Source organism: Butyrivibrio sp. XPD2002, assembly GCF_000423945.1.
Lineage (GTDB): Bacteria > Bacillota > Clostridia > Lachnospirales > Lachnospiraceae > Butyrivibrio.
In genome coordinates, this window is record NZ_KE384114.1 from 1 (window position 1) to 55,438 (window position 55,438).

Consider the following 55,438-nt stretch of genomic DNA (forward strand, 5'->3'; position numbering starts at 1 on the left):
AGCAAAGATAAGATACCCTGATCCGGAGATCTTTGAAAAGCAGGAAGATAAACCGGCAAGCTTTGAATTCAGGAAGTCATTTGTTCTGTTCATGGCGGCCATCTGCTTTTTTGCTTTTGGCTTTGCAGACTTCACCCTGATCACACTTCATTCGGCTAATACCGGAGCATTTAATGAATCCATGCTCAGCCTGCTATATGCTGGGGCAATGGCTGTGGATGCCTTTGCTGCACTATTCTTTGGCTGGCTTTATGATAAGGTCGGGCTGAAGGCTCTGATCATTTCCACACTATGCAGCACATTCTTCTCATATTTTGTTTTTATGACTGGAAATGCCTGGTTGATCGGAGCTGGGATAATTCTGTGGGGGATTGGAATGGGTGCGCAGGAAAGTATTATGAAAGCAGCTGTCAGCGGAATCGTCCCGCGTTCCATGCGAAGCACCGGTTTCGGAATATTTGAGACAGGATTTGGTATTGCGTGGTTTCTGGGCAGTTGGCTTCTCGGTGCCCTGTATGATTTGAATCCTGTGTATCTTGTCACTGTGTCTGTGGTATCACAGTTTCTGGCGATTGCATTTTATGCTTTATGCCTCCGGTGCAATAAGACAGAGTGCTAACAATTCCAGTTTGTTGGAATGAGCATTATATTGGAAGTTAAAGCGGAAAAGCCACTGCATCTTTGTACAGCTTCTGAAGTGTTTGTATAAATGCAGCAAGACTCTCGCGACTATCCGTTTTGTGGGTGCAGAGAACACAGTGAAAGCATTCCCTGCATTCATAAGGAATCCATGCAAACTGTCCGCTGTGGTCGTTTAAGAATCCGGGAGCAAGGCAGATGCCTTTGCCGGATGCAACATTCACAAGAGTAGAGTCGTGATCGGGACTGTTAAAATATTCGATCTTACCGGAGGAGATGAGCTTTTGCTGGACACTACGTAAAGCGTTCGGAGAGCCGCCACCTACCATGAGGGTGCGTCCGTAGATATCTTCATCTGTGATGATGTTCTTTTTAGCCAGAGGATCGTTTTTATCGACAATAAGATAGATTCCGGAGTCAAAAAGCTTGTGGACGTTGATCCCCGGGATATGTTTCGTCTGTTCTATGAGAGCAAAGAGGACATCTGACTCATCCTTTAGAAAACTTTCCACACCATTATCGTACTGAAATAGAGGAGTAACCTGAACACCGGGTTGCTCCTTTTCAAATGTGCGGATCGCCTCAGGCAGGAAGTATATAGCCTGTCTGACCATCATGGAAACCGTTATGTTGTCAGTATACCTGGCGCTGAAATTCTGTCCCTGTTCTATAGCTCTCTTCATATCCTCTCGCATACCGGAAAGGTACGTTACGAACTGCTGCCCGGCAGGAGTCAGTGCGGCTCCCTTGCCGTTTCTTTCAAATATCTTAAAGCCAACCTCATCTTCCAGCAGTTTTACCTGATAGGAAAAGGTGGGCTGGCTCACAAATGCGTTCTCTGCGGCGCGGCTGAAATTAAGAGTTCTTGCTAGTTCTATACAATAATCGATCTGTTTGGTAGTCATCGAAAATCCCCTTGATGATCAGTTATTTAAAATTTAAATCAATTATAGGATATTTGAATTGGATATTTCAAGTTTTTCATGTGATAATTTAATCAGCAAAGCAAAAGATACAGGAATGATCAAACAGATAATGGAGGATAATACGATGGCTAAAACATTGATCGCTTTCTTTTCAAGAGCAGATGAGAACTATTTTGGCGGAGCATTGAGATACGTAAAGGTTGGAAATACCGAGATCGTAGCAGAAATCATGAAGGAACTGACAGGTGCGGATACCTTTAAGATTGAGATGAAGGATTCTTATTCACCGGTCTACATGACCTGCATTGATGAAGCGAAGAAGGACAAGCAGAATAATGCAAGACCAGAGCTTACCGGATACTTAGACAGTATCGATGAGTATGACACAATCGTTCTTGGTTACCCGAACTACTGGGGGACTTTCCCGATGGCAGTCGCAACTTTCCTGGAAAGATATGATTTCACAGGAAAGACCATCCTTCCACTTTGCACCAATGAAGGAAGCGGAATGGGATCCAGCGAGAGCGATATAAAGAAGTCTGCCAAAGGAGCAACAGTAAAGAACGGCCTTGCGATCACGGGCTCTAAGGCAGCTGATTCCAAGGATGCGGTAAAGAAATGGTTTGCAGCAAACGGATTGATCTGACCCCGGGGACGGAGTCAAAGGGGTCATTTTTAGAGATATCGGAGGACTAAAGATGGATTACGAAAAGGGATGTGTTTTTGACCTGATGGAACAGGGCAGCCCCCGGGCTTCGGATCGCAACCATCAATCATGATATGAATGAACGTCATGCGATCTATACCTATGGAAAAGTAACAGTTAAAAAGAATGCCTGGATCGGGATGAACGTGACGATCTGCCCGGGCGTGACCATCGGAGAATATGCAGTTGTAGCTGCAGGTGCTGTAGTTACCAAGGATGTACCTGACTATGCCGTAGTCGGTGGCGTACCTGCCAAAGTGATCAGAATGCAGGATCCGTCTGAACAGAGGGAATGAGCCGATGAATGATGAGGAACATATCCAGGAATTATACAGGCTTTATTGGAAATATATGATAGATAAGGATGTAAATGGACTTCATGAGATCCAGTCAGAAGACTATTTCCTTTGCCATATGACGGGTGTAAAGCAAACGAGAGCAGAATTTGAAAAAGGACTTTTAAACGGCACCTTCAACTACTATTCGGCAGACCATGACAGCATTGAGGTCATGATAGATGGAGATACAGCAAGGATGATCGGATGCAGCACAGTGATCGCAGAGGTTTATGGCGGAGGAAAGGGAAGTTGGAGACTGCAGGGAGATTTTACCTTAAGAAAAGAAAATGGAACATGGAAATTGACGAGTTCAAAGGCGTCAACCTATTAATGAATGGAGGATTGTGCAATGGAACATGTAACACTTAATAACAAACTGGAATGTCCCGTAGTAGGGATCGGAACATTTATGCTTTCGCCTGCAGATGCGGAAAACAGTGTCAGAGAAGCACTTAAGATGGGATATCGTCTCATTGATACAGCAAACGCATATGTAAATGAGCGGGCAGTAGGAAGAGGTATGAAGGACAGCGGAGTAAAGAGGGAAGAAATCCTTCTGTCCACAAAGCTCTGGCCCAGTGAATATGAGAATCCGAATGCTGTGGATGAGACTTTGGAGCGCCTTGGTGTTGACTACGTGGACCTTCTTTATATCCACCAGCCTGCCGGCAACTGGCTCGCAGGATACAGACTGCTTGAGAAGGCTTATAAGGAAGGCAAGGCAAAGAGCATCGGTATCTCTAACTTTGAAGGAAAGTATATCGAAGAACTTGAGACGAAGTGGGAGATCGCACCGCAATTTATCCAGGTGGAGGCGCATCCTTATTTTACCCAGAAGGAACTGCGAAAGACTCTTGATAAGTATGGAATCAAGCTTATGAGCTGGTATCCGTTAGGACACGGCGATAAGAGCCTGATAAATGAGCCGGTTTTTGCCGAACTTGGAAAGAAGTATGGAAAAACTCCTGCGCAGATCATTCTTCGCTGGCATACACAGATGGGATTTGTGGTGATCCCCGGCAGTAAAACGAAAGATCATATCAAGGATAATCTCAACATTCTCGATTTTAAGCTGACGGATGAAGAGATGGCTAAGATTGCGGAGCTTGATAAGAATGAGAGATATTATCACAGGACAGATGAGCAGCTTAAACAGTTCGCAGGCTGGAGACCTGATTTTGAAAAGGGCTGAGGAGAAGATCAGTGAAGACGAGAATGTTAAGGGATATCGAGGTATCGGAAGTGGGAATGGGCTGCATGGCATTTTCCCATGGATACGGAAGGATCCCGGAAGAAAAATACAGTATAGAGGCAATCAGAAATGCCTATGAGAATGGATGTACCTTCTTCGACACAGCTGAAGTGTATAGCCCGAACCTTTCAGGGATTGGTCATAACGAATTGATCGTAGGCAAGGCATTAAAGGGATTTCGCGAAGAAGTGGTCCTCGCTACAAAGCTGATGCTTCACGGCCTTGGGTTCGGGGGCGTCTATAAAACAATACGTTCTCATCTTGAAGGTTCTCTTGAAAGATTGCAGACGGATGAAGAGTTTTCCGATCTTGAACAATCACTGAATGGACTAAAGGTATACGGACACAGAGGATTAGGTGGTTTTTGACGGAGGAAATAATAGTGAAGAGAAAAATGAGAATTCTAAGTCTGGTTCTTACAGCGCTTATGGTAACAGGTCTTGGCGGATGTGGAAGCACAGATAACAGTATACGGTAGGCGTCATTGACAAAGGAAACACTGCTATCGTAGCCGAGATGATCTCCGAGGAGACAGGAGCCGATATGTTTGAAGTGATCCCTGAAGATGATCACTATCCAATTACCTATTCTGAACTGACAGATGTAGCAAAGCAGGAACAGAACGATAATGCCAGACCTGCGTATGTAGGGGAGGTGCCAGATCTGTCACAGTATTCCATCATTTTTATAGGTGCGCCTGTCTGGTGGGGTGACTGGCCGATGATCATGTACACATTCTTTGAGAATAACAAAGAGGGTCTTGCAGGTAAAACTCTGATTCCTTTTTCTACACATGAAGGATCGGGGCTGTCAGGTTTTGATAAGAAGCTTTATTCAGCCTGTCCGGATGCAACGGTTTTAGACGGACTTGCCATAAGAGGAAACGACTGTCAGAATGATCAGGACAGCGTAAGGGAATCTGTAAATGCATGGATATCCGGGCTCGGATATTTCTAAGATGAATGTTATAACACAGGGCGTATAAACACTAATGTTTATGCGAACTTTTTTTATTTTAAAAATATATTGACACGGTGTCAGAAAATGATTATAATTCATACTGACACGAAGTCAGAATAAAAAATCAGGAGACAGATATATGCCAAAAGGATCACCGGAAAGAACCGCAGCAAGAAAAGAAGAAATCATAAGTGCCTGCGAGAAGCTGTATCAGACCATGAGCTTTAAAGATATCACTCTTAAAGAGATCGGGAATGAAACATCCTTCTCAAGACCAACAATATATAACTACTACCAGACAAAAGAGGAAATATTTTTGGCCCTTTTTGAGAGGGAGTACATTCGCTGGAATGAAGAATTACAATCTATTCTTCAGGAAAATGAGAAGCTTTCCAAGGAGCAGCTTGCAAACAAGCTTGCATCATCCATAGCAAACAGACAGCAACTGCTAAAACTTCTCTCCATGAATAACTATGATATGGAGGAAAACAGCAGACCTGAACTTCTTACATCTTTTAAGGTAGCTTATGGCGAGTCTATGAAAAATGTATGCAGGATTCTCACAAAGTTCTGTCCGGAGAAATCAGTGCAGGAAATCCAGGATTTTATATATGTTTTCTTCCCGTTTATGTTTGGAATATATCCCTACACTGCTGTAACGGATAAACAGCGGGATGCAATGAAGCAGGCAAATGTGGACTATGTATATCAGTCCATTTTTGAGATAACCAATAAATGTCTGTTGAAGCTTTTATAAAGCTCAGCTGACTGATACAAAACAACAATAAGGAGGATAACCGCAATGGCAAATTTACCTAAGATCGCTCTTGGTGCATGGGCATGGGGCAATGATGGAACTTTTGGAAACAATCTGACAGCAGAGAGTCTGAAACCTATTTTTGATACTGCTATGGAAAACGGACTTAATCTCTGGGATACGGCTTATGCATATGGTATGGGCACATCAGAGAAGGTACTTGCAGGATTTCTTAAAGGACTGCCAAGGGAGTCCTATCTTATTTCCGATAAATTCACTCCACAGTGTGCTGATGTATCCTCTGCTTCTGCGATGAAGGATATGATAGAGATGCAGCTTGGGCTTATGGATTTGGACAGATTTGATGTTTATTGGATTCATAATGTGTCCGGTGCACCCAAGTGGACAGAAGAGCTTGCTAAATATTTCGAGGGAAAAAACAATGTTCCTCTCCTTGGAGTATCGAATCATAACCTGGCAGAAATCAAGCAGGCAAATGAAATCCTTAAGGCTCACGGTCTTAAGCTGTCAGCGGTACAGAACCATTACAGTCTGATCAACAGATCATCAGAAGATTCGGGAATTCTGGATTACTGTAAGGAAAATGATATCCACTTCTTTGCATATATGGTCCTTGAGCAGGGAGCATTATCCGGAAAGTATGATACAAAACATCCTATGCCGGAAGGTTCTGCAAGGGCGGAGACCTATAATCCGGTGCTTGATAAGCTGGAGATCCTTAACGAAGAACTTAAGAAGCTGGCGGATAAGTATGGTGTAGGTATGGCACAGATTCCTGTAGCATGGGCCATTGCGAAGGGAACTCTTCCTATCATCGGAGTGACCAAGGAAAATCAGGTACTTGATGTAGTAAAAGCTGCAAATATTTCACTTACAGATGAGGAAGTATCTTCACTTGAAAAAACAGCTGACAGTCTGGAACTTAATGTAATCCGTTTTTGGGAAAAGGAGATGAAATAATATGGCAAAGAAAAATATCGGAGCAACACTTGCATTATATCCATGCCCTGTAATCGTTGTTGGGGCAATGGTAAATGATAAACCTACATGGACCCTGGTGGCACATGCAGGAACTGTGGCACACACTCATCTGATGGTGTCACTGGTACAGGCTCACTATATCAATAAGGGTATTCGTGAGAATAAAAAACTCTCCGTAAATGTTGTGGATGAGTCATGGCTTGCAAAGGCAGATAAGATGGGAACAATTAGCGGAAACAAAGAGGATAAGTCTGAGGCATTTGCATGGACCATGGGTGAAAATGGAGCACCTCTTATTGATGAGGCTAAGGTTTCCATTGAATGTGAAGTTGATGGGAACTATGAACTGGAAAACTTTGACCACTTTATCTGCAAGATCCTTGCTACCTATGCGGATGAAGCAGTTTTGAACGAGCAGGGTAAGATCGACTACCATACCTTTAAGCCGGTGTTGTTTGAATTCCCGACTTATGAGTATTTCGTTACCGGAGAAAGCAAAGGAAACTGTGGAAAGATGAACTGATTTTTCTGGTCTCTGGCCTCAAAAGGTCAGAGGCTTGTTTGTATAAGAATAGAGGATGAAAAATGGCAGGAAAAACTTTAGTGGCTGTTTTTTCAGCAAGCGGTGTAACTAAAAAAGTAGGAGAAGAGATTGCCCGTATCGCAGACGGAGATTTCTTTGAAATAGTGCCAAAAGAAATATATACAGATGATGACCTTAACTGGATGAACAAGCAGAGCAGGAGCAGCATTGAGATGAATGACCCTTCTGCGAGACCGGAGATTACAGGTACAGTATCAGACATGGCTTCCTATGACAAAGTAATCATCGGATTCCCAATCTGGTGGGGAGTAGCTCCGAGGATCATTGAGACTTTCCTTGAAAGCTATGATTTAAGTGGAAAGACAGTCATTCCTTTCTGCACATCCGGAGGAAGCGGTGTAGGAAGAAGTGATGAAGAACTTCATAAGAATATAAAGGGTGATGTGAAGTGGGAAAAAGGTACACAGATTAACCGACCTGATGAAGCCATCATTAAAAAGTGGCTTGATGAAGTACTGTAAACGGAAAGGAGTCAGGCAATGAAATATACAAAACTTGGAAATTCTGATTTGAATGTATCTCGTATCTGTATGGGTTGTATGGGATTTGGCGATGCGACGAGAGGGCAGCATAGCTGGACGATTGACGAAGAGCATTCTAGGGAAATCATAAAAAGAGGGCTTGATCTTGGAGTTAATTTCTATGATACGGCGATAGCATATCAGAGCGGAACCAGTGAGCAATATGTAGGCAGGGCACTCAGAGATTTTGCAAAGCGTGAGGATGTTGTTGTCGCAACAAAATTCCTTCCGAGGACACCCGAAGAGATAGAAAAAGGAATCACCGGGCAGCAGCATATAGAAAATATGATAAACACAAGCCTTCAAAACCTTGGAATGGACTATGTGGATCTGTATATCTATCACATGTGGGACTGGAATACGGATATTTACGATATCATGGATGGACTGAACCGTATCGTGAAAGCAGGCAAGGCAAGATATATTGGCATTTCAAACTGCTTCGCATGGCAGATTGCAAAGGCTAATGCTCTGGCAGAAAAAGAGGACTTTGCAAAGTTTGTTTCGATCCAGGGGCATTATAATCTGATCTTCCGTGAAGAAGAGCGTGAGATGGTGCCGTATTGTGAAGAAGAAAATATCGCACTGACTCCTTATAGTGCATTGGCAAGCGGAAGACTTTCCAGAAAGCCGGGCGAAGGTGATACAAAAAGAGCTGTTGAGGATGCATATGCGAAGTTTAAGTATGATGCTACAGCGGATAAGGATGCTGTGATCATAGGTCGTGTAGCAGAGCTTGCGGAAAAACATGGTGTGACCATGACGGAAGTATCCTTGGCATGGCTTCTTACCAAAGTGACATCACCGGTAGTTGGAGCGACCAAGCTTCATCACATAGAAGGTGCAGCAAAAGCTGTTGACCTGGAGCTTACTGATGAAGAACTTACTTATCTGGAAGAGCTATATGTGCCTCATCCGCTTGCAGGAGTCATGGCACAGAATAAAAGAACTGATGCATCAAAGAAACATGTTTGGACTACAGGTGCACAGAAAATATTAGGAGGCGAGAAATAAGATGGCAGAAAAAATCGTACAAACCGCAGGAAGAGAGCAGCTTGGAGAATTTGCACCAATGTTCGCGCATTTAAATGATGAGGTACTCTTTGGTGAGGTATGGAATGAAGAAGCAATAGATGTTAAGACAAAATGCATCATTACAGTAGTTTCACTTATGGCTTCCGGTATTACAGATTCATCGCTTTCATATCACCTTCAGAATGCGAAGGCACACGGAGTTACAAAGGAAGAAATTGCTGCAATTATAACTCATGCCACTATGTATGTAGGATGGCCTAAGGGTTGGGCAGTATTCAGACTGGCAAAAGAAGTGTGGAATGAAACGACGGAGGCTGACGCAAGATGAAGAGAAAGATATCAGCACTTGCAGCGGTTTTATTAGCTATTGGTCTTACGGCATGTGGGAATAACGAGGGTCAGGCGACGAATGATACAACTCAGACTATACAGGCTGAGAGTTCTAAGGAAATTGAAGCTGTAGACAATACTGAAGAGGAAGCACAGCAGGTCGAGACAAGCGAAGCCGTTTCAAACACAAATGATGAAATTGTGGAAGATACTTCTACTGAGAATACAGACGGCTCTGAGGAAAACAGTGGTGTTCTTGTAGTATATTTCTCAGCAACCGGAACCACAAAGGGTGTTGCGGAAAAGATTGCAGGTATCACAGGTGCAGATACATATGAGATCAAGGCGGCACAGGAGTACACGGATGCAGATCTTAACTGGAACGATTCGAATAGCCGCTCAACCAAGGAACAGAATGATTCATCCGTAAGACCTGAGATTGGAAGTGATGCAATCTCTCTTGACGGCTATACAACAATTTATATTGGGTATCCAATCTGGTGGGGAGAAGAGCCTCGCATCATGGATACATTTGTGGAGAGCTACAGCTTTGATACAGAGGTAATGACTGCTTCTTCGGAAGAGGAAGATGTGACCGATTCAAGAACTGATAATGCTATGGCCTTCTTGCAAATTACTTGAAAGTCTTTTTTATCTGCTCCAGAAATTTTTCCGCAATAGGAGTAAAGGTCTGATACTTGTTCCATATCAGATACAGCTCTGATTTAAGTTCAGGTGAAAGCGGTCTGAATACCATGTCAGTTCCTTCAGTATTTATCAGATTTTTAAATGTAAGAAGTATTCCAAGGTTTTCTCTTGCAAATACAGAGCCGTTATAAGAAAGTCTAAAGGAACCCTCAAGCTTTAATTCAGGATATCTGTCTTTGGCCCATGCTTTGATTTCATTGTTCCAACTTTGCTCTGAGACAAACAGAGGCTGTCCTGTCAGGTCAGAGACCCGGATGGACTTTTTCCTGGCGAGGGGATGAGATGAAGGCATGATTGCTCCCCACACATCAGCTTCAGGAAATTTAACATATTCGTATTTATTGCTGTCAGGTGTTTCACATAGTACAGCAAAGTCTAAAATACCCTTATCAAGCTTTTCAGTAACCTGCTCAGTATCTCCGCTGGTTATATGATAAGTGAAATTAGGGTATTTTTCTTTTAGCTTATAAATCTCTCTGGCGAGGTATCTGATCTGAAAGCTTTCTGCCAATCCAAAATATATATCTCCACCTGTTATATCATCCAGGGAGTTAAATTCCTGTTCGATCTTATCTGACATGGCCACAAGATCCTGAGCACGGTCACGCAAAAGCATCCCCTCATCAGTAAGTGAAATACTGAAGCTATGCCTGACAAATAATTTTTTTCCAAGTTCTTCCTCTAATGCTTTTAATGTCTTTGAAAGAGTAGGCTGCGATACATGAAGCAGCTCAGCAGCCTTTGACATATTTTCTTCCCTTGCAACTGCAAGAAAGTATCTGAGATTTTTTATTTCCATGAAAACCTCCCTAAAGCTGACAATTTATGTGTTATTCCAAAAGTGAATATCATGATATTTATTTTATTCATTAGCGAAAACCTGGTCAAGGATTTACTATGAAATCAGAAGGAGCAAAAAAGATGGATACAGAAAAGATTCTTGAAAGCCTTTCAGACATGGGCTGCAATGAGAAAGAAATAAGCTTTATGAAAAAGATGTATGAAGAAGGGGATACAGATACACTTCTTCGAGATCTCAGGAAATGCCGATGTCACCTCATGGATGAACTTCATGAGAGCCAGAAAAAAGTAGACAACATGGATTTTTTGATAAGACAGATTCAAAAAGAGAAATGATTAAAACGGAGGAATGTAAAATGATCAGAAAAGAAGAATTAAACCTTGTAACAGAGTGGGATAAGACCTTTAAGAAAAGTGATAAGGTTGACCACAGCAAAGTCACATTTGTAAACAGATATGGAATCACCCTTGCGGCAGATATGTATGTGCCAAAGAATGCAGAAGGTAAACTTTCTGCAATTGCTGTATGCGGACCTTTTGGTGCAGTAAAAGAGCAGTGCTCAGGACTCTATGCACAGACAATGGCAGAAAGAGGCTTTTTGACCATAGCATTTGACCCGTCATTCACAGGAGAGTCCGGAGGAAATGTGAGATACATGGCATCTCCGGATATCAACACAGAAGATTTCATGGCGGCAGTTGATTTTCTATCACTAAATGAAATGGTAGATCCTGACAGGATCGGAATCATCGGTATCTGTGGCTGGGGAGGAATGGCTGTAAACACAGCAGCTCTTGATACAAGAATTAAAGCTACGGTAGCTATGACAATGTATGATATGACAAGGGTAAATGCCAAGGGATATTTTGATTCCGAGGACAGTGAAGAAGCGAGATATCAGAAGAAAGCAGCTATGTGTGCGCAGAGACTTGAGGACATTAAGACTGGCGAATATAAGCTTGGAGGCGGAGTTGTGGATCCACTTCCGGAGGATGCACCTTTCTTTGTAAAAGACTACTATGACTATTACAAGACTGACAGAGGGTATCATAAGAGAAGCCTTAATTCCAACGGTGGATGGAATGTTATTGGCTGTGAGTCTTTTGTTAATCAGCCAATCCTTAAGTACTCTAATGAGATAAGGAGCGCTGTTTTACTTGTTCATGGAGAAAAGGCGCACTCTTGCTATTTTTCTAAGGATGCTTATGCAGATATGGTCAAAGACAGCAAGTATGCAGATAACAAGGAACTTATGATAATTCCTGATGCTGTACATACAGATTTATATGATGGCGGTGATAAGGATTATATTCCTTTTAACAAGTTGGAGAGCTTCTTTAAGGAGAATCTGAAGTAATGATAACGGTTGAAGAAATACTGGAATATCTTAATTCGAACAGAATAGAGGATATGACAGAGGAAATGCATGAATGTTGAATCGATAGAAAAGAAATAGAGGATGGGATGATATGAGTAAAGTGTTAGTGATTTCTACAAGTCTTCGTGCAAAGAGTAATTCCGACATACTTACGGAAAAGCTTATAGAGGGAGCAAAAGCTTCAGGTCATGATGTGGAACATATAAGCCTGAAAGGGAAAAATATCAGTTTCTGTATAGGTTGTCTTGCCTGTCAGAATACCCAGCAATGTGTCATTAAGGATGATGCTGCTGAGATTGCAGAAAAAGTAAAGAATGCAGATACCCTTGTATTTGCAACTCCGATTTATTACTACGAGATGAGCGGTCAGATGAAGACTCTTTTGGACAGACTCAATCCACTGTATCCTTCAGACTATAAGTTCAGGAATGTATATATGCTCTCTGTTGCGGCTGAGGATGAAGAGTTTGTGCCTAAAAAAGCTGAAAGCGGACTTCAGGGATGGGTTGACTGCTTTGAAAAGGCTCAGTTTTCAGGCTCCTTATTCTGCGGTGGCATAGGTGATATGGGTGAGGCATCCGGGAAAACAGAAGAGTTAAACGAAGCCTTCGAATTTGGTAAAGCTCTAAAATAAAGGAAGTCTGCGATGAAAACGAAAATGATTTTTCTGGCATTCTGTATGACCATAATGTTTTGCATGAGCGCCTGTGCAGGGACAACCAAAAACACAAGCTCAGATCTGGGTGCTGTAACTGAAATATCAGCATCAGAAAATAATGAAACGGAAAGTCCAGAAGAGAATGTTATGTCGGAGGGAACAGCTATGTATCAGCTTGCCGTAGAAAATAAAGCAGCAGAGGATGAAGTTATTGGAGATAGTACTATGACAATGAAAATCGGCGATACAAAAGTTAATGTGGATTGGGAAGACAATCAGGCTGTAGAGGCACTGAGGAATATGGCTGAAGACGGTGATGTTACAATTCAGATGTCAATGTATGGCGGTTTTGAACAGGTGGGCTCAATTGGACAGAGTCTGCCGAGAGATGATAAGCAGACAACAACGAGTTCAGGCGACGTTGTACTATACTCCGGAAATCAGATGGTAGTGTTCTATGGTTCTAATAGCTGGTCATATACAAGACTTGGACATATATCTGATAAGAATGCGGAAGATATGACTGATCTTCTTTCCAATGGAGATGTTACTATAACCATTAGCATTGAATAAAACGGGCTTTTTTTGAAAATGTCCATAAAATGTCCGCATAATGCAGCTTTTCCAAATAATAATAGGAGTATGGTTGAAATTGTCATGCTCCTTTTTTAGATTTCAATATTTCTTCAAGGATACTTTGGTACAATAGGAATATATTTAATCACAGAGGTATTCCATGAAAATATTGCTTGTTGAAGATGAAAAGAGAATGTCCGAGGCATTATGCGAAATCCTCAGGCAGGAAAAATATGATACAGATGCGTTTGCAGATGGAATAAGTGGACTTGATGCTGCAAGAAGCGGCATATATGATCTGCTTATTCTTGATGTTATGCTCCCCGGAATAAATGGATTTGACATAGCCAGAACTGTGAGAAGAGAGGGAATACAGGCTCCCATCTTAATGCTCACTGCGAGAGCAGATACTGATGATAAGGTGAGTGGCCTGGATAGCGGAGCAGATGATTACCTTACAAAGCCCTTTGAGACAAAAGAGCTCCTGGCAAGGGTAAGAGCCTTGCTTCGCAGGAATAACATGCAGAAGACAGATGATACCGGAAATCTCGTATCGGGAGACCTTAAACTGGATAGAAACAGGTCAATGCTTATAAATACTGAAAATGGCATGGATGTACGTCTGTCAGAAAAAGAGCTGCATATCTTGGAGATCTTCCTTGCAAATGAAGGAACTATTATCGGAAAGGAGCAGCTTGCTGTTAAGATATGGGGATTTGACAATGAAGCTGAGTACAACAATGTGGAGGTCTATATCTCTTTTACCAGAAAAAAGCTTCAATTCCTGGCTTCAATGATGGAGATAAAGGCGGTGCGCGGTCTTGGATATGAACTGCGAAAGAAGGAGTAGGAATGGCAAAAAAGCTTGGAAACAGACTTTTTAAAGCTTCACAAAATAAGATCACAGCTACGATAATGGGGCTTCTTACACTGATCCTTTTAGGAACCCTGCTGACTATTTCACTTACTACTTACAGCGCAGTATACAGGAATAATCAAAGGATCCTTGAAGTCTTTCTTGATGACTACATCAATGGAAATGGCCCAAAAGAAGCGCCGAAAGATGCCATGGGAACTCCTGAAGATAGAATTGCCACAGAGGCTGCGGTTATGTATCTTGTGGAGTTTTCTTCTGATGGAAGCGCTGTTGGAATAATGAATGATGTTAAGCCCGTAATGAGCGATGAAGCACTCAAAAATCTTGCAGCGCAGCTAATGACAGGTGGGAAAAGACGCGGAATAAGCGGTAGGATGATATATCGCATCGCTTCAGATGAATCATCAGGGAGAAGCTATGTGGCAATGATGGATAATACCCTGATAGATGGCAGTATGAAAACGCTCATAATGAATACAGTTGTATTTGGCGCTGTTGCCCTGATAATACTGTTCTTTGTTTCCTTGAAGGCGTCTAAGGAGATAATGAAACCTGTCGAAGATACATATCAGAAACAGAAACAGTTTATCTCAGATGCGGGACATGAGCTTAAAACTCCCATATCAACAGTCGGTGCCAATGCCGAGATTTTACAGCGCGAGATTGGGAACAACAGGTGGCTTGACAATATTCTTTATGAGAACAGACGCATGAAAGAGCTCGTGACAGGACTTCTGGATCTTGCAAGGACAGAGAACATGGAAGCAGTACATACAGATGTTGATCTTTCCAGAATTGTTACAGGCGGGATATTGCCTTTTGACTCGGCTGCATTTGAGAGAGGCTTGCTTCTGGAGAGTGAAATTGAGCAAGATATCCATGTAGAAGGGGATCCAAACCAGTTGGGACAGTTGGTAGCTACACTTTTGGACAATGCTGTTTCACATGCTGAAAAAACACAAAATGCCAATGAAAGTGCCGGTAAGATTTTAGTCACTCTCAATGCAGAGGATAAATGTGCCGTGCTTAAGGTATCCAATCCGGGAAAAGAGATTCCTGCAGAGGAAAGAAAACGGATATTTGAACGCTTTTACAGAACAGATTCATCCCGGGAGCTTAATGGCCATTATGGTCTGGGGCTTGCAATAGCAAAGGCTGTTGTGACAGCCCATGACGGTGAAATCAGTGTGGAATGTGATAAGGGAATTACAACATTTATAGTCAGGATTCCAATTCTGAAATGAGCAGGTTATAAATTCTTTAAAAACCTTCAAGCTTTCTTCAAGTTTCATTTTATATCATATGCCTGTCAGATAAATAAACCAGATTGATCGGAGGCATATATAAATGAAAATAAAGAAGATACTTGCATTATTAACAATTGCTGCGCTGACAGCATCGCTTATCGGATGCGGCGATACTGCTTCAGAGAGTGCAACAACTCAGGAAGCAGCTTCTGAGGTATCAACAGAGCATGAGACTGAAACTGAGGCAGCTGCCCAGGTCGAAGATACTGATTCAAAGAGTACAGCAACATCGTCGCTGGAGGCAACTTCTGCAGAGGAAAGGGCATCCATAGAGAAAGCGCTTAACCTCGCAAATAACGATGAAGTAACCTGGTCCTATGACAAAGATGCGGATGCCTGGGTAATGAGCATTGTAACAGCAGTTGCCAATGCGGAAATTGAAGACGAAGAAGGTGTTTCTGTTTGTGTACCGGGAGCATATATAAAGGGAATTGATACAGATGGTGATAGAGTGGAAGATATCACTGCCGCAAGCTATACAGAAGATGTTCACGGACAGCTTGTGATCGATTACGAAGCAGAAGTAACAAGCTCGAACGGGCAGATATATACAGCGTCCACCGCTCCTATAATTCTGAATACCGGAGCTGCAGGTTACAGCTCTTCCTCTAACACAAAGGCTTCAACATCTTATGCCTCTGAAGGCTATATCAATGTTTCCTGCGGAAACAGAGGAAAAAATGACACTGTTACAGATGAGAGTGGAAACGAGTACTATACAGGAGATGCACCGTCTTGTCTGGTGGATCAGAAGGCAGCATCACGATTTGTAAGATACAATATATTATTGGGCAATCTTCCTGGAAGTACAGAATACTGGGTTTCTACCGGTGGAAGTGGCGGCGGAGCACATGCAACCATGTTTGCAGCAACATCAAACAGTTCTGATTTTTATGATTATCAGATAGCGGTTGGGGCTGTTGGTGTTTACGTCAATGAAGATGGCACTTATGACACAACAGTTACCATTGATGGCGTGACCTATGATCTTTCTGATGGAGCATGGGGGGCTGTTGCATATTCACCTATCACTTCTTTGTATGAAGCGGATATGGCCATGGCTTTTGAGTACTACATGGATTCTGATTATGATTTCAATACTTCATTCCAACAGCAGATGGCAAAGTACCTTTCAGAAGAGTACATGAATTACATCAATGATCAGAATCTTTCGGTTAAAGAAGCTGATGTGGAGCTCGATATTAATGGTGATGGAGATACAGATGATACTATAGAGCTCTCTATTGAATATGACGAAACGAAGTATGCTGACACCAACGGCTATGGTGGAACATATGTTGATTTCTACCTTGCAGAATTTGTTTCAAATCTGCAGTGGTACCTTGATAACCTGGATTATGCAGATGGTTGGACCTGGTTCGGTGAAGATGGCAATGCACTTTCTGACGAAGAAGTTGCAGCTATGACATCTGAAGACAAAGCGGCTGCTTTTATAGAAGGCAGATATGCTAAGAGCAGTACATCATCAGGCGGAATGGGCGGCCCTGGTGGTGGAATGCCCGGAGGCCATGACGGAATGAAAGGCGGGCCTGACGGTGATATGACCGGAGGACCAGGTGGTGACATGACAGGAACACCTCCTGATATGGCTGGAAATAACGAGACTTCAGAAAAAACTGAAGGAGAGGACAGGAGCTTTGCAAATGCTGATGTTGCGGCAAACTCAGCAGGAGACACCATGGATGTAGGAACTCCTGATGCAGGTACAACCCAGTCAGCAGGAAGCAAAACAGATTCATCAAATTACTCAACATATGAAGAAATGCTTGATGCTTACCAGAGTGATGTTGCAGAAATATACGAAGGCGATAAATATGGAAATGTGATTGTTGATCTTTATAATCCGCTTAATTACATAGGCGACGAAGGCGGAACAGATCCTACATGGATAAGGATGGTCTGCGGAGCATCAGAAGGTGATATTTCAATGTTCAACTCACTTAACCTTCAGATTGCATTCCTTTCTTCAGGAGTTGATGCTGATATCGAATGGCAGTGGGATGGCGGACATGTACCGTCAGAGATTCTTGGAAATTCTCTTGCTCTTACTGTAGATGCCATGTATGGCGAGTATGTAGACGGAGCAGTTAAGATTACAAAGTCTGCAGCTGAGCCGCAGACTGAAAATGGAGATGCTACAGAGGCAACCGGAACGGATATAAGCAGCTGGGTAAATTATGATGATACATCTGCTGTGACATTCACAGTGGCAGATGCGGTCAGCTACAGAACAGCTCGTGCCAGCAAGTCTACTCCGGGATTTGATGTAATCGATTATGGCCAGGAAGACTATGTGTTTGGTGATTCTGAGACTGATGCCAGACATTGGAGTAAATGGGTATTAAAGGTTCTTGAAGAACATCAGGAGGAGCTTGAAGAGTTGTTTAATAGTGGTAAGTAAAAATATAAGACAGAGTTGGATAAAATAGCATGATTTCAGAAAAAGAAAGAAATTATCGGTATTAAAGAGAAAATGCATTTTCATGATAGAGATCCCGTAAAAGAAAACGGCAGAAGGGGTGTAAACCTGATCTGCCGTCTTTTTTACTTATAAACATTGACATATCGCGAAAGATAGATATAATAAATGTATGGATAAGATTGAAATTTTTAAAGCACTATCAAATGAAACACGGCTCAGCATAATTGAGTGGTTGAAGGAACCGGAGAAAAACTTTCCGCCGCAGGGAGGACATTTTGATGATGTGGTGGATCTGAAAGGCGGTGTGTGTGTTGGAAGCATCCGCGACAAAGCCGGGATATCACAGTCAACCGTATCTCATTACCTAGATATGCTGCAAAAAGCAGGCTTGCTTCTTTCTGAAAGACACGGAAAGTGGACATATTACAGACGGAATGAAGAAATCCTCGCTGCGCTGGCAGACTACTTCGGTCACGAAATTTAAGTTGTGCATAGATTAGACGGGATGAAGATCCCGTTTAATTTAAATCCTTACATATCGACAATACGAGATATAAGGATATATAGAAATGAGGAGGAATTCGTATGCATTTTTCATGTGGAATCGTTAGACCGCCTTATGAGGCTGGTTCCTGTTTTTTACAAGTAACGTCGGGTTGTTCGCATAATAAGTGCCGCTTTTGCACTTTTTACAAGGAAGCACCTTTCTCCGTATCTCCGGAGAGTGAGATACGGGAGGATCTTCAGGAGATCCGGGATTCCGGATGGAAGGTAAAGCGGATTTTTCTGCAAGGCGCAGATCCGTTCCTGCTGAGCTACGAGAGGCTTAAAAGAATCATGGACTTGATTAAAGAATACCTGCCCTGGGGTGTTTCTGTCGGCGGATATGGTCGGGTTGACAGCGTAAAGAACAAGTCTGTGGAGCAGCTTAAGTCACTGAAAGAAATGGGATATGACATGATCGTATTCGGAATAGAGTCAGGTGATGATGCGGTTCTTGACAAGATGAACAAAGGATATCATGGAAGTGATATCGTGGAGCAGCTCTCCAAGATGGATGAGGCGGGAATGCATTATTCCGTCATCTTCTTATATGGGCTGGGAGGTCATGATTATGGTATGGGGCATGCAATAAAAACGGCGGAAGTGTTAAACCACCTGTCGCCTGTCAGGGTGCTGGCTTCCGGACTCTCCATCTTCCCTGATACGCCGCTTATGGAAGAAGTGAGAAGGGGTGAGTTTGTAGAAGCTACAGAGACAGAAAAGATACAGGAACTATATACTTTTGTGAAGACGCTTGATATCCACACTCTGCTGGATGCGACGAATGTCTCCAACATGATGCCGGTATACGGATACCTTCCGGAAGAGAAGGATAAGATACTGGCGATGCTCAAACAGGGTGCAGACGAACAGGGAGAAGAGCGATTGCGGATGCGAAGAGACAGCATGAGAAGCCTGTGACCTGGAAAGGGACAGGAATAATATACAAAAGCAAATGAACTAATGGAGGGCATTATGAAACTGACGAAAATCTTTGAACCGATCACGATCAACAAGACAGAGTTTAAAAACCGTATGGTAGTCTCTGCAATGGTTACGAATTACTGTAATGAAGCCGGAACACCGACAGAAAAATTCATGGCTTATCATGAACACAAGGCAAAGGGCGGATATGGGATCATCATTACAGAGGATTTTGCCGTAACAAGGACTGCGGGGGCATCGAAAACACTGGCTGGCCTTTGGGAAGACAGACAGGTAGAACCTTGGAGAATGTTTACGGAAAGAATTCACAAGGCAGGTGCAAAGACCATTGCGCAAATCTATCATGCCGGAAGAGAAACGTCCAGTCAGATTACCGGTGAACAGCCGATTGCTCCGTCTGCGATCAAAGATCCTACTATGCCTGAAACGCCGCGTGAAATGAGCATTGATGAGATCCATGATCTGGAGAAGTCGTTTGTGGACGCTGCACTGCGGGCAAAGGCTGCCGGCTTTGATGGGGTAGAGGTTCACGGTGCTCATGGATACCTGATCAACCAGTTTGTCTCTCCATTTTCAAACAAACGCTGTGATGAATATGGAGGTACCACCGAGAACCGGACAAGATTTCCGCGTGAGATCATACAGGCGATCCGTAAGGCGGCGGGTGAGGATTTTCCGATCTTCTATCGCATGAGTTCTGAAGAATATGTTCCGGGAGGACTTGAAATAGAGGAATCGAAACTGATTGCAAGACTGATGGAGGATGCCGGTGCGGACTGTATCCATTGTTCACAGGGCGTATTTGCGACCGGACATATTATCATCCCGCCTGCACCGGTTCCTGTCGGCGGCTTTGTCCATCACGCGGCCGCATTGAAAACGGTCGTGGATATTCCGGTTATCGCAGTCGGCAGAATCAATGACCCGATGCTTGCGGAAAACATCCTTGCATCCGGAAGCGCTGATCTTTGTACAATGGGAAGGGCTTCCCTTGCCGATCCCGAAATGCCGGAGAAAGCACGCAGGGGAGACTTTGCTTCAATCCTCCATTGCATCGGCTGTGTCCAGGGATGCGCAGGGGAACATGAGCAGGGGCATCCAATCCGCTGTCTTGTAAATCCTCTCACCGGCATGGAAGATTTATATGATGTTTCTCCAGCTGCAGAACAAAAAAAGGTAGTGGTTGTTGGCGGAGGAGTTTCGGGATGTGAAGCAGCAATAGCAGCTGCAGGCAGAGGACACCATGTTACACTTCTAGAAAAATCGGGAGAACTTGGCGGTCAATGGATCGCAGCTTCCATCCCGATGGCAAAAGGGGATTTCTCGTCTTTCATTGTCTGGCAGAAGCACATGCTGGAAAAGCTTGGCGTTGAAGTTCGTTTCCATGTTGATGTTACCAAAGATACATTAGAGGAGATGAAGCCGGATGCCGTCATTCTTGCGACAGGATCAAATCCTGCAATGCCGCCCATCAAAGGACTTCGGGAATATGGTGTTGTTGCACAAAAGGTACTCAGGGGAGAAGCAGAAGTCGGCAACAAGGTCGTTGTGATCGGAGGCGGTCTTGTAGGTGCAGAAACAGCGGATTATCTGGCTGAGCATGGCTGCGGGGACGTGACGATAGTAGAAATGCTTCCGCAGATCGTGAAGGATGGCGAACCTGCTCCTACCTATTATCTGAAAAAGAGAATGGCGGAGCATGGAGTAAAGGTGCTTACCTCTACTGCAGTGCAGGAAGTGAAGGAACACGGCGTCGTGTACAAGAAAGATGATTACTGTGCTGAGATCTCAGATGTTGATACTGTTGTGATCGCTATCGGTGTCCGTGCAAATACAGTCCTGGAAGAGTCTTTAACTGACTGCGATTTTACAATCGTATCTGTCGGAGACTGTCATGAGCGCGCTAAGAATGGATACAGGGGAATCCAGGAAGGCTATGAGGCTGGTATTCTCATATGATGAAACAGGAAGCTGATTTGAACAGTGAGAAGCAGATATATCTTACCTGTGAAAAATACTATATTTTGAACTTCTTATCTTTGCGGCAGGCATGATGGGGGCATATACCTTCAATCTGCGCGGCGGTGTGTTCTGCAATGCGTAGACTGCCAATGTCGTACTTATGGCGCTGGCATTTGGAAAGGGCGAAATAGCAAACGGGGTGTATTATCTGATTCCTATAAGTGCATACATCGCGGGGGTAGCTATATCAGAAATTCTGCCACGCAGGGTAAGAAAGATCCATTTCCTAAGATGGGATACATATTTAGTGGGATTTGAGATGCTTATCCTGTTCTTGATTGGATTTTTGCCTTTGTCTGTACCAGTGCAGATCGTGCAGGTGCTGATCAATTTTATCTGCTCGATGCAATACAATACGTTCCGGCAGGCCGAAGGGATAGATCTATAGAGGTATATCTCCACAGAAGTAATAATGATAGAACATAAAATCCGAAGTTATGATATGTGTGCTTGACAAAAATACTCCTATATCGTAGTATAAAACTACGATATAGGAGTATTAAATTATGAAGACAAATGGTGGATTTCTTGTTACAAAAATAAAACAGCTGGGTGATCGTATATTTGAAAGGATACTGGCAGAAAAAAACATTGATGCATTTAACGGAGCTCAGGGAAGGATTCTTTATGTCTTATGGCAGGAAGATGGAGTTCCTATTAAAATTATTTCCGAGAAAAGCGGACTTGCAATTACTTCACTTACAACCATGCTTGAGCGGATGGAAAAAAACGGACTGATAAGCCGCAAAACTGATGAAGCTGATAAGAGAAAAACTCTTCTGTTCCTCACAGATAAAGCCAAAGAACTTAAAGAAGCTTATGACTCCGTATCAAATGAGATGGGGAATATTTATTATCGTGATTTTACGGATAAAGAGATTCTTCAGTTTGAAGAGTATCTTAACCGCATCAGGGTAAACCTTGAGGAATGGAGTGACAAATGAGTATTTGTATTAAAGATCAGATTCAGAACATGAATCTTGTTATAGGGTGTACTGTTGGATGTCCGTACTGCTATGCCAGAAACAATACGAGGCGTTATCACATCATAGATGATTTTGAAAAGCCACAGTTTTTTCAAGGAAAGCTTCGTATGATGGAAAAGAAAAAGCCGCAGAATTTTCTGCTGACCGGCATGAGCGATCTCTCGGGCTGGCATGAGGAATGGAGAGAGGAAGTCTTTAAAAAGATAGCAGAGAATCCTCAGCACCAGTTTCTTTTTCTTACCAAACGACCGGATCTTCTGTCTTTTGAAACAGATCTTGATAATGCATGGTTTGGCGTTACAGTTACGAGAAAGTCTGAGTTATGGCGTATTGATGCACTGCGGAGCAATGTGAAGGCAAAAAAATATCATGTTACCTTTGAGCCTTTGTTCGATGATCCGGGTAAGGTTGATCTTACAGGCATTGACTGGATTGTGGTGGGAACCATGACAGGTGCAAAGAGCAGGACTGTTAAAACAGATCCCGGGTGGGTTTATTCATTGACAGAACAGGCTCATGAACTGAACATTCCGGTATTCTGGAAAGAAGATCTTGTTCCGATTATGGGAGAAGAAATGATACAGGAAATGCCGGATGCTTTTAACAAAGTGCTGGAGGAACAGAGGATATGGAACAACCAGAAATCAAAGTAAATCATATAGAAACAAAAAGTGTAATGACAAAATCGAATACTCCTATTGGAGGATATTCGGTGAATCCCTATGTGGGGTGTCCCCATGCCTGTAAATACTGCTATGCATCTTTTATGAAACGCTTTACAGGGCATACGGAGGAATGGGGAACTTTCATGGATGTGAAAGACTGGCCTGAAATAAAGAATCCAAAGAAGTATGCCGGCCAGAAGGTGATCATTGGAACAGTTACGGATGGTTATAATCCGCTAGAGGAAACATATAAAAATACAAGAAGACTTCTGGAAGAACTAAAGGACAGTGGTGCGGACATACTTATCTGCACAAAGTCAGACCTTGTACTAAGAGATCTGGATCTGCTAAAAGAGATCAATGAAAATAGCAGACTTACAGTATCATGGTCAATCAATACTCTTGATGAAGAGTTTAAAGATGATATGGATGCGGCAGTAAGCATAGAAAGAAGGCTTGCTGCAATGAAAGAGGTATATGCGGCAGGCATTCGTACAATTTGCTTCATTTCACCCGTGTTCCCGGGGATTACGGATATAGAAGCAATCATAGACAGGACAAAAGATCAGTGTGACCTTGTATGGCTTGAGAATCTGAATCTTCGCGGAGGTTTTAAGGCAGATATCATGAAATACATTTCCGATAAACATCCGGATCTGGTGCCGCTGTATGACGAAATTTATAACAAAAAGAACCGCAGCTATTTTGAAACGCTGGAAAAGAAAGCAGAAGAGCTGGCTAAAAAGTATGATTGCAGGTTTGTTGATAATGAAACTCCGTATGAGAGAGTAGAGAAAGGACATCCAACAATCGTAGATTACTTTTACCACGAAGAAGTAAGAGGAACTGCCAATAGTGGAAAGAGAAATGTAATACATAATCCTTGATGGAAGAATAAACCGGAAGTTAATCGCAAAACTTCAAGTTTGTGCATATAGAAACACTTTTGTAAAAAGGGAGATACATTTTTATGATAGAGATCCCGTAAAAGAAGCTGATTGTCGATTATGGCAGTCAGCTTTATTTTTTGCATTGACATGCACGCAATGACTACATTAAAATGAGGGTAGATAAATACACGCATTGACTACATTGATGGAGGTAGCCTATGAAGAAAGATATTTATGATGTAGAAGGCATTCAGATTGAAGTTGAAAGAACTGACAAGGATGACAAAGAGGCTGAGCGTCGTAAGACAGCTTACATGTTTAAAGTAATCAGGAAACAGTCAGGTATGAATCGTACAGAATTTGCCAAGTGGCTTGGAGTTCCTTATAGAACTATGCAGGAGTGGGAGCTTGGACGTAGACAGATGCCTGACTATGTACTTCGTTTGATTGCCTATAAGGTAGCAAATGAAAAGCGTGAGGGGAGTATCTGACGGAGAGCCACAAGACGGTTCAGAATATCAAGGAAAGAAAAGGTTTCGTCGTACATATCGCAGATGCAAAGCATGTCGTAGAGGCTGATTTCTTTGGAATTGCAAGTGGTAACAACATGAAGGACAAGTTTGAAAAGAGCGGACTTACTACAGTCAAGTCTGACCTTGTAGATGCTCCAATCATCAATGAGCTTCCTATCGCCATGGAGTGTGAGTTTATCGAATATCAGAGTGACGAGACAGGAATGGGAGTTATCTGAAAAGTCGTAAAAACCTCTATTGAGGAAGCAAATATGTCTGGAGACAAGGTTAATATAGATTCTCTTGAAGCTATCGCCTTTGATCCTTACACACATGGTTATTATAAGGTGTCCGGAAGAGTCGGAGAGGCTTTTTCAGATGGAAAGAAGCTCTTTTGATGGACAACAATTTACAATAATGAAAAAGCTGAGGGCTCAACCTTCAGCTTTTTCTATTTCTTTAATATATTCAAAGCCGAAAAGTTCAATCTGATCCAAGACCTTCCTGAATTTTTCGCCCATTTCGCTAAGACTATATTCAACTCTGGGAGGAACTTCGGCATATACCTTTCTGGTTATCAGTTTGTCATTTTCCAATTGTCTTAACTGTCTGGTCAGCATAGCTCTGGTGATGTCCGGAATATTCCTTTCAAGTTCGTTAAAACGTTGTGTTCCTGTACTAAGCTGAAAGAGTATAACTATGGCCCACTTACCTTGAAGGACTCTTTGAGTTGTGGCATAAGGACATTGACCGTAAATGCTTTTCATTAAAATTTTCTCCTTGTATTTCCGCAATAGTATCAAAAATGTGACTATGTATTATAAATGTTCGTACTTGTTTGAAATTGCCTAAGGGATAAAATGATGATACAGCAAACAAAAACAAATATCAAATACATGGAGGAAAACAAAAATGTCAAATTTCAAAAAAGTAAACGTAACAGAGGCTCCTAGAACAGAACTTCATGATGCTCTTGGTTTAACGGGAGCAGAGATAAGTATCAATCATCTTCCTGCAGGAGCAGGTGTTCCCTTTGTACACTCACATAAAAATAATGAGGAAATCTATCTTATTCTTTCCGGAAAGGGTAAGGCTGTAATTGATGGAGAGGATGTTGAAATCGCTAAAGGTGATGTGGTTAGAATTTCACCTGAAGGAAAGAGACAGTTTCTTGCTGCGGAAGATTCAGAGTTAAGCTATGCATGTATCCAGGTCAAGGCAGGTTCAATTGGTGGATTCACTGCAGAGGATGCAGTGATGTACTGATCCTCAAAAGACACCAGCTTTTTCCATAACCATGGACGAGACTACGAACAGCCGACCGCCGTTCCAATGCTTACTGAAGCTTATAATCTTCCAGCAAAGAAAGTAATTCATATAGTAGGACCAATTGTTCAGTACAAACTTACTCCTGAATTGGAAAAGGATTTGGAGAACTGCTATAGAAACACTTTGGATATGTGTGCTGAAAATAGCTTGAAGAGCGTTGCTTTTTGCTGTATTTCAACAGGAGTATTTCATTTTCCTAACAAAAAAGCAGCTGAGATTGCCGTTGCGACTGTATCAGAATGGCTCAGTGATAATCTTGGTAAGGTAGAAAGGGTGATATTCAATGTTTTCAAAGATGAAGATAAGGCCATTTATGAAAAACTTATATGATGATATGCCTAATGGTTATCAGGAAACTATAGAGAAAGGGCGCTGCATGTCCGGTGGACATGCGTTTAGCGCGGACCGGAACGGAGTGGAGACATGAATGCTGTGAGATACTTTACTAGAAGTATGTCCTATGGTAAGGGAAGCAAAGAAGAGCAAATAAAAAGGCTTTTGCATGAAATCAAGTAAGCAGAAGCAATTGTCATTGGAGCAGGAGCGGGACTATCAACATCTGCTGGCTTAACATATAGCGGCAAGCGTTTTGAAAAATACTTCTATGACTTTGCCAAAAGATTTGGAATAAGAGATATGTATTCAGGTGGTTTCTATCCGTTTCCGAGCGAAGAAATACGCTGGGCCTGGTGGGCAAGACATATTTATTTTAACAGATATATTGATGCTCCAAAGCCAGTGTATAGGGATATTCTTAAGATGGTTTCCGATAAGGACTATTTTGTGATTACCACAAATGTAGATCACCAGTTTCAAAGAGCAGGGTTTGACAAGAAAAGACTGTTCTATACTCAGGGTGATTATGGTTTGTTTCAGAGCGTGAATCCTGCTATTCAGAAAACCTTTGATAATGAAGAGTGGGTAATGAAAGCTATGGAAGCACAAGGCTTTGTAAGAGATGATCAGGGAGTATTTCAGGTACCGATTGATGGTAAGCTACTGATGGAAATTCCTTCTGAGCTGATTCCAAAGTGTCCTGATGACGGCTCTGATATGACTATGAATTTTAGAGCTGATGATTCTTTTGTCGAAGATGAAGGATGGCATAGGGCATCTGCGGCATATTCTGATTTTATTCGTAGACATGAGAATCTTCATGTTCTTTATCTTGAGCTGGGAGTAGGAGCTAATACGCCCGTAATAATAAAGTATCCGTTCTGGCAGATGACGCTGGCAAATGGAAAAGCGGTATATGCCTGCTTAAATTATGGTGAATCATTCTGCCCAGAGGAAATTGCAGATAGAAGTATATGCATTGATGGTGATATAGGAGAAGTATTTGAAACGCAGATTTCTTAAATGTCTGCAAAATGTCCGCTTGCTGTCTGTTTTCAGGCGTTTTTGAGTGTGTTATATTTACAATGGACAAAGAAATGAGGAAAAAGACTTTGGCGTTACACTGCCGGAGAAGTTCCTGTAAGGCCTTTTACCTGTTCCTACTGGATGCAGACTCCTTTCGATAAGCGGAAGGAGTCATTTTTGTGTGCTTTTTAAACTGGCGGATATAGTGCTCCGTGGTGTCATATCCAACAGCTTCAGCTATGGTGGCAACACTCATGGTAGAGTTGGCAAGAAGATCCTGACTCCGCTCTATTCGCACGGTCCTGAGGATCTCGGTGTAGGTCATTCCCGTAAGCTCTTTTATCAGTCTTGAGGTGTACTCGTTGGAATAATGGAATTTCTCGGAGAGGTCCGAGAGAGTTACCTCCTTGTAATTCTCCTGAATATACTGGATAAGGGCATATCGCTGTACATCTATACGGCTGTCAAACAGCGGCATCTGAACAGATTCCGAGTAGTTTCTTATTATCAGATAAAAATCAAGAAGCAGGGTATTTGTGATGGCCTGGTAGTGGTATTCCTGCCTGTTGAGGGATTCTGTCAGCATCCAGATAAAGGAAGTAGCTATACCATCATCGGAGCCTGTATGGAACATGATGTAGTCGTTGGCCTTCTTGGCATATATATTGTTCAGGAAAAAAGAGCTGAGTATATTCGGGGTGTTCAGGAAGGAATAGAACATGGAATGTAAAGTATCCCTTCTAAGCATTATGTTTATGACTATGGTGTCGTCAAACACGCTGATGGAATGTTTGATCCCGGGAGGAATAACGCAAAAATCTCCCGTACGCATCTCTATGGTTCTTCCGGAGATGGTCTGGGAGCACTTGCCGTCATAGACGTAGCTCAGCTCAAAAAAGGTATGACTGTGCTCAATGGCCGGTGAATACCTCTCATGCTTTTGTACCACTATACTGTCATTATTTGACAGATCGAAAAAGAAGGAATCTTCGAATACCTCTGGTATTGTCTCGGGCTTTTCCAGAACCAGAAGGTGTCTGTCTAGAACAAACTTCATATCAAGACCATTAAGAAAAGCCTTCAGGCTGTCTTTGTCCATCCTGGCAAAATAGTAGTCTCTGTAAAATTTCTCAACTTCGGTAATGTCGTATATGTGCTGCTTTACCGCTGTATGATCCATATCCTTAAGTCCCTTATATATCTGAAATGAACGTCTGATTAAAACAGCTAAATAATACCCCTAATGAAGGAAAATGTCAAAAAAGTTCATATTAGTATCAGAAAAAGTATATTTACATCATAATAAGTCAATAAAATTGAGCGATTATGTGAATTATGTAAAAGCCATTTACTCAATATAATGAATCCATAAACAAGCAATGTCTCAGACAGAAAGGATTCATTGGTTATGAATACTCCGATTCTGGAAATGAAAAACATAACAAAAAAATTCGGAAGTGTGACTGCTCTAAACGGAGTAAACCTTGAGGTTTACCCTGGAGAGATAAGAGGTCTCATAGGTGAGAACGGTTCGGGCAAATCCACCATATCATCCATCGCGGCGGGAATGCAGAAGGCAACCTCGGGACAGATGTTGTATGAAGGAAAGGCCTGGGAGCCCGAGAGCATGATCGATGCTCTGAACAAAGGTATAGGAATGGTGGTCCAGGAGAGCGGAACTATAACGGGGATCACCGTTGCGGAAAATATTTTTCTGGCAGAGATGAAGAAGTTTAAGAAGGACCTTCTTGTGGATAGAAAAAGACTCTTTGAGGAAGCGGACAGAGCCCTTTCCAATATAGGAATAACCTCCATTTCCGGAAGGGATATGATGGATAGCCTTTCCTTCCAGGAGAGGAAGCTGGTGGAAATCGCAAAGGTCATACTTAAAAAGCCCAGGATCCTGGTGATAGATGAAACCAGCACGGCACTATCTCATGACGGAAGACAGATCATGTACGGCATCATGAAAAAGATGAAGGAAGAGGGCGGATCATTAATTTTTATCTCCCATGATCTGGAGGAAATAATGGAGGTCTGCGACACTCTGACAGTCCTTAGAGACGGTAATCTTATAAGGACCTTCGCTAAAGAGGAATTTGATGAAGATCTTATAAGGACCAGCATGATAGGAAGAGAGATAGATGGTGATTACTACAGACCGGACTTTAACTGCAGCTTCCTTGATGAAGAAGCCATTGTGGTAAAGAATCTGTGTTTTAATGACAAGCTTAAGGATGTGTCTCTGACACTTCACCGGGGAGAGATCCTGGGAATTGGAGGACTTGCGGACTGCGGGATGCATGAGCTTGGAGAGGCTATATTCGGAGCGCTTAACCCCGAGAGCGGAGCTGTCATATCCCCAAGAGGAAGGCAGATAAAGTCTCCCCACAACGCAATGACTGACAAGATAGGCTATGTATCCAAGGACAGAGACAGAAAATCCCTTTGTCTTGAGGCCAGCATCAAGGACAATATCGCAGTTGCGGGAATGAACATATTCAAATCCGGGGCGGGACTAATAACCAGGTCCGCGGAAAGGAAATATGTAGACGAGCAGATAGAGGTCCTGAGGATCAAATGCTCGGGGAGAGATCAGGTAGTAGCACAGCTCTCCGGCGGCAACAAGCAAAAGGTAGTCTTTGGAAAATGGATAGGTTGCGGCAGTGAGATCCTGATACTGGATTGTCCCACAAGAGGTGTGGACATCGGTGTCAAACAGGCAATGTATCAGCTTATGTCAAAGCTTAAGAGCGAAGGAAAAGCCATTCTCATGATAAGCGAAGAACTTCCTGAACTCATTGGGATGAGCGACAGGGTCCTTATTATGAAGAACGGTGAAATAACAGGAGAATTTAAGCGAAGTAAAGATCTGTCCGAGAGCGACATCATAGGATGCATGATCTAGGAGGCAAAAGAAATGAATATAAAGAAAAATATAAACAGGCAGAATATCATAGCTCTTTTGCCCCTGGCGGCGCTGGCGGTGCTCTTTTTGGTCTTCTGCACCGTGGTGAATGCAAAGGGTTACAGACTTGATATGTATCTGAAGATTGTGTTCAATGAGGCGCTGGTTCTGGCGATCGTAGCGACGGGAGCAACTTTCATCTATACCCTTGGAACCTTTGATATCAGTCTTGGCGCTTCCACGCTGTTTTCGGCAACTCTCGGAGTAATGGTCTACAACAAAACAGAGAATATAGCGCTGATGATGGCGGTGATACTCCTTACGGGAATTGTGTGTTCGCTGCTTAATTCTGTACTGGCCTCAATCTTCCACATACCGGCCTTTGTAACCACGGTCGCGATGATGTCAGTACTGTCAGCAGTATCAGCTCAGATAATTACGGTGAACGGAGGAGCGCTGGGCGGGATAAACATTCCCAGCAGCGTAGTAAAGCCCTTTGACAATATGCCCTTCAAGATAGCGGTTCTTTTGCTGTTCTTTGCAGTCTCAGTCTTTGTATTCGAGTTCACAAAGGCAGGAAGAAGGATGAAGTTTGTGGGAGGGAATCCTCTCTGCGCCTATCTTACAGGCATCAAAGCCGACAAGTATACGATACTGGCTTTTGTGATGGCAGGTATCGGTATAGGGCTCGGAGCATTCCTTACTCTTGTATATACCCCTTCGGTCACTACGACAACGGCTTCAAGTATAGGAATGAATATCTTTATAGCCATAGTATTTGGTGGAATGCCCATATCTGGAGGCGCAAGATCCAGGATATACGCCGCACTGGTTGGAGGCTTCTCATATATGCTGCTTAACGACATTTTGGAGATTGTGATAGATTCCAGTGCAGCATACGGAATAACACAGGTGATCAGCGCAGTTTTCTTCCTGATAGTGGTCTATATCACAGGAATGAATTACAAAACCGCACTATTGCCAAGATAAAGAACTTTAGAAAAACGGAGGAAAAATTATGAACAGGAAAGTAACAAAGGTACTCGGAATTGCCATGGCAGCAGCCATGACCGTAATGACAGGATGTGGCAGCAGCGCACCTGCTGCGGTTTCAGACACAACAGATAACAGCGCTGATAATGCGGTTGCAAGTGAAGCTTCCGCAGATCAGGGTGAAACTCGTAAGATTGGTGTACTTGTTGCAGACGTCAGCGGCGAGGAAGCACTTGGATTTAGAAACTACTACGAGAAATATATTCAGAACAACTATAACGTAACCTTTGATTATACAGATGCTCTTGCCAGCGCTGAGGATGAGAAGGCAGCCATCGAGAAGTTTGCATCAAAGGGATATGACGCTGTTATCTCACTTTCAAGCAGTGACAGAGCTCAGCAGATTGAGACCTGCGAAGAGTATGGTATCTATTATGCAGTTGCATCCGGCGTACTTGATGAGAGTCAGTATGAGACCTACAAGACCTATGAGCATTTTGTAGGCCAGGTTGGACCTTCAAACGAGACAGAGTTTGAAGCCGGCAAGGAGATGGGTAAGTATTTTAAGGATAAGGGCGTAAAGAGCGTTGCCATCTACGGAGCGTTTATCCCCAATCCTATGCACGTATACCGCGCAGCAGGTGTGATCGCCGGACTTGGTGATACCTACGGCGGAACAGATGATATGAACGGTATGATCGGACAGATATTCCAGGATCAGGGTGTTGACCTTACAAAGATTTCTGGAGATGTTGAGGTGGTAGCTTACCTTCAGGGATATGGCGACACAACCACCGACGAGCTCAATGCAGCGATCCAGAAAGCACCTGAGGCATTTATCTCAGTGGGAATGGCAACAACCTTCTTTGCCCAGACACTTAGTCAGGAGAACATTCCTTTTTCAGATATCGACTCCTTTACAGCCATGAACAGCGAATCAATGAAGAATGGCTCTCTTGAGTATCTTGCTGGCAAATATTCATCTTCCATCGGACCTGTATTCGCACTTGTAATGGATGCGATTGACGGAAATGTTATTAGAGATCCCGAGGGAAATGCTGTCTCCTTTACACAGGGCTATCTTGTGGCAACAGACGCAGAATCCTTTGACAAGTACTATGTAAACGACAACGGAGATACACCTATTATTGACAAGGCAAGTCTTGATGGCATTATCGGTCAGGACGTTACCTATGATGATGTAAAGGCACTTATCGAGAGTAAGTGATGAATGGAGGCAGTTCATGAGCACCCTTAAGAAAATTTTAAAGACATTGGCAATCCCTGCTGCTGTGGCAGTGGTATTGGAAGGAATATGCCTTGCAAACGGGCAGACTATCATATCGGGAGCAAAGAGCTTTGATAACTTTGTGGTGTATACCGCCATCGTTATGATCACCACCATGGCGCTCTCCATAAACTTAAACAGCGGAAGATTTGATTTTTCCCTGGGAGCAATGGCAGGACTCTCATCTGTGATAGGTGCAAAGATTACCTACAGTTTTCTCAAAGGGGGCTCCGGTTCTGCACTTCTTATGATGGTGATAACGGTTCTTGTGGGAGCACTGCTGGGACTTATATCGGGAGTCGTGTACTGCGCTTTGAGGCTTCCGCCCATCATCGTCTCTCTTGGTGTGACCCTGATATATGAGGGAATAATGTATACCATAACAGGCGGAAAATACCTTATGAGTGAGGTTCAGAACAAATCCATGTCAGGATTTATGGGGACCTGGGTCTACGCAGCTGTTATCATTGCGTCGGTTCTTATCTTTATAATCATTGTCTTTGAGCGGACCTCCTTCGGCTATGATTACAACGCCCTTAAGTCAGGACAGAAGGTAGCTGTAGCCACCGGCATCAATGAGGCTAAAAACGCCCTTATCTGCTACACGATCTGCGGCGGACTCATGGGACTTGTGGGTATGCTGAATGCCGCAAGAAATACCACTATAAACGGAGGTCAACTGAATTTCGGAAGTATAGCCATAATGTTCACGGCCTTCCTTCCAATGTTCATTGCAGGCTATATCGGAAGATTCGGAAATGAGAAGGTGGGCTTTTTACTTTCTGCCCTGTGTATGTCCCTTCTGAATTCCACCTTTGCGGTTTTCTCAAACCAGATAAATGCCACGACTCAGTCGATCATAAACGCAGTACTGCTGGTGATCTTTTTAATCTATTTAAACAATAATCATTTGATCAAGAGAATATTTGCACATGTATAACGAGAAATTATTAGGGGAAGCGACAGCTCTTTTCCCTGAAATAAAGAAAAATAAGATAAACGAATGTAAGTGTATCGACTTAATGAAGGATGGGGATGTCATAAAAAGAGATCCCCGTCCGGCATATAGGTCTATCGCACTGAAAAAAGACGACTCCATCATCCTGGATTTTGAGGACCACTATGTGGGGTACCTGACCCTGGACCTTGGCTATGAAGGGGCTCACCCCGACTCTCCGGTACTTCTGAGGATCCGTTTTGCGGAAAGAGAGATCGAGCTTTTTGAGGATGCCTCAGAGTATAAGGGCTGGGTATCACCGGCCTGGATCGAGGAGGAGCTGATCCATGTGGACATAGTGCCCTCTGTTGTGGAACTTGACAGGAGATACTCCTTCAGATACGTCAGGATAGAGGTGGTCGATATCAGCTCCAGATTCTCCTTAAGGGTAAATGATGCAGCAATCACAGCAGTATCCTCTGCCCCGGATGAAGCTCTTTTGCCCTACTACAGCAGTGATGAGCTGGACATGGAAATTGACAGGGTGGCTGTAAAAACACTCCATGACTGTATGCAGACAGTCTTTGAGGATGGGCCCAAAAGGGACAGAAGACTATGGATCGGAGACCTTCGAATTCAGGCTCTGGTGAACTATGTCACCTACAACATGAATGACATGGTAAAGTCAAATCTTTATCTGTTTGGAGCTTTAACCCAGGAGGACGGACGGGTGGGAGCATGTATATTCCTTGAGCCGAAACCTGAGGTCGATGACACGAACATGTTTGACTATTCCCTGTTCTTTATCGTGATTCTTCTGGATTACTACAAAAAGACCGGGGATAAAAAAGCTGTGCTGGATCTTTTTGATGTATGCAAAAGACAGATTGAGCTGGCTAGGCAATGCTTGGATGAGCGCTTTGTGGTAAGGAACTCGGATGTTCTTGGCTGGTGCTTTGTGGACTGGAATCTTGCCCTCAATAAGCAGGCCTCCGCGCAGGGAATTTTCATGTATGCTCTTGAGGCGGCTATCGAGCTTGCCCAGTGCGCAGGAGATGTTCTTGCGGAAGAGGAATATGCGCAGCTTTACCTCAAGCTCAAAGAAGCTTCCAACAGATTCCTTTTTGATGTTGAGAAGAAGCTCTATGTAAGCGGAGCAAAAAGTCAGATCTCTTTTGCCTCGCAGATATGGATGGTGCTTGGAGGAGCAATGGAAGGTAAGGCAGCAGAACGCCTCTTTGACAGAATGGAGGCCTGCCCTGAAGCGATTACCATGGTGACTCCCTACATGTACCATAACTACATAGATGCACTTATTAAAATTGGAAAAAAAGATGTGGCTCACAGGAAAATGTCAAAGTACTGGGGAGGGATGGTGGCAAATTCCGCCGATACCTTCTGGGAACTGTATAATCCGGAAAATCCCAACGAGTCGCCCTACGGGGGCACCATTGTGAACAGCTACTGCCATGCATGGAGTTGCGGACCGGCATATTTTTTGAGAACCTATTTTAATGATACAAAGGATGAACTGTAAATGAGCATAAAGATTGATTACAAAGCAAACCCGTTCTACCTTGATGATGAGGCGATAAAGTGGGTAGAGGATACCTTAAGGAAACTTAGAGAAAAGGGATATGGTCTATCCATTGGCTTTTTAGGTTGGATTAAGTTAACTCGTCTATAATGAGACTGTAAGTTGAGAACAGGGCACGTTTTGATCCGGTGAATATGCTTACTGCGAATGGTAGCTCGCAATATAAAATACTCCAAAACTTTTATGATGAACAGGAACAAATATATGGAGGATTTTTATAATGTTCAAGAAATTAGCAACTATTTTGACAACATGTGCGATAACCGTATCTGCAGTAGCTTGTGGAAGCCAGGCTCAGCAGGTAGACAGTATCCAGACCGATTCATCGGAAAGTACAGAGGAAGAAAGTGCTTCTTCTGAAGAGGTAAAAGAAGAAGCTTCAGATTCTGCTGCAGAAACTGAAACAACTACAGATACCGGTTCTGCTGTAGAGCTGGGACTTGTCAGTAACACACTTGCTGAAGATGAAGAGAGTCTAGTGGAAACATATACAGATCTTTTTGATCAGCTCACCTATACTGATGAAGAAACAGGTCTTTCTATTACATATAATCTGTACCTGCCTGAAGGATATGATGAAAATTCAGAATACCCCATGGTTGTGTTCATAGGTGATTCGACAACTGCAGGAACCGATGCTGAGTATTCGCTTACACAGGGGCTTGGCGGCCTTGTATGGGCGACCTCAGAGTGGCAGTCAGTATATCCGACCATAGTAGCTGTACCAACATATCCTGAAACAATTCTTGATGACCATGATGGATATAGTACAACAGAATATGTTGAGCTCACCAAGAGATTTATTGATTACATGTCAGATGAGTACGCAGTAGATACTGATAGAATCTATGGAACAGGTCAGTCCATGGGATGCATGACGACACTCATACTTGCATCGGAATACCCGGATTTATATGCTGCGTGTATGTTTGTTGATGGTCAGTGGGATACGGAACTTCTTTCAAATCTGGAGGGGCAGACCTTCGTTTATTTTGCAGCTGAAGATGATACAAGTGCATGGACCGGAGCGCAGGACCTTATGGCCAGATATGACGCAGATGGCGTCACCTACACATATGCACAATGGGACGGAACATGGTCGGCAGATGAGCTTTCATCAGCTGCATCAGAATTACTCAGTGGAGAAGCTACAGGAGCATACTTCATATCCTGGAAAACAGGAACTATTGATGCAGGAACAGGCAATTCACCCATGGGCGGTGGAGATGGCAGCTTTGGCGAAAGAGGAAACGGCGGGCAGATGAGTTCTTCTGAAGAAGGAGGCCTTTCAAATCCCGAGGCTGCTACAGACGCTTCTTCAGATGTAAGTGAAGATAAGCCGGCAATGGAAATGACCGGCGAGAAGCCTCAAGGAATGATGGGCGGAAATGGTGGAGGCGCCGGAGGCGGAGCTTCATACCATATGGCTTCATTCGACTACGCCTATAACTGTATAGCAGTTATGGAATGGTTATTTCAGCAGTAACAGATCATAAGATTTTAATGTGAATCATTACAAAATTACAGCAGCTATGGAGAAATCTGTAGCTGCTTTTATTAAGTAAGGTAAATTGTGATATCATTTTAGTATGAGTCTACAGGTGTTAGGAGTGCTTTGCCATGAACAAGAATGAGAGCAAGTATTTTAAGTCAGCGGAAAAAATGCATACAGCGTTACTGACACTTCTTGACAGTAAAGATTTTGAACTCATTTCTGTTAAGGAGATATGTGAAACTGCTGGCGTAAACAGATCCACCTTTTATCTTCACTATGATAATGTAAATGATCTTCTGCAGGAAACTGTGGAGGCTGTATATAAAGATTTCTTTGGGCGCTTTGGTGCTGAGGGGCCGGGAGCACTTGATGTTGATGAAAAAAATGAGGATGAGCTATTTCTTGTAACACCCAAGTATCTGATGCCATATCTGGATTTTGTGGAAGAGAATCGCAAGCTCTTTTACCTGATGTATGAAAAGAATGAGATGATGGGCGCTGAAAAGACCTATGAAACATGGTTTAAAACTATATTTGGCCCCATTCTTACAAGGTTTGGAGTTCCTCAAAAAGAACAGCCACTTATCATGGTCTTTTATCTTAAGGGCATTATCGGAGTTGTCACTGAGTGGGTACGAGGTGGATGCACCGAGTCAAAAGATGAGATCATAAGCGTCATACAGAAGTGTATCATCAAGCCATAAAGCAGTAAAAACACTATATCGAATTTACAAATCAACACTTTTTACAAAACGTGTCGGGACCTGTACTCCCGAAATCAACACATTTTGCAAAAAGTGTTGTTCTTTTTGTGTGCTCATTTTCCTATAATGACTTCAAGCTAAAAGCAAAGAGCAAAAAAACAAATTGAGAATAAGAAAGGAAAAGATAAATGAGCAAAACAAATAAGATGTATCTGGTAACAGGAGCAGCAGGATTTCTTGGAAGCACAGTCTGCAGAAAGCTTGTTGATAGAAACGAAAAAGTAAGGGCGTTTGTCCTTGAAGGCGACAAGTCAGCAAAATATCTTCCTGAGGAAGTTGAAATAGCATACGGCGATCTTTGTAACAAAGATGACCTGGAAAGATTCTTTGAGACACCTGAAGATACGGAAGTCATTGTGCTTCATATAGCGAGCATCGTAACAGTAAATCCTGATTATAGTCAGAAGGTTATGGATGTAAATGTCGGAGGAACAGAAAACATCATAGAGATGTGCAGGAAGCACAATGTATCAAAGCTTGTTTCAGAGGAGAGCGGTTGCAAGCAGATGAAGTTCTTTTTACCAATATCAGTAGCAAACCTGATTGCCGGGGTACTTGAGAAAAAGGCTAAGAAGACTGGAGAAAAGCCTCTTATGACAACATTCTCCGTTTACAACCTTGCAAGAAACAACCGATTTGATTCAAGTAAAGCAAGTAAGGATCTGGGTTATACCACAAGGTCATATAGAGAGACCATACGTGACGAGATCAGATGGCTCAAAGAAACAGGAAAGATCGCATAAAAAGGACATTCAAGAGAAAAGAAGGAGAAGAATACGATGAACGATTTAGATAAGGTTTATGCAGAAAGTGTTGCAAAGGATTACATGCCAAAGGAAACAAATAAGGTAAGGCAGCTTAAAAAGCTTGATGAAAGAGCAAAGCTTCCGGCATTTATAACAGCCATGACACTTGGAATTATTGGGACTTTGATCTTTGGCGCAGGGATGTGCTTTGGACTTAGCGTCTTTGGAACAGGAGTAATTTTCATGGTCATCGGGGTGCTTCTTGGAATAGTAGGTGCTGCTGTCTGTATCATCAACTATCCTTTATACAATAAACTCCTTAAAAAGGGTAAGGAAAAATATGCCTTTGAGATTCTGGAACTTGCTAAAGAGATAACAAATGATGAAATACTAAGATCAGATAGGTGAGGAGGAGATGTGGCAGACAAGGAGCCTTGAGAAGGCACTGATGCGGTTTTTCTGAGCAAAGCAATATCCGTGCATAATTGGACTTAATAAGTGTAATAGGAGATGCAGCGCGACTTGATATGTAATATAGAGTCAGATACATGTGGGACTTATCTGTGATTTGGTAAGTCCCGATTATTTGACAATCAGACCGACAATCTGTAGGCGAGGGGGTAACGCATGGAAAAGCAAATGAAAAGGTATGTGGCATTAAGCTATATTGTGTTCTGGTTTATGGTGCTGGGATTGTGTGGGACCGCAAGTATGGTGTTTCACTGCTCACCGGTTGTAATGAGAGTTTTGTCAAATGTCTGTGCATGGGCACCTACAATTGTGCTGCTAATAGGTTTTAAGTATTTCTGTCCGGGACAAACAATAAGTGAGTTTTATAAAAAAGCCTTTGGCGGAAGGATCAACATAGTTACATTAGTGGTTTCAGCCATTATAACTCTTGGGGCGACTCTTATTACGGTGCTTTTGCTATCTTTGCATCAGGGCAGAGCATTTAGTGAATACTGGAGCTTTGGAGCATATCCATTTTGGGCATCATTTCTTTTTTCAATAACGACAGGACCTACAGGAGAGGAATCCGGATGGAGAGGGTATCTTCGCCCATATTTGAACGGAAAGTACAGCTTTTTTAAAGCATCTGTGATCCAGGGAGTTATATGGGCATTCTGGCATACAATACTATGGTTTGTTGATTCAGATTACATAGGGATCCAGATGATTCCATATATCCTATCCAATGTCATCGTAATGACCGGACTTTGTTTTATCATGAACTATTTCATGGAGAAAAACGACAATCTGATTTATGGCATAGTGATCCATTTCTGTTTTAATTTCCTGTACTGTTTCCTGCAGGTTGATATATGGTTCTACGCCATTTTGTCAGTGGTGTATATTTTGATAATTGCGCTCATATGTTTAAAAAAGAAAGCTGAGGTAGGTCATGATGAAAAACAATTTGATTGATAACATGCTTGGGTGGGCAAATGATAAAATCGGAGAAACAAAATACGCTGGATGGCTTTTAAATAGAACAATTATGATTGTGTAGGAGGTCACTTTGAGCAAACGAACTATAACTAAAGAGGAACTAAAGTCGGCATTGCAAAAGCTTGGAATTGAAAAAGGAATGACTTTGGAAGTGCATTCTTCACTTAGCAGTTTTGGAGAACTTGAAGGTGGTGCAGAGACAGTCATAGATACATTAAAAGAACTGGTTACTGAAGAGGGCAGTATCTTTATGCCTGCACTCAGGCTGAGTAAAGAGTTGGATCTCTCAGAGGAAGATAAGAAGCTTGGGATTACTGTTAAGATAAAGATATTGGAGGCTGATGCTGAAAAAACAGCGATGGGTATTGTGGCTGATACTTTTAGAAAGCTTCCTGACACTTATACCGGAGCAGACACTATAAGTACGTCCGGATGGGGTAAACATGGCGGGGAAGCACTAAGTGGTGGGTTGGATTATCCGATTCATAATGGTGGGAAAGCACTTTTACTGGGAGTTGATATTTACAAGCTTACGGCAATGCACTACGTGGAAGGAATAACCCCGGATGATATAAATGATATCTATACTCCGTCAGAAGAAATTTGTAAAATCTATCCGCCAGATAAGTGGATGATAGAAGCCGGGCATCCGCCGGTGAAGGCATGGTACAAGATACAGGATATGGCCTATGAAAAAAAACTTATAAAAGAAGCGTTTATCGGTCCTTGTAAGGTGATGTTTTTTGATATATGGTCAGTAGTTTCTTTATATGAAAAAGAATTAAAGCAGGATCCATATGGACTATGGGGGTTGCGGAGTACAGAATGAAAGCTCCGATATATCATTACATTAGATGTTATAAATGTACCGATGAGTTTGTGAAATGGCCCTGGGTTCTTAAGCACTTCTACAGCAACAAGTGGGCAAGGAATATTACAAGAGAAGAGATGGACTAAATAAATTCAAAAAGGTACTATATATTTCTTTTCGAGCATATGATAACGTCATAATAGGAACACCTATAACGAATAAATAAAGCTTAAAAGGAGTATGCTTATGAAAAAGAATATCCGTACCGTTTTATTTGGAGAGCTTGTACTTTTCATCGTTGTATTTCTTATCAGTACCCTCGGAACCAGCTTTGGTTTTTCTGCTGTTGCATGGTTTCTTGATGTGCCTTCGCTGATTCTTGTTTTACTTATTCTGATTCCCGGACTCATTATCATGGGTGAGTGGAAAGATTTTTTGAATTCATTCTCAGTAGGGATAAAAGATTACAGACTTCTTGAACTAAAAAATATTATAGAAGCCGTAGGCGCTGCCCAGAAGCTTACTGTATTTGGAGCTCTTTTTGCCATCATAACTTCAGCAATAATTCTTATGGGAAATTTATCTGAGCCGGAAACGTTTGGACCAAGCCTTGCTGTCTGCTTCCTTTCAGGTTTTTATGCAGTAATAATCGAGTTTTTTCTTCTGCCGCTTAAGTTAAATGCCGAGCGTAAGATGAATGAAGAGATGGACATGGAAGATGAATGATCCCGGAATTACAAAGGAGCAGTATCTTAATATAGCTCGTAAATTCGGATTTACGAAAAGAGAGCTTGAACTCGGATACCTTAAAGTGTCGGGGTTTTCAAATCATAGAATTGCTTATATGCTCGGAATTTCTGAGCAGACGGTAAAAAATCATTTCACTCACATTTATGAAAAGGCGTGGGTTCCCGGAAGAAAGGAATTCCAAGAGCTGTTTACACAGAATGGATAGTGATTATGGAGAGATCAGTTAAAAGAGCTGTCATAATAATTTTAATTGCAAACGTCATCCTGATAGTTGCTGCTATTTGCGGGAGAATACTGAGCAGATTCGTTTATGAAGATCATCTTGATGAGCCTTTGATCACAGTTGATGATACCGAGATTACCTTAAGAGAATTTGGATATTATATATATAAAGTAGAAGAGTTTGTGCAGAACCAGGCTCTTTTGTATGATCCTGAGAATCCAAAGCACTGGTGGAATACCCACTTTTCAGCCGGCATGGATTCTCAGTTTGTCTGTGATTACGCCAAGAAGGTGGCAGTTAACACTTGTATATCAGATGAGATTTATTATAAAAGAGCTCTTTCTGAAGGAGTTGTATTAAGTAGCGCGGAAGAAAAACAAGCAATGGTCGAAGCAAAGATGATCTTAAGCAGCATGACCGGGAATCAGCTTGCAAGAACAGGGTTGGATGAAAGCATCCTCACTAATATGCGGATAAAACATGCTCTTGCAGTAAAATATGCCAAATTTCTTGTAAATACCTGTGATTTAACAGGATATTCCGAAGACCCAGAAAAGCTTCTAAACTGGGATGGCGTGTATTATCAAGAAAAGATTCTACCGGAACATACAGTAAAGACTAATGATAAGGTTCTGGATAAAATAACGTTGGGAAAAATAACAGTGAATTATGAGTAATTCTATATGCCTTACAGAGGACCTGAGTATTTTCAGTCCGGTGAATATACTTATAAGTGCAGCGTTACCGGGGATTTCAGCTGGTTTCAGGGATGCGAGGAGATTTATTGCAACAATACCAGAGTTTATGAATGCTATTTCCATGGGGGAATAATGAAGTAGTCAGAAGAAAAAAAGACTTACACGAAAACAAAATATCTGCTATAATCTGCAATTGCTGATAAAAAATGAAGATTTCGAGGTATTATTGGAAACGCACATTCTGGCCGGGTGATAACGAACAACACGGAGGTCTTCCCCATTTAAGAAAGAGAGGAACCCCTATGTTACCACAGAGCAAATTACAGGATTTGTTTTTTACTGCCTTTATGGCATTTGTCATGGTTTATGCCATGATATGCTACAACATTTCACTGAATGTTGGCGGAATGCAGAACTTTATCTTCCTTGCAGCATTCAAGGAAATGCTTATCATGTGGCCGATAGCCATGGCGCTTGAACTTTTATTTGTAGGAAAACTGGCTCAGAAGCTGGCTTTTAGATTCGTCACTCCGGGAAAAGACCCTATGATAATGATCATACTTGCCATCTCATCAATGTCTGTGTGCCTCATGTGCCCGCTTATGAGCATGGCAGCGACAATCCTTTTTAAGGATGCAGGCAGTGAATTCGTGGCTGTATGGCTTCAGACGACAGCGTTGAACTTTCCTATGGCTCTTTTCTGGCAGATATTCTTCGCAGGACCGCTGGTAAGAAATGTCTTCGGATTTGTTATGAAAAGAATAAAGCAGAAATAAGAATTGATGAAAAACAGACTAAAATCCGTGTACGGAGCTGGTCTGTTTTTTATTTTACGTTAATATATAATTACAAGAGAGGATGACCATGAAAAAACTTACAGACTGCAAGAAGATCAGGCATTTGACCGATCAGATCAGCGTTGAAAAAGTATACCCGCTCTCAATATTAGAGGGGATTCAAAGTGGCGAGATATATCTAATGCTGATACAAGGGAACGAGAACTAAGGCCATATTTTAAGTTGAATGACCAGATACAGAAGATACTTGTTGTGAATAGACCGATTGGTGAAACATTTGATGAAAATGGTTTCACAATCATAGGAATTACTGATTTTTTACTGAGATACATAAGGTAGAGAAAGGCTTATATATGCGAATCGAAGTTTGCGGAGGATATTATGCTAAAAGATTATGAAATAAATAAACCTGTCCTTGAAACCAATGGAATATCGTAAGGCGTTTGACACAATTCCAGAGCAGTTTGATAAGTTCAGACCTCGTTACAGCCCTGAGCTGTTCGAATTTTTCATCAAGGAAGCCAACATTGGAGTTCAGACTAAGGTGCTGGAAATAGGTTCGGGAACTGGTCAGGCGACGGATCCGATTCTGGATACCGGCTGCGATTATAATGCCATTGAGCTCGGGGAGCATCTTTATGAAAAGATGAAAGAAAAATACGGAGCAAGACCGAATTTCCATATCGTGAACGACGACTTCATTACACACGATTTCGGGGAGCAGAAATATGATGTGATATATTCTGCTGCAACGATCCAGTGGATTCCGGAGAAGTTCGCTTTTTCCAAGACGTTTGAACTGCTAAAGCCTGGCGGAACGTTGGCGATGATGTATCTGATCGGGGATTATAAGACGCCCAATGAGGAGTTGTACAGCAATATCCAGAAGGTTTACGACGAATATTATAAGCCGGTGACGGAATACAAGAACATGAAAGAGCCATTTGACTATCTTCATGCGACCGACTATGGCTATGTGGATCTGACGCGCCATGATTTCTATGGAAAACGCACTTTTTCTGCGGATGAATATGTGATGTATTGCGGCACGCACAGTGATCACATTTTAATCCCGGAACCTTATAAAACTAAGTTTTTCGAAGGGCTTCGGAGCGCGGCGCTTGCGGGCGGAGATAAAGTCGAGTTTTGGGATACCTATGTGCTGTATCTGACGAAGAAAGCGGCGTAAGCGCATGAAAAATCATCTCGGAATTTACCGAAAAATATTGGAGTGAAAAACAGACTTAAATCCGTGCAAGGAGAAGGTCTGCTAATGACAATTTGATTTTAATGTACCAAGACACAAATTAGATTTGTAGAGGAAAAATATTATGGAACACAAAGGAACAAAGAAGATAGAAACCGAACGATTAATTCTTCGACAGTTTACCAAAGAAGACGCAGAAGTTATGTTTAAAAACTGGGAGAGCGATTCAAAAGTTACTGAGTTTTTACGCTGGCCAACAGCAACAGATGTTAGTGAGGCGGAACAGGTTCTTGATGAATGGGTCCGGGGGTATGAAAATAATGATTTTTATCAGTGGGCAATCGTTTTAAAAGAGATTGGAGAGCCCATTGGTTCTATTAGTGTCGTAGATAAAAATGAAAACCTTGATATTGTTCATATAGGATATTGTATAGGCAGCAAGTGGTGGCATCAGGGAATAACAACAGAGGCATTTAAAGCGATAATTCCTTTTTTCTTTAAAGAGGTAGGTGTAAACAGAATTGAATCACAGCATGATCCCAATAATCCTAACTCGGGAAAAGTAATGGAAAAATGTGGATTAATATACGAAGGAACGCTTCGTCAAGCTGATTGGAGTAATAAAGGTGTTGTAGATGCTTGTATGTACAGTTTATTGAAATCTGAATGGAAGAAATAAGTTAATTCAAGTTTGAAAGAAGAAAAGATATGAGTGAATATATTTATGTTAATTTGAGAGAAAAGCAGGAATTAAGGGAAGAAGCAGCAAATTGGTTTCATGAAAAATGGGGAGTACCAACTGAAGCATATCAGGAATGCATTGATGCGTATATTGCTGGGGAAACAGAATATGGATGGTATGTGTGCCTTGATGGAGAGAAAATTGTTGGAGGTCTTGGAGTTATAGACAATGATTTCCATGACAGAAAGGACCTTACTCCCAATGTTTGCGCGGTTTATACTGAGGAAGATTATCGCTGCCAGGGCATTTCTGGAAAGTTGCTTAACATGGTAGTGGATGATATGAAGTCCAAGGGTATTACTCCAATCTACCTGGTTACAGATCATCTTGGATTTTATGAAAGATATGGATGGGAGTTCTTCTGCATGGCACAGGGAGACGGAGAGCCAGAGCCTACAAGGCTTTACGTCCATAGATAATGGGAAACTGTCCGTGGCAAAAGCGGAACTACACGTTGAATGTCACAATATAGTACAGAGCATGAAATATAGAGGTTGCAACAATCTCTATATTTTTTTGTTAAAAAAGATACGAAAAAGGATTGAATAGCTGTTGACTCTGATGTTAGGTAATAGTTTATAGTTTATTATAGCTTAAATAAAACGCTCAGGAGGTAAGGATGAAAGTCAACAGCGTATATTCGCCAGATGTTTATAAAAAGATAATGCTGGCTGATTCAGATAAAAAAGATGATATCTATCGCTATGATATGATGTTGCCCTTTCAAGGAAAATGGGAATGTTATCATATCCCCTTGAAACCAAAGTTTCCAGGTGGATATGACATCATTATGGCTAACAATAGATTAGGAATAATGGCGCCATCTGATGTGGACAGCGACATTGCAGGGCAGATAGAGCAATTAGAAAATCAGCAGATGTGGGAGTCTTGCAATAGGGCTATAGAAGAAGCTCTTACCAGATTTGAAAATCAGGGAATAGAGCTAAAGGTGCAAGAATATCTTTTCACAATTCTTCTGGCAAATCCCCAGAATGCTTATACAATCATGAATGAAGGATATTGTGGTGACGGAGGAATCCCTGGATATATTATGGGATGGCTCGTTCCTTCAAAAGAGACCATCAAAAGACTTCCAGCCGCCCTTACACATGAGACTAATCATAATATCAGATACCAGTACATCAAGTGGACAAATGATATAAATCTTGGTGAGATGATTGTGAGTGAAGGATTAGCAGAGAACTTTGCCACAACAGTTTTTGGTGAAGAACTTCTTGGACCATGGGTCACCAAGACAGACATGGAGCTAATGCCTCTTATAAAAGAAATTATCTACGATGGTCTCGAAGTAACTGGTTTTGACAATATCACATCATATCTTTACGGCGATGAAATGGCCAGGATTCAGCATTTCCCGGAAGTTGGGCTTCCATATTGTGCAGGATATGCCACAGGCTATTATTTGATAAAGTACTATTTAGAAAAGACAGGGGTTCCTATAGAAAAGGCAACGATAATTCCGGCAAATGAGATTTTGAATGAAGTAAAGGAATTTTGGAAATGACCTCGTGGGGACGGGGTTATAGGGTCATAATAGAATACGATTAGTATTGAAGTGAAAAACAGACCTAAATCCGTGCAAGGAGAAGGTTTGTTTTTGTTTTGTGATACTTTTGTTTTAGAGTATTGTATTAAAATGAAGATATTACAAGAAGGAGAATGAAAAACAATGAGTAATTATATAATTCGTTTAGAAGAAAAGAAAGATTATAGAGAAGTTGAAAACCTTGTAAGAGAGTCATTTTGGAATGTGTACCGCCCCGGATGCAGTGAGCACTATGTAATTCATATGCTCAGGGATGACCCGGCATTTGTTCCGGAGCTTGATTTTGTCATGGAGCAGGACGGAAGGCTTATCGGGCAGAACATGTTCATGAAAACTGTTATTGAAGCTGATGATGGCAGGGAAATCCCGGTACTTACCATGGGACCGATAGGAATCACGCCGGAGCTTAAGCGCAAGGGCTATGGAAAAGAACTGCTTGATTACTGCCTGGAGAAAGCAACAGAAATGGGATTCGGAGCAGTTCTTTTTGAAGGAAATATCGGATTTTACAGCCATTGCGGATTCGATTATGCAAGCAAGTTTGGAATTCGTTATCATGATCTGCCTGAGGACGCAGATTCATCATTTTTCCTGTGCAGAGAATTGATCCCAGGATATCTTGATGACGTAACCGGAGTATATCAGACCCCTCAGGGCTACTATGTTAAAGATGAGGATGTAGAGGAATTCGATAAACAGTTTCCACCCAAGGAAAAGAAAAAGCTTCCGGGGCAGCTATTTGACTGATAGGAATTGAAAATGATGATTGAAAAGACAGATGGAACACATATCGGAGAAGAGGGTCTCAGGTTTATTGTTTATAAGGAGCAGAAATAATGTATTTCAAGAAATATACGGATCATGATTATGAGGCAGTATGTGATTTCCTAATAGAACTTAATGATCGGGATACGAGCCATATTAATTGGAACTGGGCTAGGTTTGAGTGGATGTATGAGCATCCGGAATTTAATAAGGATTTATTGGAGGCCATTGGGCTTTGGATAGATCAGGAAAAGGTTGTAGGAGCTGCAATCTACGATATGTATTTCGGTGAGGGCTTCTGCGGTGTTCTGCCGGAGTATAAGCTTCTGTATCCGGAAATATTAGATTATGCATGCGCTAATCTTAAAGATGATTCTGGCTTTGCCCTTGCAGTCTGCGATGACAATAAAGATGAAATGGATATGGTCTTAAACAAAGACTTTACTAGGATTGATCAGACAGAAAACATTATGGAACTTGATCTTAATAGGGAATTTAATGCTACTTTGCCTGAGGGCTACAGCTTTGCAAATCCTGACCCGATAGAGGATCTTTATGAGCTTTCATGGCTATTTTGGCAGGGCTTTGATCACGGCGAGGATAAGACAGAATTTGAAAAAGAAGAACTAACTACGCCAAGGCAGCGTAAGCACTTTAACAGAGATCTTAGTATGGCGGCACGAGATAGTGAAGGTGAACTGGTTTCTCTCTGTGGACTGTGGTATAGCCCTAAAACAGACTACGTATATGTAGAGCCTGTCTGCACTATTCCCAGCCAAAGAGGAAAGGGTGTAGCCAAGGCTGTAATTCACGAAGCACTTAATAGAGCGAAGAAGTTAGGAGCTAAAAGAGCTTTTGTAATATCTGATATGGATTTCTATGCAAGGCTTGGATTCAGAAACAGATACCATTACACGTTTTGGAGAAAAATATAGAGAGATGAGGAGGAAGCCAACATTGAAGCGGATAGAGGAAATACGTATGATTTTAAATGTTGGGTATTGCATTTCCTTATTAGTTATTTAATAGAGACATTTGGGGAGAAAAGTATGAAATACGTTTTGTTATATGTTTTGGGATATGTGGTTTTGTTTTCAGTAGTATGGCTACATGAAGTTGGACATGCCATTTGGCATTATCGTTTTGGATTAAGAAACAACTGGTGGAAGGTTCAGGTTAAACCTTATATCTTTTTTTCAACACCTGGTCCAGTAGATGCCGATAAGTGGGAGAAGCAAACGCCTATACAGCATGTGTTGGGTGCATATGGCGGAATTATGATGAATGCAATAATTGCAATCTTATATGTGTTCCTTCTGATTTTTGCGCCGCACGAGTTTAGGATGTATCTTGTCCATCTGCGGTATGCCGGGGACAATGATGAACTGTACTTCCGTGATTATTTGAACGAGCATCCTGCCGTGGCAAAAGAATATGAAACCTTGAAGCTCCGGCTTTGGAAACAATATGAGCATGACCGTGATGCATATACAGATGCGAAGACGGATTTCATCTCCAAATGGACGGCAGAAGCATGAAAGGAATATGGAGACCGATACTGACATATTTAATCTTGAGGAGGAAAAAATGATCATACTGATTACGGGTGCATCTCACACTGGAAAAACGCTTCTGGCACAAAAGATGCTCGAAAAATACAAATATCCGTATCTGTCGATTGATCACCTGAAAATGGGTCTGATCCGCAGCGGTAATACAGAATTGACGCCGGAGGATGATGAGGCTCTGACCGGGTATCTGTGGCCAATCATACGAGAGATCGTGAAGACGGCGATCGAAAATAAACAGAACCTCATTATTGAAGGCTGCTATATTCCATTTGATTGGAGACGGGATTTTGAAGAGCGATATTTATCGTCTATTCGCTTCATTTGCCTCGCTATGAGCGAGAACTATATTGAGAACCATTTTGGCGAGATTATTGGATATGAGTCGGAAATCGAAGCCAGGATGATTGATGCAGACTGTACGAAAGATAGTCTGAAAGCAGACAACAGAGATATCATCAATGGCTTTCAACATGCAGGGGAAAAGGTCGTACTGATATATTCTGATTATGAGCAAACAATAAAAGGACTTCTGGACCGACAATCGGGGGTTGGAGGACAGTCATGAAAGTTGCAGTATGCGAGGATACAGACTGGCTGCTATCAGAAGAAGCATACTCGATCTATGCTCCCTGCATGTATCATCCTACATGCGAGGACTATAGGACACAGATGGAAGGCTTTTTACAAGCTTCATCGGTGAAAGTATTTGTATGTGAAGATCGAAACAGGAAAGCCGGCATGATGGTTCTGAAGTTTTCAGAAGCCGCCGCGGAGATCATCGGAATTGCCGTGTCTGAAAAGCTCAGACGTCGGGGGATCGGAAAACAGCTGATCTTAAGCGCGATGGAGTTGGAAAGAATAGGAAGAATCGAAGCGCAGACGGACGATGATTCAATTGGTTTCTACCGCAGATGCGGCTTTTCTGAGGAGAAAAGCATCATTGATTATCCCGATGGGTCAGTCGTTCGTTATAACTGCATTCTGAACAAATAGACAAATTCCAGATGGATTCAGAATGATCATCGAGTATAAGAAATCCCCCATCGGATATGCACAGGCTTATCAATTGAGTGGTGAATTGTTCGATGAATATGACTATCCTGACGATGGACATATAGTGTTTGCTATGGATCAGTTTATAGGTGAGCCGAAATACTGGAGTAAGGGAATAGGCTCATCTTTTTTGAAAATGATGGCTTCTCATCTGAAAGAAAATATGGCTGCGGAACGAGTTCTTCTTGACCCGCACCAAGATAATAAAAGGGCTATAAGGGCATACGAGAAAGCCGGGTTTAAAATCATTAAATCACTTCCGAAACATGAGATGTTTGAGGGAGAAAAAGTAGATTGCTGGCTGATGGAATTAGCACTGTAGATTCCCGTTTGCAGAGATGCCGTTGGTAAGAGAGGTATGCCATGATACTTGAAACGAAAAGATTGATCCTCCGACCGTGGGAAGAAAGCGATGCGGAGAATTTATTTAAATATGCAAGTCATCCTGATGTGGGACCAATCGCAGGATGGGCGGTTCATACAAGTGTAGAGAATAGCCGTGAAATAATCCGGAGGGTTCTTTCAGCGCCGGAGACCTATGCTTTAGTATTAAAAGAATCAGGCCAGCCTGTTGGCAGCATTGGACTTATGCTTGGGAAAGCCAGCAATATTGGCCTTCCTGATTCAGAAGGTGAAATCGGCTACTGGATCGGAGTTCCGTATTGGGGACGAGGGCTGATACTGGAAGCAGTCAGGGAATTGATGCGCTACGGTTTTGAAAACCTAAAACTTAATAAAATATGGTGTGGTTACTTTGATGGGAATGAAAAGTCAAAGCGTGTTCAGGAGAAGTGCGGTTTTCATTATCATCATACGGTCTATAATGTGCCATGTGCCATAGAGGGTGTTCTCCGAACGGAACACATAACATGCCTTTCCAAAGAGGAATGGCAGTCTGTCAGATAACTTCGAGTTGTCGGGCTGAAGTTGGCGTGTTATATCTGAAGATAAATTCAAGTTCTGTTTTGTGTTTATATGAGTTCACCTTGCTTATAATGTTGCTAATTGTTTTCTGCATAAGGTGGAAAATTATGAAGCTGTGGGATGAATACATTGTAGTGACGAAGAAAGAAATATGAAAAATGAAAACAAATACTACACACAAAAACTTTCTATTTGACCTCGACCAGACACTGCTTGATTACAATGCATCCGAGCGTATAGCGCTGGAGATTGTGCTCAGGGCAGGATAGCGTCAACAGGCTTAGACAGATATATAGACGGAATCTTTATAAGCGAGGATATGGGCGTCCACAAGCCGTCAACAGAGTACTTCGATATGGTGCTCGAGAAGATAGGAGAGCCCAGAGAAAACTGCATCGTTATCGGAGATTCCCTCACATCAGATATGCTTGGGGCAAAGAACGCCGGCATGAGATCTGTGTGGTTCATGCCTTCAGGCGATATCGAGAGCGCCATGAAGGAATATGACATCGATTACTGCGCATCATCCTTCGACGAGTTGTATGAGATACTGAAGAATATGTAAATTTATTGAGACTGTCGCATATTGCGGCAGTCTTTTTGCCGTTAACGGTATTTCCTGACCGCTAAGTGGCATACAGAAAATATCATCCTTTTTCAAAACTATAATCAATAAGAGGCGCCCTAATGCAGTATCAGAGGAGCCGCCATATCACAAACTATTGGAAAGGGATGAAAAAATGAGTAATACAATGTTGGAATTATGGGATTTGCACAAGTCTTATTATGTGAAAAACAGTGATGTGAAATATGAAGCTTTAAAAGGGGTGGATTTTCAGGTGAGTGCGGCTTGAGCATCGCGGGTGGATGCAACCGGTGAGGGCTGATTAGAGTATTCAGGTGTAATTCCGACTTGAGCATCACGAGTGAGTTCAACCTGTAGAGGATGGTCGAAGAGAACAGGCGTAACGCTTGAATATCAAACTTGACGTAATTTCGTTTGCGTTACACCGGTAAACATCATTACAAGATTTCTGACTGAAAAAAACAGGTGTGAAGAGAGTAAAATAGCATGTATGTGGGAATAATTCATCAAAAAGTTCAACCAGTCATATGGTGAGCAAGAATTCCGGCGTAAAGGGGATAAAAATTGTAGTCTGTTCTTCGTGAAGTGGTAAGTCAATACTGTTAAAAATATGGTTTCTGATTGAAACAGTTAGTGAAAGGGAAGCAGATTTTACAATTTAGGGATAAAGACTTGATATTATATACCTAAAAAGCAATTTCAGGGATCAGGAGAAGAGAGTGATAACAAGAGTTAATGAGGAAAATATATTAGAGGCAGCAACGATTCATTCCTGTGCGTGGCAGGATTCACACAGGTCATTCTGCGCGGAAGAATTTATCAAAAGGCATACACCTGAGCGACAGAAGCAGTACCTGCAAAAGAAGATGGCTGCCGGAAGCGAAATATTCATGATGATCAGAGACATACCTTTGGCTGTCGTGACCATAAACAAAGATGTAATCGAGGATCTTTACGTGCTGCGGCAATCATAGGGGAATAGAGCATATTGTTACTAACGAAAGAGTATAAAGGGAGGCATGATATTCCCGCACTAGACGTCTTTCCATAAATCAATAAAAACAGATTTAATACTCTTTTTACATAATGAATAAACGTAAAATGATAAAATTATATTATATTTCATCGTTTGATATTTTGAATGGTACACAGTATGAAAAACAGTACATTCTATCAACACTGGGAAAAATTGGGTGAACCTATCGGCAAGGGCAGGACCGCTGAAGTATATGCTATTGGAGAAGATAAGGTATTAAAACTTTTCTATCCGTTTGTTTCATTTGAATCTATTAAAGATGAAATGATTCATACGCATGCTGCCTACATGTCAAAAGTTCCGGTAGCGGATGTCTATGAGATTGTTCGCGCAGGTGACAGATATGGACTTCTGATGGAGAGAGAAGAGGGAAGTAGTCTGGATCAGTTTATCTACGAGTTCCCGGAAAAAAGGGTGGAGCTGATTTCACGATTTGCCAAAGCAGTAAAGGTGTTACATAAGATACCGATTACTGATCCGGGACTGCCTGACGCGAAGGAGCTGGCTATTTATTATATAGGCAAGCTCAATAAGGAGTACTGTTCAGAGGAGGACGCGAAGAAAATTCGCTCGATTTTTGAAAGTATTCCCGAAGCGCAAACCTTCGTCCATTGTGATTGTCATACAGGTAATGCACATATTGTCGGAGAAGAAATACGGTATTTGGATTTGATGTTTTCAGGAAAAGGGCACCCGGTTTTTGATCTGCTTGCAATGTATGCGCATTTTGTATTTCTTCCATCATTTAGTTCAAAAGCAGATTATAAGACAAAGAGTAACATGACACAGGTTGAGGCAGAGACGCTGTTTGACAGATTTCTTAAAAAATATTTTTCCAAGGCAGATACAGAGAAACTTTCCAGAATCAAGACAGTAGTAAAGGGAGTTCACGCGGCGCAGATATGCCTTGCATCGGTTCGAATGCCGGGAGTATTTACAGAAGATATGTTGCTTGAGGTGAGAAGAAGAGCTTTGGAGTTTTCGGAGCAGTATCATGTTGATGACCTGAACATAGAAATGATTGGCTGGAATGATTTAGTTTAATATGTGGATAAAATGTTTGCACGTACAGATAAGATCATAGTCAGAAATTACATAAAATATCTTTTTCCGGAGATTCTTGTTGGACTTGGCGGGGCTATTCAGCAATTTGTTGATACCATAATTGTTGCAAAGCTCATTGATTCTAATGCTGTTGCCATAGAAAACTATGCCGGCCCGATGGTCCAGTATACGCCATTTACTGTAAAGCTTATAGGATGTGGAGGCGCAGTAATATATGCCACACTTATGGGAAAAATGGAACGCGAGAAGGCTGCAGGTATCTATAGTACAGCTATGATTTTGGCAACGATTATGAGCTTTATTGTAACCATTCCCGGATTATTCTTTATTGGAGAACTTGACATGGCACTGGGATGCAGCCAGGAGCTTATGGGAGATTTTCAGTCATATATGATTCCAACACTGATACTTATTCCCATATCTATAATAATGATGACCTTTGCTTCCTTTTTGCCTGCGATGGGATATCCCGGGCTTACCTTCAGAATCGTTTTGACTGCAAATATTGTTAATGTGTTACTGGATGTAGTCTATATAAAATTCTTTAAAATGGGCATTGCGGGAGCTCAGTGGGCTACCATAAGCGGCTATGTGGTTGCGCTTATAGCTATGATATTCGCGTTAAAAAAGGATCATTTCGTTTTTTCATCTATCAAATATTTTAATGTTGCTGCAATAAAAGACATATTCATCAGAGGATTGCCATCCGGGTTATCTCAACTGGGCCTCCTTACATACTATTGGTATTTTAATCGCCTTGTTACCCAAATGGGTGGAACGGAAGCAATGAAGGCTTTTTCTATCTGCTTGCAGCTACTGGCTGTATGTGCAATTTTGATCAATGGCGTATCTGAAAATGTGAGAAACTTTGTGAGTATGCTAAACAGTGCAGAAGATAAACAGTCAGTGCGATATGTTATGAAAAATTCCAGCATTATATTAGTGCTGTGGGGAGTGGTTCTTTTGGCGATGATCCAATTGTTCCCTGGCATATTTGTGGATTTATATAGTATTCAGGACGGAAGAGTATTAGCGATTCATGCACTACGAATATATTCGTTTATAGTGCTTTTCAAGGGAATGGCGATAATTGCAAGAGATTACCTTAATACAACCGGCAGGCCATACCATGCAATGGCGGTTACTTTAACCGAGGGCTCTGTTGGCGTAATTATCCTTGGCACAATACTTGGCGGTCAGATTGGTCTCGATGGAGTATGGATGGCCTTTCCGTTAACCTCCTGCATCTGCTGCATATTGGTTGCCATATATCTTTTTTCATGGGGGAAAAGTCATGTTCAAAATGATTCAGCGGACTACGAGAAAATGTATATGACTTTACCTGTTAATAGCGCAAAACCAGTTTTACCCTCACAAGATTCGAAGGCCTCGGTGATTATCAGGGAGACAAGCGCGAAGTGTATAAGAGCATATGGACCATGGGGACGGGGTTAGCGGTCCATTAATAAGGAGGAAAAATCCAAATCGGTGTAAATCAGTGTAAAATAGAAACATGACATATAGATGACATGTTTACCGTGTTACTCTTAATCCAGAAGGTGATCAAATGAAGATAGACAGACTGATTGGTATACTTTCAATCCTTTTGCAAAAGAAGATGACAACTGCACCGGAGCTGGCTGAGCACTTCGAGGTATCGAGGCGCACAATCAACAGGGATATTGAAACACTGTGCCAGGCGGGGATACCTATCCAGACTGCGCAGGGCGTGGGCGGCGGAATCAGCATCATGGATGGCTATCGGATGGATAGAACGCTTTTGACATCCCGGGATATGCAGATGATCCTTGCGGGGCTCCGAAGTCTCGATAGTGTCAGCGGCAGCGGATATTATGGTCAGCTCATGGAAAAAATCCAGGCCGGTTCGTCAGAGTTTATAAGCGGAAGGGATTCCATCCTTATCGACTTGTCCTCATGGTATAGGGACACCCTGGCGCCGAAGATTGCACTAATCCAGGATGCTATAGAACTTGGTAAAAGAATGGAGTTTTACTACTACTCGCCGAAGGGCGACACTAAAAGAGAGATTGAGCCGTATTACCTTATCTTCAAATGGGCCAGCTGGTACGTGTATGGATACTGCCTGCTAAGGAAGGATTTCAGGCTGTTCAAGCTGAACCGAATGGATGGAATTGTCCTTGGAAATGACTTTGAAAAAAGAAGTGAGATACCTGCGCCTTCCATTTCGAATGATGAGATTTTTCCTGCGAAGGGCAGAGTGAAAGCTATCTTCGACCCATCCATGAAATGGCAGCTTGTGGAAGAGTATGGCGTCAATTCTTTCAAGGAACAAACGGATGGGACGCTGCTTTTCGAGCATGAGTATCCGGATGATGAGGGATTGATTGCATGGATACTTTCATGCAGGGATA

Annotated in this window: 69 protein-coding genes and 4 pseudogenes (1 of these 73 cut by a window edge); 69 read left to right on the forward strand and 4 right to left on the reverse strand. The window is 42.2% G+C overall.

The annotated features are described in order from the left end of the window. The coding region (locus G587_RS23175; protein WP_035787092.1) for an MFS transporter at positions 1-619 on the forward strand (619 nt) is incomplete at its 5' end. 37 nt (positions 620-656) lie between these two features. On the opposite strand, the gene G587_RS0116220 is transcribed toward G587_RS23175, so the two are convergent. Further along, positions 657-1,544, reverse strand: a complete 888-nt coding sequence (locus G587_RS0116220) for a LysR family transcriptional regulator (RefSeq protein WP_026493103.1) — start codon at positions 1,542-1,544, stop codon at positions 657-659. A 145-nt stretch (positions 1,545-1,689) separates the two neighbouring features. On the opposite strand from G587_RS0116220, the gene G587_RS0116225 reads away from it, so the two are divergent. The 13 genes and pseudogenes from G587_RS0116225 to G587_RS23190 all read left to right on the forward strand — a co-directional run bounded on the left by G587_RS0116225 (position 1,690) and on the right by G587_RS23190 (position 9,712). Then, entirely contained in the window at positions 1,690-2,211 is a 522-nt protein-coding gene (locus G587_RS0116225; RefSeq protein WP_026493104.1) for a flavodoxin, read from the forward strand. A gap of 134 nt (positions 2,212-2,345) precedes the next feature. After that, a pseudogene (locus G587_RS23180) lies at positions 2,346-2,537 on the forward strand (acyltransferase); the annotation flags it as partial. 34 nt (positions 2,538-2,571) lie between these two features. Continuing rightward, a complete protein-coding gene (locus tag G587_RS0116240; RefSeq protein ID WP_026493105.1) occupies positions 2,572-2,940 on the forward strand; it encodes a nuclear transport factor 2 family protein in 369 nt (122 codons plus the stop codon). A gap of 18 nt (positions 2,941-2,958) precedes the next feature. Continuing rightward, positions 2,959-3,801, forward strand: a complete 843-nt coding sequence (locus tag G587_RS0116245; RefSeq protein ID WP_026493106.1) for an aldo/keto reductase — start codon at positions 2,959-2,961, stop codon at positions 3,799-3,801. Positions 3,802-3,812: 11 nt separating this feature from the next. Further along, on the forward strand, positions 3,813-4,229 hold the full coding sequence (locus tag G587_RS0116250; protein ID WP_026493107.1) for an aldo/keto reductase: 417 nt from the start codon (positions 3,813-3,815) through the stop codon (positions 4,227-4,229). Between the two features lie 136 nt (positions 4,230-4,365). Next, complete coding sequence (locus G587_RS23185; protein WP_256379328.1) at positions 4,366-4,818, forward strand: flavodoxin; 453 nt, start codon at positions 4,366-4,368, stop codon at positions 4,816-4,818. Between the two features lie 142 nt (positions 4,819-4,960). Continuing rightward, positions 4,961-5,578 carry a TetR family transcriptional regulator gene (locus tag G587_RS0116265; protein ID WP_026493108.1) on the forward strand — a complete coding sequence of 206 codons (618 nt, stop codon included), beginning with the start codon at positions 4,961-4,963 and terminating at the stop codon, positions 5,576-5,578. Between the two features lie 45 nt (positions 5,579-5,623). After that, positions 5,624-6,559 (forward strand): aldo/keto reductase, encoded by a 936-nt coding sequence (locus tag G587_RS0116270; RefSeq protein ID WP_026493109.1) that lies wholly within the window; start codon positions 5,624-5,626, stop codon positions 6,557-6,559. 1 nt (position 6,560) lies between these two features. Continuing rightward, the gene (locus G587_RS0116275; RefSeq protein WP_026493110.1) at positions 6,561-7,103 is read left to right on the forward strand and encodes a flavin reductase family protein; all 543 of its coding nucleotides are present in this window, start codon (positions 6,561-6,563) and stop codon (positions 7,101-7,103) included. Between the two features lie 62 nt (positions 7,104-7,165). Continuing rightward, complete coding sequence (locus G587_RS0116280; protein WP_026493111.1) at positions 7,166-7,645, forward strand: flavodoxin; 480 nt, start codon at positions 7,166-7,168, stop codon at positions 7,643-7,645. Positions 7,646-7,663: 18 nt separating this feature from the next. Beyond that, positions 7,664-8,719, forward strand: coding sequence for an aldo/keto reductase (locus tag G587_RS0116285; protein ID WP_026493112.1), 1,056 nt, complete (start codon positions 7,664-7,666; stop codon positions 8,717-8,719). 1 nt (position 8,720) lies between these two features. Next, positions 8,721-9,059: pseudogene (locus G587_RS0116290) on the forward strand (carboxymuconolactone decarboxylase family protein); the annotation flags it as partial. A 5-nt stretch (positions 9,060-9,064) separates the two neighbouring features. After that, complete coding sequence (locus tag G587_RS23190) at positions 9,065-9,712, forward strand: flavodoxin (protein ID WP_051201096.1); 648 nt, start codon at positions 9,065-9,067, stop codon at positions 9,710-9,712. Here the strand turns inward: G587_RS23190 and G587_RS0116300 are convergent. Further along, positions 9,705-10,577, reverse strand: a complete 873-nt coding sequence (locus tag G587_RS0116300) for a LysR family transcriptional regulator (protein ID WP_026493114.1) — start codon at positions 10,575-10,577, stop codon at positions 9,705-9,707. The genes G587_RS23190 and G587_RS0116300 overlap by 8 nt on opposite strands. Before the next feature lie 122 nt (positions 10,578-10,699). On the opposite strand from G587_RS0116300, the gene G587_RS0116305 reads away from it, so the two are divergent. The 17 genes and pseudogenes from G587_RS0116305 (at position 10,700) to G587_RS26665 (ending at position 24,780) form a co-directional block, all read left to right on the forward strand. Further along, a complete protein-coding gene (locus G587_RS0116305) occupies positions 10,700-10,915 on the forward strand; it encodes a hypothetical protein (protein WP_026493115.1) in 216 nt (71 codons plus the stop codon). A gap of 20 nt (positions 10,916-10,935) precedes the next feature. Continuing rightward, positions 10,936-11,937, forward strand: a complete 1,002-nt coding sequence (locus G587_RS0116310; protein WP_026493116.1) for an alpha/beta hydrolase — start codon at positions 10,936-10,938, stop codon at positions 11,935-11,937. A 112-nt stretch (positions 11,938-12,049) separates the two neighbouring features. Next, positions 12,050-12,592, forward strand: coding sequence for a flavodoxin family protein (locus G587_RS0116320; RefSeq protein WP_026493117.1), 543 nt, complete (start codon positions 12,050-12,052; stop codon positions 12,590-12,592). A 12-nt stretch (positions 12,593-12,604) separates the two neighbouring features. After that, complete coding sequence (locus G587_RS0116325) at positions 12,605-13,189, forward strand: cyclophilin-like fold protein (RefSeq protein ID WP_155829600.1); 585 nt, start codon at positions 12,605-12,607, stop codon at positions 13,187-13,189. A 163-nt stretch (positions 13,190-13,352) separates the two neighbouring features. Further along, positions 13,353-14,042: a response regulator transcription factor gene (locus G587_RS0116330; RefSeq protein ID WP_026493119.1), complete on the forward strand. Its 690-nt coding sequence runs from the start codon at positions 13,353-13,355 to the stop codon at positions 14,040-14,042. Between the two features lie 2 nt (positions 14,043-14,044). Beyond that, complete coding sequence (locus G587_RS23195; RefSeq protein ID WP_051201097.1) at positions 14,045-15,313, forward strand: sensor histidine kinase; 1,269 nt, start codon at positions 14,045-14,047, stop codon at positions 15,311-15,313. Positions 15,314-15,416: 103 nt separating this feature from the next. Next, positions 15,417-17,798, forward strand: a complete 2,382-nt coding sequence (locus tag G587_RS24685; protein WP_051201098.1) for a hypothetical protein — start codon at positions 15,417-15,419, stop codon at positions 17,796-17,798. A 190-nt stretch (positions 17,799-17,988) separates the two neighbouring features. Continuing rightward, positions 17,989-18,303 (forward strand): ArsR/SmtB family transcription factor, encoded by a 315-nt coding sequence (locus tag G587_RS0116350; RefSeq protein WP_026493121.1) that lies wholly within the window; start codon positions 17,989-17,991, stop codon positions 18,301-18,303. Positions 18,304-18,404: 101 nt separating this feature from the next. Next, positions 18,405-19,283: a radical SAM protein gene (locus G587_RS0116355; RefSeq protein ID WP_026493122.1), complete on the forward strand. Its 879-nt coding sequence runs from the start codon at positions 18,405-18,407 to the stop codon at positions 19,281-19,283. A 54-nt stretch (positions 19,284-19,337) separates the two neighbouring features. Continuing rightward, positions 19,338-21,266, forward strand: a complete 1,929-nt coding sequence (locus tag G587_RS0116360) for an oxidoreductase (RefSeq protein ID WP_051201099.1) — start codon at positions 19,338-19,340, stop codon at positions 21,264-21,266. A gap of 157 nt (positions 21,267-21,423) precedes the next feature. Beyond that, a pseudogene (locus G587_RS26895) lies at positions 21,424-21,717 on the forward strand (YoaK family protein); the annotation flags it as partial. A 118-nt stretch (positions 21,718-21,835) separates the two neighbouring features. Further along, positions 21,836-22,273: a radical SAM mobile pair system MarR family transcriptional regulator gene (locus tag G587_RS0116375; protein WP_013282512.1), complete on the forward strand. Its 438-nt coding sequence runs from the start codon at positions 21,836-21,838 to the stop codon at positions 22,271-22,273. After that, positions 22,270-22,968, forward strand: coding sequence for a radical SAM mobile pair protein A (locus G587_RS0116380; protein ID WP_022766768.1), 699 nt, complete (start codon positions 22,270-22,272; stop codon positions 22,966-22,968). Before G587_RS0116375 ends, G587_RS0116380 begins: the two co-directional genes overlap by 4 nt. Then, positions 22,944-23,867: a radical SAM mobile pair protein B gene (locus G587_RS0116385; protein ID WP_026493124.1), complete on the forward strand. Its 924-nt coding sequence runs from the start codon at positions 22,944-22,946 to the stop codon at positions 23,865-23,867. The genes G587_RS0116380 and G587_RS0116385 overlap by 25 nt, the downstream gene beginning before the upstream one ends. A 221-nt stretch (positions 23,868-24,088) precedes the next feature. Then, positions 24,089-24,361, forward strand: coding sequence for a helix-turn-helix domain-containing protein (locus G587_RS26345; protein WP_035787097.1), 273 nt, complete (start codon positions 24,089-24,091; stop codon positions 24,359-24,361). Further along, entirely contained in the window at positions 24,358-24,621 is a 264-nt protein-coding gene (locus G587_RS26660; RefSeq protein ID WP_330364520.1) for a flavin reductase family protein, read from the forward strand. The genes G587_RS26345 and G587_RS26660 overlap by 4 nt, the downstream gene beginning before the upstream one ends. Before the next feature lie 33 nt (positions 24,622-24,654). Beyond that, positions 24,655-24,780, forward strand: coding sequence for a hypothetical protein (locus G587_RS26665; RefSeq protein ID WP_330364510.1), 126 nt, complete (start codon positions 24,655-24,657; stop codon positions 24,778-24,780). Positions 24,781-24,816: 36 nt separating this feature from the next. Here G587_RS26665 and G587_RS0116405 read toward each other — a convergent pair whose 3' ends face one another. Then, positions 24,817-25,149 carry a winged helix-turn-helix transcriptional regulator gene (locus tag G587_RS0116405; RefSeq protein ID WP_013282515.1) on the reverse strand — a complete coding sequence of 111 codons (333 nt, stop codon included), beginning with the start codon at positions 25,147-25,149 and terminating at the stop codon, positions 24,817-24,819. A 145-nt stretch (positions 25,150-25,294) separates the two neighbouring features. On the opposite strand from G587_RS0116405, the gene G587_RS0116410 reads away from it, so the two are divergent. From G587_RS0116410 to G587_RS23225, 3 genes and pseudogenes are all read left to right on the forward strand, one after another. Further along, positions 25,295-25,648, forward strand: coding sequence for a cupin domain-containing protein (locus G587_RS0116410; RefSeq protein ID WP_013282514.1), 354 nt, complete (start codon positions 25,295-25,297; stop codon positions 25,646-25,648). A 30-nt stretch (positions 25,649-25,678) separates the two neighbouring features. Next, positions 25,679-26,041, forward strand: a pseudogene (locus tag G587_RS23220) (macro domain-containing protein); the annotation flags it as partial. Positions 26,042-26,236: 195 nt separating this feature from the next. Then, complete coding sequence (locus G587_RS23225; protein WP_442855771.1) at positions 26,237-27,070, forward strand: SIR2 family NAD-dependent protein deacylase; 834 nt, start codon at positions 26,237-26,239, stop codon at positions 27,068-27,070. A gap of 127 nt (positions 27,071-27,197) precedes the next feature. Here the strand turns inward: G587_RS23225 and G587_RS0116430 are convergent, their stop codons facing one another. After that, positions 27,198-28,253, reverse strand: a complete 1,056-nt coding sequence (locus G587_RS0116430) for an AraC family transcriptional regulator (protein WP_026493125.1) — start codon at positions 28,251-28,253, stop codon at positions 27,198-27,200. A 249-nt stretch (positions 28,254-28,502) separates the two neighbouring features. On the opposite strand from G587_RS0116430, the gene G587_RS0116435 reads away from it, so the two are divergent. From G587_RS0116435 to G587_RS0116615, 35 genes are all read left to right on the forward strand, one after another. Continuing rightward, positions 28,503-29,981, forward strand: coding sequence for a sugar ABC transporter ATP-binding protein (locus G587_RS0116435; protein ID WP_242830103.1), 1,479 nt, complete (start codon positions 28,503-28,505; stop codon positions 29,979-29,981). A gap of 12 nt (positions 29,982-29,993) precedes the next feature. After that, a complete protein-coding gene (locus G587_RS0116440; protein ID WP_026493127.1) occupies positions 29,994-30,971 on the forward strand; it encodes an ABC transporter permease subunit in 978 nt (325 codons plus the stop codon). 28 nt (positions 30,972-30,999) lie between these two features. Further along, complete coding sequence (locus tag G587_RS0116445) at positions 31,000-32,202, forward strand: substrate-binding domain-containing protein (RefSeq protein WP_026493128.1); 1,203 nt, start codon at positions 31,000-31,002, stop codon at positions 32,200-32,202. 16 nt (positions 32,203-32,218) lie between these two features. Next, positions 32,219-33,202 (forward strand): ABC transporter permease, encoded by a 984-nt coding sequence (locus G587_RS0116450; protein WP_026493129.1) that lies wholly within the window; start codon positions 32,219-32,221, stop codon positions 33,200-33,202. Then, the gene (locus tag G587_RS0116455; protein ID WP_051201101.1) at positions 33,195-34,736 is read left to right on the forward strand and encodes an alpha-L-rhamnosidase-related protein; all 1,542 of its coding nucleotides are present in this window, start codon (positions 33,195-33,197) and stop codon (positions 34,734-34,736) included. Before G587_RS0116450 ends, G587_RS0116455 begins: the two co-directional genes overlap by 8 nt. Then, positions 34,737-34,886, forward strand: a complete 150-nt coding sequence (locus tag G587_RS25630; protein WP_155829601.1) for a hypothetical protein — start codon at positions 34,737-34,739, stop codon at positions 34,884-34,886. It begins immediately after the preceding gene. A 130-nt stretch (positions 34,887-35,016) separates the two neighbouring features. Then, positions 35,017-36,282 carry an alpha/beta hydrolase-fold protein gene (locus tag G587_RS24690; RefSeq protein ID WP_051201102.1) on the forward strand — a complete coding sequence of 422 codons (1,266 nt, stop codon included), beginning with the start codon at positions 35,017-35,019 and terminating at the stop codon, positions 36,280-36,282. A 134-nt stretch (positions 36,283-36,416) separates the two neighbouring features. Next, the gene (locus tag G587_RS0116470; protein WP_026493131.1) at positions 36,417-36,995 is read left to right on the forward strand and encodes a TetR/AcrR family transcriptional regulator; all 579 of its coding nucleotides are present in this window, start codon (positions 36,417-36,419) and stop codon (positions 36,993-36,995) included. Positions 36,996-37,183: 188 nt separating this feature from the next. Next, positions 37,184-37,798: an NAD-dependent epimerase/dehydratase family protein gene (locus G587_RS0116475; protein WP_026493132.1), complete on the forward strand. Its 615-nt coding sequence runs from the start codon at positions 37,184-37,186 to the stop codon at positions 37,796-37,798. 36 nt (positions 37,799-37,834) lie between these two features. Further along, a complete protein-coding gene (locus G587_RS0116480) occupies positions 37,835-38,209 on the forward strand; it encodes a dihydropteridine reductase (RefSeq protein WP_026493133.1) in 375 nt (124 codons plus the stop codon). A gap of 219 nt (positions 38,210-38,428) precedes the next feature. Further along, positions 38,429-39,226, forward strand: a complete 798-nt coding sequence (locus G587_RS0116485; protein ID WP_026493134.1) for a CPBP family intramembrane glutamic endopeptidase — start codon at positions 38,429-38,431, stop codon at positions 39,224-39,226. A gap of 94 nt (positions 39,227-39,320) precedes the next feature. Further along, entirely contained in the window at positions 39,321-40,079 is a 759-nt protein-coding gene (locus tag G587_RS0116495; protein WP_026493135.1) for an AAC(3) family N-acetyltransferase, read from the forward strand. After that, on the forward strand, positions 40,076-40,207 hold the full coding sequence (locus G587_RS26520; protein ID WP_256379325.1) for a hypothetical protein: 132 nt from the start codon (positions 40,076-40,078) through the stop codon (positions 40,205-40,207). The genes G587_RS0116495 and G587_RS26520 overlap by 4 nt, the downstream gene beginning before the upstream one ends. Positions 40,208-40,307: 100 nt before the next feature. Next, positions 40,308-40,787 carry a hypothetical protein gene (locus G587_RS0116505; RefSeq protein ID WP_026493136.1) on the forward strand — a complete coding sequence of 160 codons (480 nt, stop codon included), beginning with the start codon at positions 40,308-40,310 and terminating at the stop codon, positions 40,785-40,787. After that, the gene (locus G587_RS0116510; protein WP_081679488.1) at positions 40,759-41,016 is read left to right on the forward strand and encodes a helix-turn-helix transcriptional regulator; all 258 of its coding nucleotides are present in this window, start codon (positions 40,759-40,761) and stop codon (positions 41,014-41,016) included. Before G587_RS0116505 ends, G587_RS0116510 begins: the two co-directional genes overlap by 29 nt. A gap of 5 nt (positions 41,017-41,021) precedes the next feature. Next, complete coding sequence (locus G587_RS0116515) at positions 41,022-41,711, forward strand: hypothetical protein (protein WP_026493138.1); 690 nt, start codon at positions 41,022-41,024, stop codon at positions 41,709-41,711. Positions 41,712-41,717: 6 nt separating this feature from the next. Continuing rightward, the gene (locus G587_RS25200; protein ID WP_196808924.1) at positions 41,718-41,873 is read left to right on the forward strand and encodes a DUF5680 domain-containing protein; all 156 of its coding nucleotides are present in this window, start codon (positions 41,718-41,720) and stop codon (positions 41,871-41,873) included. Between the two features lie 161 nt (positions 41,874-42,034). Beyond that, entirely contained in the window at positions 42,035-42,508 is a 474-nt protein-coding gene (locus G587_RS0116525) for a DUF2798 domain-containing protein (RefSeq protein WP_026493139.1), read from the forward strand. Between the two features lie 88 nt (positions 42,509-42,596). Further along, on the forward strand, positions 42,597-42,737 hold the full coding sequence (locus G587_RS25635) for a hypothetical protein (RefSeq protein ID WP_155829602.1): 141 nt from the start codon (positions 42,597-42,599) through the stop codon (positions 42,735-42,737). A gap of 216 nt (positions 42,738-42,953) precedes the next feature. Then, on the forward strand, positions 42,954-43,718 hold the full coding sequence (locus tag G587_RS0116535) for a class I SAM-dependent methyltransferase (protein WP_026493140.1): 765 nt from the start codon (positions 42,954-42,956) through the stop codon (positions 43,716-43,718). A 142-nt stretch (positions 43,719-43,860) separates the two neighbouring features. After that, the gene (locus G587_RS0116540) at positions 43,861-44,415 is read left to right on the forward strand and encodes a GNAT family N-acetyltransferase (RefSeq protein WP_026493141.1); all 555 of its coding nucleotides are present in this window, start codon (positions 43,861-43,863) and stop codon (positions 44,413-44,415) included. Between the two features lie 29 nt (positions 44,416-44,444). After that, entirely contained in the window at positions 44,445-44,897 is a 453-nt protein-coding gene (locus G587_RS0116545) for a GNAT family N-acetyltransferase (RefSeq protein WP_026493142.1), read from the forward strand. A gap of 200 nt (positions 44,898-45,097) precedes the next feature. After that, positions 45,098-46,003, forward strand: coding sequence for a DUF2268 domain-containing protein (locus tag G587_RS0116550; RefSeq protein WP_026493143.1), 906 nt, complete (start codon positions 45,098-45,100; stop codon positions 46,001-46,003). Between the two features lie 165 nt (positions 46,004-46,168). Then, complete coding sequence (locus G587_RS0116555) at positions 46,169-46,792, forward strand: GNAT family N-acetyltransferase (RefSeq protein WP_026493144.1); 624 nt, start codon at positions 46,169-46,171, stop codon at positions 46,790-46,792. Positions 46,793-46,881: 89 nt separating this feature from the next. Continuing rightward, positions 46,882-47,745 (forward strand): GNAT family N-acetyltransferase, encoded by an 864-nt coding sequence (locus tag G587_RS23235; protein ID WP_035787101.1) that lies wholly within the window; start codon positions 46,882-46,884, stop codon positions 47,743-47,745. Between the two features lie 114 nt (positions 47,746-47,859). Next, a complete protein-coding gene (locus G587_RS26350; RefSeq protein WP_026493145.1) occupies positions 47,860-48,348 on the forward strand; it encodes a GrpB family protein in 489 nt (162 codons plus the stop codon). A gap of 49 nt (positions 48,349-48,397) precedes the next feature. Continuing rightward, positions 48,398-48,946, forward strand: a complete 549-nt coding sequence (locus G587_RS23245) for an adenylate kinase (RefSeq protein ID WP_051201103.1) — start codon at positions 48,398-48,400, stop codon at positions 48,944-48,946. Further along, positions 48,943-49,374 carry a GNAT family N-acetyltransferase gene (locus G587_RS0116575; protein WP_026493146.1) on the forward strand — a complete coding sequence of 144 codons (432 nt, stop codon included), beginning with the start codon at positions 48,943-48,945 and terminating at the stop codon, positions 49,372-49,374. The genes G587_RS23245 and G587_RS0116575 overlap by 4 nt, the downstream gene beginning before the upstream one ends. A 4-nt stretch (positions 49,375-49,378) precedes the next feature. Then, positions 49,379-49,756: a GNAT family N-acetyltransferase gene (locus tag G587_RS23250; RefSeq protein WP_255346226.1), complete on the forward strand. Its 378-nt coding sequence runs from the start codon at positions 49,379-49,381 to the stop codon at positions 49,754-49,756. A gap of 41 nt (positions 49,757-49,797) precedes the next feature. Continuing rightward, entirely contained in the window at positions 49,798-50,340 is a 543-nt protein-coding gene (locus G587_RS0116585) for a GNAT family N-acetyltransferase (RefSeq protein WP_026493147.1), read from the forward strand. Positions 50,341-50,650: 310 nt separating this feature from the next. Next, entirely contained in the window at positions 50,651-50,923 is a 273-nt protein-coding gene (locus G587_RS0116590; protein WP_242830107.1) for an HAD family hydrolase, read from the forward strand. 740 nt (positions 50,924-51,663) lie between these two features. Continuing rightward, a complete protein-coding gene (locus G587_RS23255; RefSeq protein WP_051201104.1) occupies positions 51,664-51,918 on the forward strand; it encodes a hypothetical protein in 255 nt (84 codons plus the stop codon). A 179-nt stretch (positions 51,919-52,097) separates the two neighbouring features. Continuing rightward, entirely contained in the window at positions 52,098-53,024 is a 927-nt protein-coding gene (locus tag G587_RS0116605; RefSeq protein ID WP_196812601.1) for a phosphotransferase family protein, read from the forward strand. 12 nt (positions 53,025-53,036) lie between these two features. Then, positions 53,037-54,500 carry an MATE family efflux transporter gene (locus tag G587_RS0116610; protein WP_026493150.1) on the forward strand — a complete coding sequence of 488 codons (1,464 nt, stop codon included), beginning with the start codon at positions 53,037-53,039 and terminating at the stop codon, positions 54,498-54,500. Positions 54,501-54,612: 112 nt separating this feature from the next. Then, on the forward strand, positions 54,613-55,438 hold the 5' portion of the coding sequence (locus G587_RS0116615; RefSeq protein WP_026493151.1) for a helix-turn-helix transcriptional regulator. 134 nt of this gene lie beyond the right edge of the window; the window shows 826 of its 960 coding nt (coding positions 1-826); its start codon is at positions 54,613-54,615; its stop codon lies off the right edge, out of view.

Bases quoted from the DNA above. Each gene is read 5' to 3' on its own strand.
- G587_RS0116220 (WP_026493103.1), bottom strand. From the start codon at position 1,544: ATGACTACCAAACAGATCGATTATTGTATAGAACTAGCAAGAACTCTT.
- G587_RS0116225 (WP_026493104.1), top strand. From the start codon at position 1,690: ATGGCTAAAACATTGATCGCTTTCTTTTCAAGAGCAGATGAGAACTAT.
- G587_RS0116240 (WP_026493105.1), top strand. From the start codon at position 2,572: ATGAATGATGAGGAACATATCCAGGAATTATACAGGCTTTATTGGAAA.
- G587_RS0116245 (WP_026493106.1), top strand. From the start codon at position 2,959: ATGGAACATGTAACACTTAATAACAAACTGGAATGTCCCGTAGTAGGG.
- G587_RS0116265 (WP_026493108.1), top strand. From the start codon at position 4,961: ATGCCAAAAGGATCACCGGAAAGAACCGCAGCAAGAAAAGAAGAAATC.
- G587_RS0116270 (WP_026493109.1), top strand. From the start codon at position 5,624: ATGGCAAATTTACCTAAGATCGCTCTTGGTGCATGGGCATGGGGCAAT.
- G587_RS0116275 (WP_026493110.1), top strand. From the start codon at position 6,561: ATGGCAAAGAAAAATATCGGAGCAACACTTGCATTATATCCATGCCCT.
- G587_RS0116280 (WP_026493111.1), top strand. From the start codon at position 7,166: ATGGCAGGAAAAACTTTAGTGGCTGTTTTTTCAGCAAGCGGTGTAACT.
- G587_RS0116285 (WP_026493112.1), top strand. From the start codon at position 7,664: ATGAAATATACAAAACTTGGAAATTCTGATTTGAATGTATCTCGTATC.
- G587_RS23190 (WP_051201096.1), top strand. From the start codon at position 9,065: ATGAAGAGAAAGATATCAGCACTTGCAGCGGTTTTATTAGCTATTGGT.
- G587_RS0116300 (WP_026493114.1), bottom strand. From the start codon at position 10,577: ATGGAAATAAAAAATCTCAGATACTTTCTTGCAGTTGCAAGGGAAGAA.
- G587_RS0116305 (WP_026493115.1), top strand. From the start codon at position 10,700: ATGGATACAGAAAAGATTCTTGAAAGCCTTTCAGACATGGGCTGCAAT.
- G587_RS0116310 (WP_026493116.1), top strand. From the start codon at position 10,936: ATGATCAGAAAAGAAGAATTAAACCTTGTAACAGAGTGGGATAAGACC.
- G587_RS0116320 (WP_026493117.1), top strand. From the start codon at position 12,050: ATGAGTAAAGTGTTAGTGATTTCTACAAGTCTTCGTGCAAAGAGTAAT.
- G587_RS0116325 (WP_155829600.1), top strand. From the start codon at position 12,605: ATGAAAACGAAAATGATTTTTCTGGCATTCTGTATGACCATAATGTTT.
- G587_RS0116330 (WP_026493119.1), top strand. From the start codon at position 13,353: ATGAAAATATTGCTTGTTGAAGATGAAAAGAGAATGTCCGAGGCATTA.
- G587_RS23195 (WP_051201097.1), top strand. From the start codon at position 14,045: ATGGCAAAAAAGCTTGGAAACAGACTTTTTAAAGCTTCACAAAATAAG.
- G587_RS24685 (WP_051201098.1), top strand. From the start codon at position 15,417: ATGAAAATAAAGAAGATACTTGCATTATTAACAATTGCTGCGCTGACA.
- G587_RS0116350 (WP_026493121.1), top strand. From the start codon at position 17,989: ATGGATAAGATTGAAATTTTTAAAGCACTATCAAATGAAACACGGCTC.
- G587_RS0116355 (WP_026493122.1), top strand. From the start codon at position 18,405: ATGCATTTTTCATGTGGAATCGTTAGACCGCCTTATGAGGCTGGTTCC.
- G587_RS0116360 (WP_051201099.1), top strand. From the start codon at position 19,338: ATGAAACTGACGAAAATCTTTGAACCGATCACGATCAACAAGACAGAG.
- G587_RS0116375 (WP_013282512.1), top strand. From the start codon at position 21,836: ATGAAGACAAATGGTGGATTTCTTGTTACAAAAATAAAACAGCTGGGT.
- G587_RS0116380 (WP_022766768.1), top strand. From the start codon at position 22,270: ATGAGTATTTGTATTAAAGATCAGATTCAGAACATGAATCTTGTTATA.
- G587_RS0116385 (WP_026493124.1), top strand. From the start codon at position 22,944: ATGGAACAACCAGAAATCAAAGTAAATCATATAGAAACAAAAAGTGTA.
- G587_RS26345 (WP_035787097.1), top strand. From the start codon at position 24,089: ATGAAGAAAGATATTTATGATGTAGAAGGCATTCAGATTGAAGTTGAA.
- G587_RS26665 (WP_330364510.1), top strand. From the start codon at position 24,655: ATGTCTGGAGACAAGGTTAATATAGATTCTCTTGAAGCTATCGCCTTT.
- G587_RS0116405 (WP_013282515.1), bottom strand. From the start codon at position 25,149: ATGAAAAGCATTTACGGTCAATGTCCTTATGCCACAACTCAAAGAGTC.
- G587_RS0116410 (WP_013282514.1), top strand. From the start codon at position 25,295: ATGTCAAATTTCAAAAAAGTAAACGTAACAGAGGCTCCTAGAACAGAA.
- G587_RS0116430 (WP_026493125.1), bottom strand. From the start codon at position 28,253: ATGGATCATACAGCGGTAAAGCAGCACATATACGACATTACCGAAGTT.
- G587_RS0116435 (WP_242830103.1), top strand. From the start codon at position 28,503: ATGAAAAACATAACAAAAAAATTCGGAAGTGTGACTGCTCTAAACGGA.
- G587_RS0116440 (WP_026493127.1), top strand. From the start codon at position 29,994: ATGAATATAAAGAAAAATATAAACAGGCAGAATATCATAGCTCTTTTG.
- G587_RS0116445 (WP_026493128.1), top strand. From the start codon at position 31,000: ATGAACAGGAAAGTAACAAAGGTACTCGGAATTGCCATGGCAGCAGCC.
- G587_RS0116450 (WP_026493129.1), top strand. From the start codon at position 32,219: ATGAGCACCCTTAAGAAAATTTTAAAGACATTGGCAATCCCTGCTGCT.
- G587_RS0116455 (WP_051201101.1), top strand. From the start codon at position 33,195: ATGTATAACGAGAAATTATTAGGGGAAGCGACAGCTCTTTTCCCTGAA.
- G587_RS25630 (WP_155829601.1), top strand. From the start codon at position 34,737: ATGAGCATAAAGATTGATTACAAAGCAAACCCGTTCTACCTTGATGAT.
- G587_RS24690 (WP_051201102.1), top strand. From the start codon at position 35,017: ATGTTCAAGAAATTAGCAACTATTTTGACAACATGTGCGATAACCGTA.
- G587_RS0116470 (WP_026493131.1), top strand. From the start codon at position 36,417: ATGAACAAGAATGAGAGCAAGTATTTTAAGTCAGCGGAAAAAATGCAT.
- G587_RS0116475 (WP_026493132.1), top strand. From the start codon at position 37,184: ATGAGCAAAACAAATAAGATGTATCTGGTAACAGGAGCAGCAGGATTT.
- G587_RS0116480 (WP_026493133.1), top strand. From the start codon at position 37,835: ATGAACGATTTAGATAAGGTTTATGCAGAAAGTGTTGCAAAGGATTAC.
- G587_RS0116485 (WP_026493134.1), top strand. From the start codon at position 38,429: ATGGAAAAGCAAATGAAAAGGTATGTGGCATTAAGCTATATTGTGTTC.
- G587_RS26520 (WP_256379325.1), top strand. From the start codon at position 40,076: ATGAAAGCTCCGATATATCATTACATTAGATGTTATAAATGTACCGAT.
- G587_RS0116505 (WP_026493136.1), top strand. From the start codon at position 40,308: ATGAAAAAGAATATCCGTACCGTTTTATTTGGAGAGCTTGTACTTTTC.
- G587_RS0116510 (WP_081679488.1), top strand. From the start codon at position 40,759: ATGAAGAGATGGACATGGAAGATGAATGATCCCGGAATTACAAAGGAG.
- G587_RS0116515 (WP_026493138.1), top strand. From the start codon at position 41,022: ATGGAGAGATCAGTTAAAAGAGCTGTCATAATAATTTTAATTGCAAAC.
- G587_RS25200 (WP_196808924.1), top strand. From the start codon at position 41,718: ATGCCTTACAGAGGACCTGAGTATTTTCAGTCCGGTGAATATACTTAT.
- G587_RS0116525 (WP_026493139.1), top strand. From the start codon at position 42,035: ATGTTACCACAGAGCAAATTACAGGATTTGTTTTTTACTGCCTTTATG.
- G587_RS25635 (WP_155829602.1), top strand. From the start codon at position 42,597: ATGAAAAAACTTACAGACTGCAAGAAGATCAGGCATTTGACCGATCAG.
- G587_RS0116535 (WP_026493140.1), top strand. From the start codon at position 42,954: ATGGAATATCGTAAGGCGTTTGACACAATTCCAGAGCAGTTTGATAAG.
- G587_RS0116540 (WP_026493141.1), top strand. From the start codon at position 43,861: ATGGAACACAAAGGAACAAAGAAGATAGAAACCGAACGATTAATTCTT.
- G587_RS0116545 (WP_026493142.1), top strand. From the start codon at position 44,445: ATGAGTGAATATATTTATGTTAATTTGAGAGAAAAGCAGGAATTAAGG.
- G587_RS0116550 (WP_026493143.1), top strand. From the start codon at position 45,098: ATGAAAGTCAACAGCGTATATTCGCCAGATGTTTATAAAAAGATAATG.
- G587_RS0116555 (WP_026493144.1), top strand. From the start codon at position 46,169: ATGAGTAATTATATAATTCGTTTAGAAGAAAAGAAAGATTATAGAGAA.
- G587_RS23235 (WP_035787101.1), top strand. From the start codon at position 46,882: ATGTATTTCAAGAAATATACGGATCATGATTATGAGGCAGTATGTGAT.
- G587_RS26350 (WP_026493145.1), top strand. From the start codon at position 47,860: ATGAAATACGTTTTGTTATATGTTTTGGGATATGTGGTTTTGTTTTCA.
- G587_RS23245 (WP_051201103.1), top strand. From the start codon at position 48,398: ATGATCATACTGATTACGGGTGCATCTCACACTGGAAAAACGCTTCTG.
- G587_RS0116575 (WP_026493146.1), top strand. From the start codon at position 48,943: ATGAAAGTTGCAGTATGCGAGGATACAGACTGGCTGCTATCAGAAGAA.
- G587_RS0116585 (WP_026493147.1), top strand. From the start codon at position 49,798: ATGATACTTGAAACGAAAAGATTGATCCTCCGACCGTGGGAAGAAAGC.
- G587_RS0116605 (WP_196812601.1), top strand. From the start codon at position 52,098: ATGAAAAACAGTACATTCTATCAACACTGGGAAAAATTGGGTGAACCT.
- G587_RS0116610 (WP_026493150.1), top strand. From the start codon at position 53,037: ATGTTTGCACGTACAGATAAGATCATAGTCAGAAATTACATAAAATAT.